Origin of the sequence: Pseudoalteromonas sp. SMS1 (assembly GCF_021530565.1) — a bacterium.
Taxonomy (GTDB): Bacteria; Pseudomonadota; Gammaproteobacteria; order Enterobacterales; family Alteromonadaceae; genus Pseudoalteromonas.
This window is the reverse complement of record NZ_JAKGBI010000022.1, coordinates 1-57,671: the sequence shown is the minus strand read 5'-3', so window position 1 is coordinate 57,671 and position 57,671 is coordinate 1. Positions and strand designations below refer to the sequence as shown.

The window sequence follows — 57,671 nt, the reverse complement described above, 5'->3', positions numbered from 1 at the left end:
ACTCTCGATGGGAGCGAAATAAGACAGTGGGGGTTGTTGCACCTCTCTCGCCAAGTTTCTCATGTCGTCAGTAAATAGGTATTCTCCATCAACTTGCTTTCCTGACATTTTCAATTCAATCAGTGAGGTAATGAATTGAGCGTACCCGATCAATTTAATCGGCTTGGGCAAAATATTATTTCTTGCCCGCACTAAGTCAACAAAGTACATCTCTTTCTCACTTGTTAGGTGATACCTAGGCAAGACTTGTGCTTGGCGTGCAATGGTTACCAGCGCTTTAGCCACATAATCTACAGGTAATATACTGGTTTTAAAACGTTTATCATCGAAGCATACCCCCAAATTTGAAGTCAGTTTCATCAGCATTGTTAACCACTGCGCCTCATCACTCAACCCAGTCTGTTGACTCCCAGCAATAAGGCCTAATCTGACAACACAGATATCAAACCCGCGCCCCCGCGCTTGGTCGATGAGTAATTCCGACGCCCATTTAGTTGCGATGTACCCTTCTGCTTCAGCGTGTTTTTGCTGGCTCAACGGCGTATCTTCATCAGCAAGTGAAGGCTGTTTTAATACTCCCGTCGTGGATACAAATAACATTCGCTTTGGCTTTATCTGCTGCTGCAATTCAATCAACTCAATTGTACTATTCACGTTTGCCGCTTTCATTTGCTCAAAGGATGCTAAGTGATCCATGTAAGTTGCTGAATGTATTATGACATCTACTTTGCTTGCCAATTCAATGTAGGCCTTACTGTCCAGTCCTAATCGCTTTTGCTCTAAATCCCCTGTCACCGCTTTAATACGCCTCGACAGCGACGTATTCCATAACCTCGCCTTTTGTAAGCTGTCTTTGAGCCTTTGCCTCGCTTGCGCTTGATTGTTCGCCCGCACCAAACAATACACCGTTGCGTCAGTGTCACTGATTAATTGCGCCAGAACATAGCGTCCAATAAACCCTGTCGCCCCTGTTAAAAGTATCGTGTCTCTACAGTCATTCTGTTTTGTCGGACCGCTTAACCTCTCTGGTAACAAAAATTGACAGGGTTCGATAAATTGCGGCTTATGGGGTTTGAATTCGGCCAGTTGTCTGACTGTTCGATGGCTATACAAATTACGAAGCATAAATACTTGAGCGGTCAGGTTTTCAATTTCATGCGCTAATTGCATCGCGAGTATGGAGTGGCCTCCCAACTCAAAGAAGTCATCGTCGATACCAACTTTTTGCCTATCTAATAACTTTTCAAATAATCCACACATCTGACATTCAAACTCATTTCTTGGCGCAATATATTCGCGATCTGACTCAAATATCGGTGTTGGTAACTTTAATTTATCGAGTTTACCATTATAAGTTAACGGAAATTGGTCTACCTGAACATAGGCATTGGGGCACATATAGGTCGGCAAACAGCGTTCAATATAGGCTTTGATATCACGCCTATCGACTTGCTCTGAGGCATATTGTAGATAGGCAACTAAGCGCGTTTGTCCTTGGTATTTAAAGTCTAGTACAGCCGCATTTTTCACTTGTTGATGTTGCAGCAATATGCGCTCTATCTCCCCAAGCTCGACTCTAAAGCCTCGTACTTTAACCTGCCCATCGTTACGGCCGATGTATTCCAATTCTCCGTTACTTGACCACCGTACAATGTCTCCCGTTTTGTACATTACTGCCGCGTTATCGTCGCTAAACATATTTGGCACAAAACACGTTTGTGTTAGATCTGGACGATTCAAGTACCCGTCCGCAACCCCCTCACCCGAGACATATAACTCCCCTTTCACGCCAATCGGTACAAGCTGTTTACATGCATCTAAAACGTACACTTGTCGCGTATTCGCCGGTTTGCCAATAGGCACGGTGTCCCCTTTGAGCCCATTACAACGATACGTGGTTACGATGGTACTCTCTGATGGGCCATACGCATTGATTAAATGTCGCGGACAGAATTCAGATTCAAGTAGCTGCTTGACGGCCTCACTGCTCGCGGCCTCTCCACCAAACACTAAGTATTTCAATCCAACAAAGCTGTCGGGCGCGTAACCCAGTAAATTGTCAAACAAGGATGTGGTTAACCACAGTGTCGTTATTGACTCACGATGTAAAAGTGCGCGAATCTCACTAATACTTGGTTGATTGATAGGAGGGATCACCAAAGTGCCTCCATGGCACAATGCGCCCCACGTTTCAAAGAGCGCCATGTCAAAATTAGGGTTCGCCAATTGTACCAATCTATCGTTGGCACTGAACTCAACATAGCCATTATTTTGAACCAGCGATACCACACCTCTATGGGTCGTTTTGACCCCTTTGGGTACCCCCGTTGTTCCAGAGGTATAAATAAGATAAGCCGTGCTATCCATAACCCCATTAAGATTCAGGTTATGCCTTTTTCGAGACAGTTTTTGTGCTTCTTGATAGCTGATGTAGGAACATCCCAGTCCCTCTAACATATTGTTGGGCTTTTCATCTGCTATTACACACACTGGCTGGCTGTCATCTAACAGCGCTTTTACTCTCGGCTCTGGATATTCCGGCGATATCATGACTACCGCTGCACCTAGTTTTAGAATTGCCAGCGCACTTACAATCATACCGACACTACGAGACTGAAATATCGCGATATTCTGATCGGATAAATCCGCTTTGTTAACATGCACCATTAGTCCATAGGCCAGTTGATTCGCCTGTTCATTCAGTGTTTGGTAGCTTACTGTAATGTCTCTGTATTTGAGTGCAGCATGATTGCCTCTTATCTTAACTTGCTCTTCAAACAGTTCGTGCACTCGTAACTGTCTCAATGGCGTAGTGTTATGTGATCGACTCCAGTGGTGTAATAAGAGATCGCGTTCACATTCAGCTACCACGTCTAACGTGCTCAACGCGCAACTGGACTGCGTGACCAATTGCACCAAGAGTGTTTGATACATTCTTGCAAAGCGGCTTATCGTTTTATCCGAAAAAAGTGCTGTCGCATAATTCCAATCGATCTCAATCTGATTGCTGCTGTCATCAATGAGTATGGTCATATCGTATTTTGCAGCTGTATGAATACCTTGGTGCGAAGTCAACCGCATTCCCGCAGGCAAATCACTTTGTCTTGTAAATGATTGCACGCTAAATAGAACTTGAAAGACAGGGGCGCGATCTGCATCAAAATTTGTTTCAACAACCTGAACGATGTCATTTAAAGGTAACGCTTGATGATCTCGAACTTTTGCCACACTCTTGATGGTCATTTGAAGCAACTCCAACATCGTCACAGTGCTTTTCTCTAGCTTTACCCGAATCGGCAAAGAGTTGACAAAAAAACCGATTAAAGACTGAGTCTCTGTTATATATCGATTTTCAAATGGCGTACCAATGACTAAGTCTAGCTGTTGAGAGAGCTTATGACATAATGCAAAAAAACCGCTCAACATCACGTGGTACAGCGTAGTACTGTGCGCCTGAGCAAACTGCTTAAGTGAATTGGACAATGCCTCATCTAAAGTAAAATATTGGCTTTGCCCAATATAATCAAACGGCTTGCACCTCAATTGCTCATAAGGCAACACCATGTTTTCAGCTTCCAACAAATAGTCTTGCCAGAATACTTTTAAACGTCCTTTTTCACACTCAGTCAACGCTTTTCGCTGCCAAGCCGCATAATCTCGATAGTTGACGCACAGTGCCGGTAGCGTCCCTTTTTTTGCATAAAAATAGGACAGCTCGCGAAACAAAATGCTGAGAGACCAACCATCTATCACAATATGATGAATATTGATCAGCAAGTAACGGCTCATACCTTGTTCAATTAAAGTTAGCTTTACTGGTAATTCCTGAGTAAGGTCAAATACCGCATTGGCATGTGCTACCAATGTTTGCGTTCTTGCGATATCAGTCTGCACTTCGAGTTTTTTCAAAGAAAAATGTTGCTCCGACACCCACGGGAAGGGTTTATGGTGTCGGTTCTTTTTATAGAGCGTTTTTAAAACTGTGTGTCGCTGGGCAACACGCTCTAACGCGTCTAAAAGACGCTCGCAATCAAAATCTTCGCTCAATTCAAATAAAAATGGGGCGTTATAGGCCACTTCAGCTTCTTTGATAGATTGGATAAATAACAAGCGCTCTTCAGCAAATGACAATTGCTTATCGTTAGTGTTCGGGATAATAACGGGCTTTTTGATACGCGCTAACTCAGAAATAGCGGCAACAGTTGGATACTGAAACAGCTCATTCAGTGTTATACCCAACCCTAAATGTTGCTGACAAAGCGCTAAAAAACGCAAAAGCGTCACGGAATTACCACCAAGTTGAAAAAAGTTGTCTTCAATACCAACAGGCTTTACGTCTAATATTAGCGAGACATATTCGCACAACGCTGCTTGCAAAGGTGTACTGGGCGCCAAGAATGAAGCCCTCCCCCTATTTTGATACAAATTGACAAGTGCGCTGGTGTCTACTTTTCCATTCAAGGTGACAGGGATGTGTTTAACAAAACAAATATCATTGGGTACCATATGAGTCGGTAACCCATTTCTAAGCAACTGTAATATATGTTCTTTTAACGCTATATTGTCCTCCTCTTTGACGGCGCTAATAAAACTCACTAGTTTTTTTCCAACGTTTTCACCTATTGCAATTGTCATGGCATGCCTCACACCTGATTGGCGCAAGACAAGCTGATCTATGGCTGTCAGTTCAACGCGATACCCATTAATTTTAACTTGTGCGTCTTTTCGTCCCCTAAAGTGCAATTGACCTTGGCTGTCAAAATAACCTAAGTCACCTGTTTTATAAGCTTTGACAGCCCCTTGGGACGATTCTATTTCAATAAACCGTCCCTGTTCCTGCGCTATATTTAAATAACCACTCGCAAGTCCTGCACCCATCGTTACAATTTCTCCGATAGCACCGTGTGGCAACAAGGCTCCATTCGAAGCCAAAACCACGATACTCGTGCCATTAATGGCTTTACCAATAGGCAATGCAACCTCGTCTGGCCACTCTCTTGGAATCGGGAAACAACTGGTGAAAACAGTATTTTCTGTCGGACCATAGCCATTTATAATCTGGATTTGCGCATTGTGTTGATAAACTGTATTAACATGTGAAGGCAACACAACATCTCCTCCCACAATTAATTGCTCTAACCCATTAAAAATGTGTGGGTCTATTTCGACGAGCGCGTGAAACAACGCCGCGGTTAGAAAAGCCGTATTCACTTTTTTGCTAAACAGCGTCCGTAAGTTTTCAGGATTAAGTTCTGACTCGCCAAGCATGTGAACACTACCGCCATTCAGTAGTGCCCCCCAAAACTCAAATACGAATGCGTCAAAGCTCTGGTTTGCAGCGCATAACATTGTCGTCTCAGCGTCTAGCGATATATAGTTTGGATTTAACACCAATCGCTCAACCCCACGATGAACACACACAATGCCTTTTGGTTCGCCTGTCGAGCCAGATGAAAAGTTGATGTAAAGCGGCGACTCTTTGCTGACCTGTTGACTCACGAAATGGCCCGCTGGCTTCTTTCGAAGTTGCTTTAACGAAAATACTGGTACAGCGCTGGAGTCGCCATCGGCATGACCAATAACTGCCAGAGCCTGACTCTGCTTGATAACCGTTTCCAAGCGTGTTTGAGTCTCATTAGGGGAGACAGGCACGTACACGCCACCAGCGTAAGTCACACCGAGTATCGCTTCTGCGAGTGCTGCGCCTCTTGGTAATATGATAACGACACGCGTCCCCTTCACGACCCCATACAACATTAAATTGGCTGCAATAACCTGTGCTGAGTTTGCCAACACTTGGTAGGTCAGTTTTTGTTCATCGCAATACAGCGCAACCTTGTGGGGAGTCTGTTGCACAATGCCTTCAAAAATACCTAACACTCCGCCGCCACCGCGCGCGTCAAATTGATGACTGTCAACCAGATGAGATAAGGACTGGGACTGGGACTGATTCAATAGATTGTCTTCAAACAATCCAAGCACCGCAGTGATGGATGCCTCACTCATGAACTTACCTACCCAATACCATTTTAAAATGAGTTCACCTTCATCAACATGGATGATAATGCGCATTTTAAAACGCGTATCAACAATCGCGCTCAGATTCGTATTTTTATCAAACCATGCGACTTCAATTGACGCCAGCGGGTTATCTCGACAATTTATGCCAATAGATTTTTCTAATTCTGTTTTATCAAAATAGCTCGACATTAAATCTTGTGTTAAGTGATGATGATATTGCTCTAAAGACAAAGGCTTGCCTTGATGCGTATAACGAACAGGTAGTGTGAACTGACCTTTACTTTCCCCTTGCCAAACATTGATCACCACATCGGATTGCCCCGTATAAACAGCAATAGCTTCGCTCAGACTATGAAAAATGCGCGCTTGCAAAGTCGCTTTTCCGGCATCCACCTCGCTGATAAGTTGTGCATACTGCGCACCTGTAATACATTGCGCCACATGGCCTTTTTTATTTTGAGGTAAGCATAGATTGTGTAATGAAACTGGCTCGTAGTTTAAAAACCGCGATTGCCAATAAGCATTTTGCGATTGGATATAATTTTTCAATGCATCGCTATAGGTGTGTATAAGTTGAGCTACTTCTACTGTGTTCAGTGAGGCTGGCGTGAGTATGACCTCATCATTTCTGAGGGACAATTGGCCCCCATCAGCACGCAGTATGTCTATCACATTTTTTATTTTCATAATTAACCACTTTATTATTTTTCCTTGTTGATTCTTATTTTTTGCACCAAAGTATTGTTTACTCATAGGCAATACACCTCTGAAATAGAACAACATTTGCGCAACAATAATGTAGTGATTTAATTTCAGTAAACACAAGTAAAAAACAATAAATTATGACAGTAAGCTGTCTTTTTATGCGTGCCCTTGTCGTCACTGATGAGATGAATGCGAATGAGGAAACCGCTGTGGAAGGGGCACACAGCCTCTGCATGTGAAGCATGCTAGAAACTGTAATACACTCATTTTGTTCACCATAAAAAAGTTGTGCCATATGAGATATGGCACAACTTTTTATTTTCTGGACTAAGCCTTTAAAACTCGCTTAGTCTCTTTGCTCCAGTAGGCTCGTTACACTTTGATCAAGCTGCTTAAGGCTAAGCCAAACCCCGCCCACGGCCACAATCATCACAATTAGGACCGCTTCGAGCAACAACATCAATTCATTTGGCCGATACGGAAATCCGAACCCTTGTTGGTATATCTGGCCAATGAATAAGTAAACCGATGTCAATGCACATGCTACGGGAATAATCGTTAAGATTGCCCACTCGGCTATCAACATATTTCGGCCCTGTTTTTCAGTCAAACCAAAGCTAAGCAGTAACCCATTTTTTATTTTGTCCCTTTGCAAATGAGTTTGAATTGAAGCGATAACTAATAGATTGCTCATTAACGCGATAAATAGCCCATAGGCTAAGGTGAGATACATAAATGTTTCGATTGTGCTGCGTACACGAGATAGCAATTCTTCAACTCGCAACATATGAATAGTCGGATAGGTTCGCCATATTTCTCCCAAATTTGCTAACCCGTGTTGAGATAAATCTACGCTGCCCATGTAATAGGTTTGCTCGCTGCTAACGGGTACACTCGCTTGATGTACAACAAACCAAAAAGTCACGCTGTCTTTTCCTGATCGGTAATGATGCACAGACGCAATTTGAAATTCGCGCGTTTGACTACCGATTTGCATTGTCAGTACATCGCCCAATGATAAGTTAAGCTCTTCAAAAACCTCTTGTTCCATAGAGATTGATGGCAACACTTGTATGTCGTACTGCCACTTCCCTTCCACAACCTTAATGTTGTCTGGTTGATTGTACTGCCAGTGCAGGTTAATGTTTCGCTCAAGTCTCGTACGAGAGTCGCTTGGCGGCGCATTAATTTGTGAAAGTACGACATCATTTACATGCGTAACACGCGCACTTTGAAATGCTTTAAACTGCTTGACCTTTCCCCCATGCTTTAACGTAAAAGCCTCAATGGCTTGCTTTTGTTTAAGATCTGCTTTAGTAACAAAAATATTTCCCTGATCCTCAAACAGCGCCCTTTCAAGTGCATTGTTCACATCTTGACCCACTCGAAAGCAAAGCAGCAGTAACGTTGCGCTCAAGCCTAATGCAACAATTTGCACAAGCTTCACATTCATTCGCTGCTTCATCAGCAATAAAACAAACGCCACAATACCACTTCTCCCTGTTAAACACCGGTGCGCAACACCAAGTAATCCCCATGTAAGTGCGAGTAAAAGTACCAAACAGACTCCAAGCCCCGCGAGTAGCATCCCTGTTAGCGTCCAATTGTCAGTGTTAATGAATACGACCACCAGCAAAGAGAGTAACGGGCATACACCGCCAACAAGAAATGTCATCGCATTGGTCTCTCGCTTTTCGAGCAACCCCCTAACTGTGCTCTTCAATAGCTTTATCCAGCTGGGAATTGTGAGCAGCGCATACAACACTACGCTCATCAGCAAAGCTTGCCCAATGCCAGTCATATCCCACATTAATTCAAAGGTATTGAACAGGTTTTGTTGTATAAATTGCTCAATAAAGGTTGCTAGAAGTAATGCAATCACCATCGCAGGCACAAAACTCACCAACAACATACTGATGATCAATGTGAGGATCAGCAGTGGCACCTGCTTTTGTTTTACCCCATTGGCCAGCATGACAGCCAACACCGATTGAATCGGTTCAATATGGCTACGCTGGCTCAACCACAAACACAAGCAGGTAAGTAAAACGATGACAAAGCTAATTAGTCCCATAAAGTTTTGCACTCGCTGCCAAGCGTGTGCCATTGGATAATTGTTCAACAACTTACTAACGACACGAATATCTGCGCTGTTGTTTTGCAGCTGCACTAACTGACTTGCTGATGTTAGGCTGTTGTGATTTATCAACACCTGCCTTTGTGCAGGGGTCATCTTAAGGTTAATCAGGCTCTCCTTGGATATCATTGCCCGTCTATCACTGCTATAACCTTGAATGATTCTATCAGGCTCGTTCAGCAGTAACGCACTGACGCGAAACTGACTTGCACCTAAATTAACTATCTCCCCAATATCAACTTTGAGTGCCCGAGCCAAATGCGGCTCTAACCAGATTTCACCAGCTTTTGGACCGGATGACACTTGCTTAGGCGTGAGACGCTGGCTGGTTGTAATAGCAATCTCACCATTAAGTGGGTAAGTACTATCAACGGCCTTGAGTTTTGTATGGCTAAAAGCATCACGCCCACTCAAAGTCACCTCATAACTTTCGAGGTAACTGTGCGTCTGTGCATGTGCTGTAATCCACTCCAATTCGGCACGCTTCCATACTCGATTCACGCTCAATTGTGTGTCTGCGCCAAGCATCGTTTGTAAATTGTGATTTAAGTATTTGTCTACGCCCTGCCCAAGCAAGCTGGTTAAACTCAAATATAAAAATAGCAAAGCTAAACTCAGCAGTGGGATCAGGTGCTTCCTTTGCTTCACTTGAACAAAGAATATTTTAACCAACCATAAGCTCGCACTGCGGTTAAATAAACGTGGGGGAATTTGACTATTCGAGTTAGGTACAAGGGCCTTTTTCATAACCTTAACTCTCCATTTTCTAAGTGATAAATTTTATCTAACTTCGCAGCCAGATTAAGATCATGGGTTACCACTATCATGGTCGTTCCCGCCGCTCTAGCACCTTTTTGCATATGTTCAAACACTTGTTCAGCTGTGCTTTGATCTAAGTTACCGGTCGGTTCATCGGCAAACATTATTTTCGGTTCACTACACAATGCTCTTGCAATCGCAACCCGCTGCTGCTCTCCGCCACTCAACTTGGTAACGGGCTGCATCGCTTGCGCTTCCATTTGTACGAGCCGTAATTTCTCAAACGCATGTTGCTCAGCACCTTTCATACCTTTTAACAGCATGGGCAAAGCGACGTTTTGTAATGCATTAAGCTCAGGTAAGAGATGAAAGTGCTGAAAAACAAACCCGGAGATATCATTAATCTCCGTGAGCAGCTCATTATTATAGAGATAGTTAATACTCCCTTGTTGTTGACTTTCTAGCCCAGCTAATAAAGACAACAATGTCGACTTACCAGACCCTGAAGCGCCGACAATGGCAACCTGCTCAGCGGGTTCAACAACCATTGAAATGGCTTTCAGCAAATGGAGCTGACTACCGTTAACTAGTTTAATCGCATGATCTAAACAGTTTACATCCAACTTAATTCCCATGCTCTCTCCTAAATTACCTCTTTTTTAATGGATAGGGCCAGAGTGCAGGCTAGGCTGTGAAATGAGTGTGAAGAGAAAACAATGCGCGCATTGCAGTCAACGTATGCGCTCATTATCTGCACATTTACATGTTCAATGGTTTGAGCTTGGCTTGCATGGTTTTGGGCGCTGCTCCATCTTTGTGTTGGTAGTCTATACTTGCTGTGTTGATTAGGCTTTAGGAGCCCTTACGAACAATTCTCAGTTTGCTAATCTACACGCCAATGTAGCAAAGTTAACTTATGTTCAATTGAGACACTCCGACAGCATATCGAAGATAGAATTACATCCAGCCATGTTAGTAAAACCATTGCTGAGCATGAGGCAGGTGTAGCAGAATGCGCTCACTAGTACACTAATATTTGAGATGAAGAAGCAGGATAAGTGGCATCCGTATTCTTGTGGGTTACAGCGAAGGTTAGAGCACTGGCAAGTGCGCCAGGTATTTATGTCAACACGGCATGGCGGTAGCGATATCAGCTATTACCTAAGCCAAAACAGAGCAAGCCTTCAAAGCGCCACGGGATTATTAAAATTGATGAGACCTGTATCAAATGAATTAATCAAAGGTAAGCGCAAGTTAATGATAGTGGGGTTGTTTTGTCGCCCTAACGAAAGCCAGCTTTATTCTGAAAAATCATATAGTTTATACTACCCTAATTAGGCTTATATAAGGGTTACTCAATTTATGAAGAGGCTTACTTTCGTACTATTTTCAGCATTGGGGTCTGCAAATGCAATAGCTCAGCAGGTGCTAAACCAACATGACAAAGTGTATGCTGAGTTATATGCAAACTATGTTTCCAAAGCAGCATTTGTAGCAATTTGTTCCAAGTTTGATGGTACTAAAAACTACGATAAGCCATTTAATAAATGGGTCGAGAAAAACAAAGAAGATATTGCGAAAGGAAGGGCTATTTTAACACGTCACTATAGCGCTCAAGGCGCTGATATTGATGAACTTTTTAACTGGAAGACAGATGCCGAAATGGATTTCTTCAAAGCGGGAACTCAACAGGAAAAGTTAGTTATATGCAACCGCGTGATAACATCCATATCGCCATCAGAATAAGCAATAGATAAATGATTGGAAAATATTAAAGTCTATCTTTATCAATACGTAAATGGATCCACCGACCGACAGTATCAGGAGCATGTACAGTGATATCACATTTAACACTCGGCACAAACAACCTCACTGCCGCCATAGACTTTTACGACCAGCTCCTTCAACCGTTACACGCCAAAAAAGTAGCAAAAACAGAGCAAGTTGTTTTCTATGCCTTCAAAGATTCAGGTACTAAGCTGGCTATCACTCAGCCTCATAACGGAGAACTTGCAACGTCGGGAAATGGTACCATGCTCGCCTTGCGAGTCACGACTCAAACTTTGGTTGAGACCGTGTATAACCTTGCTCTCAGCTTGGGTGCGCAATGTGAAGGAAAGCCAGGTGAACGAGATAATGGCGCTTACTTTGCAGCTTACTTTAGAGATTTAGACACTAACAAGCTGGTGGTATTCCACAGAGCTGACACCGTTAAACGATGACCGTATTCGGGGGAAGGTGACTCCCCCGAATACGCGCTATCAATTTGAGCAAGTAAGCTGTGGGAGCTTAATATCAACCCAAACTAATCTGTGATCTGAAGAGGCACTTCGATCTGCAACCAATTCTGCGCCATCACTGTCAACTTTAGGCCAAAAAACACCGCTATTTACGACGGTTAAATTCGCGGATGGCAATACATAATCTGCGCGCATTCCCCAATGTGCAGTATGAGTTGGTCCATTTTCATTTTCAGGTTTATTCAAAGTACCACCCAATGATGTCGGCGCTGGGTAATGATTAACACGTGTATGCTGCAAGAGCTGGTTAATCGCATTTGGGTGCGCATCACCATCCACTGCACTGGCGTTTAAATCGCCTAAAATGACAAACGAAGGATTATTGATCCCACCATATTGTCCTTCATCATCATAGAGATAGCTATTGCCGGACTCACTGATGTAATCTTTCCACATTCGAATTTCATCATGGTTTCTTCTACCATTTCTGTCTTCTGGCCCATCAAATACAGGCGGAGTGGGATGACTAGCCAAGATATTAATCTGCGTATTACACACCCTCAGAGGAATATCCCAATGTGATTTTGAAGACAGCCTCATGATTGATTGTTCATCATTACTAAACCAACTTTGTCCACTTGAGTCCTTAGGCATTAAGTGGTTAGGCATGTCTTTCCACAAAAAGTGCTGAAATGTTCTCACTTTATTGGCCTCAATGGGAAATTTTGACAGTAAAACCATGCCATATTGCCCAGGGTATTTACCAAACCCATAGTGTGTTAAGCGCGAATGCTTGCCTGATAACGGCGTTTTTACCCCTGTATTAACTGGCGCAAGATATACATACGGATATTCGATAGGCTCAAATCCGTTTTGTGCCACCTCTAGGTAAGCTTTTTGGAATAGAGCAATGCCTAACCCCGTGTCTTCAATGTAGTCAAATTCGTTGAGCAAAATAATATCCGGGCGCGTTCTTTGGATAATTTCTGCAATATTATTAATTTGTTTTACCTTGCCGCTTTTTAATGCATTGGTTAACGCATTCCCTGATACATCAATGTTTGTTTGATTATGATAATTGGTCGCCTCCATACTGACATTAAAGGTCGCCACTCTTAAGGTTTGTTCACTTTGTGTCATAGTCTCGGATCCACCTGTTGATGTCAGCTGACAACCAGATCCCATCAGAGATACAGCTAAAACAATTGATAAAGAAAGGGATTTCATAGATAACCTAGTGCAAACTAATTAGGGCGCTATTCTAGCGTCCTATGTTTAAAATGAGTGTTAATAATATATTATTTATTTGAGATTAATAGCACCTTATAAGTTCTATGAATGCCTCAGATACCATCAAAAGCAAGTCTCGGTATACCTAGGCAAATCATAATCATGCCATTTGAGATATTGGTTTAGGACTCGCCAAGTGCTAAATTAACAACACCTCTCGTACATTTACCAATAAGGTTGAGCTAAGCACAAATGGAATTACTTACTTTCGCCATTGTCATTACCGTATTTCTATGTGTTTTCACCTTAGAAGTGATTGCCCCGGCCTCTCAAAATACGTGTGACCGACGCTGGATGGTGCTCGCTTCAAGCATTAGCTTATTCCAATCTCTTGTTGCCATTATTGCTGGGGTTGTATTTGTAGAAACATTGAATGCGCTGTCTCTGTTTAATTTCAGTGCCATGAATATCATTACACAAGGCACGCTTGGCTTTTTGCTTACTAGCTTCATCGCATATTGGTGGCACAGAGCAATGCACAAATTCGATTTACTTTGGCGCATATTTCATCAACTACATCATAGCCCTAGGCGCATTGAAGCGCTCTCAGCTTTTTACTTACACCCTTTTGACGGTATCGCTGCGACATTTATAAACGCCCTAAGCTGTTACTTGATACTGGGGCTAAATGCCTATGGCACAGCCATCAGTCTCATTATTGCTGCTGTGTACAATATTTTTATACATGCAGATATCAAAACCCCTTACTGGCTCGGTTATATTTTGCAGCGACCTGAAATGCACCGAGTGCACCATAAACATATGCATCATGCTCAAAACTATGGTTTAGCAATTTGGGACATACTATTTGGTACTTTTTCTAATCCTAAAGAATATATCAAAGACGTCGGCTTTGATGAAGCACGTGAGAGCAGAGTTTATGACATGCTTAAAACCAAAGATGTATATAAGCAATAAGTTTGAAAGACATGTGACATTTTTAACAATTCGTAGGTATTTAATTAGAGCTAACATCACAACATTATAATACGTATTTGCCGCACGCTGGTGTCGCTTATATTAAGGTTATTTGGGCATGATTAATTTGCCCCGGATATGCTTCATGTCATGTGCTGCTGTCGACTTTGTCATTGGTACAATCCACTTCAGACTCCCTTATCATTGACTCACCACGTATCAGCATCAGTCTTATGGGTCTCAGTCTTGAACCCAGAACCACTTCAATAGCAATGCACTCTATGCCTCAGATAAGAAAACGTAGCCTAATATTGAGCTGGCACTATTTTACGAGTATAAATAAGCACTGGTTTGTCAAAGAATGTCATCAAAAGAAATTTCTGAAAGCGAGCTTGGCATACTCTTTTTATGCAGCTTAAATTTTTCCTCTCCGCGCCCTTTATCAATGCGCCGAGCACCACTCACTAACTCAACTTGATAATAGTGCTCAAATTGATTACCAAAGGTATCTGAATATGAGATTTTCACATAGCGCTCAATCTCGAAAGAGGAATATCGTAAGTCGCGTTTTCTCAATTGTTCAGAAAACGCTCTTTCCAGGTCGCAGAATTGTCCATGATTATTTCTGCCAATTACTACAAACATTAAATTTTGCGCATTTTGCGATACGCTCACGCCACTATAATAGTTACTTAAGGCAATATAGCTGGTTATCACTTTTGGATTTTTAATATTTTTATAGGCTTTTATATTAAGGAATATTGCAAGTTTACAGTTGGCTTCGAATGCTGGCGCACCTAAGTTCACGATTTCTATGTTGTCGTCTTCCACCTTGTTGGTATCAGGATTACGAGTCATCTTTGCCATTAAATGGATATTTGGAGAGCTCTGTTGCAACGCGACTTTGTATTGAGCCGAAGCTAAACGCGTTTGTTTGCGTGCAACCAAAAGCTGAGCTGTGGAAACTAAAATCGCCATCATACTTAAGAAAACGGCCGCCGCAGTTTCAAAGAAAATTTTATGCTTTAATAACCACTCAGCAATCTCCTCCATATTCCCTCCAAGTTACAGTATATACTGCAATTATAATTATCTGATCCAAGTGTTAGAGATGATAAAGCCTCAAACAGGCGATATCGCATTTTAAATTCAACCGTTCGGTGTTGCATTCATCACAGGCGTTAATTTAATTCCTGCTAAAGGCTGGTAAACGGGGCCAAATAAAACACCATAAATAGAAGAAAAGCAGATATATAAACCTATTGAATATAGATGCTCAATGGCCATTGCTGGCATATTTGAATTTACTATAAGCTGGATAGGCGCATAAAAGCGAGCGGTAAAACGCATGCGTTTGGCGGCTAAATCATGAGATGACCGACAAGCGCGAAACCCCAAGTTGGCTAACGCCCTAAACTACAGGCTTACATAACTTAAATCGCAAAATTAACACGGTTATTTTGCTTACCTGATTCAATCAACACAGAGAAGCTGCGCAAACCTTTCTATTAATTACTTGCACAGCTTTTTCAACTTAATTCAAAGTTGAGCTATGAGTTTCAGAGTGTGCTTTATGAAGCAACTCCACTTGTGCAATTTTTGTATCGGCTTGCTCTTTAGTCATTACATTTTGATCTACCAACCACTTGAACTTATTTATTTCACTTTCTAGCTCATTTCCGGGGTTAATTTCACCATACCAGTCTAATAATTGAGCACTTCTTCTTTGATTTAATTCACTAACTATATTGTCATGCTTCTTATCTTGAATAATAAAGATATTGCCACGTTCCGCTTGATAGACAGAGTACTTAATCTTGGAAAAATGCGCCCAAGTAACACACGCTAAACCAACAATTAACCAAAACCCTTGACCTGATAATGTTGCTTGAGAGTAGATAGCGTAACCAAGCTGAAAAATGCCTAAAGCTATCCATAAAAAACCGACATTTCTTAACCATTCATTTTGCTCTATTTTAATCATGCACTTTTTAGGCACATCGGCATAATTAAAGTCAAGGTCACCAGAGCCACTTTTGTCTTTATATGCGAAATTGAAGCGTTCTTTCTCGAAAGTAAAAGTGTGTTTAATCGCTCTTTTCTTCTGTACTATTTCCATTTAAATAATCTCAATGTTTGTCCACTACTTTGACCCATTTGTAGGGTCGGTCATTGGCGTTAGAATAATTGACTGAGATGCAAAAGCCAACTAGATTCTCCTGACATATTGGCATTGAACCATGTTGTAAACTCGTCTATCCGTTATAACGTTATTTAACTAACCGGCTCCACATCAATGCACGTCAATAATTAAATATCTCTATGCGCCACAACGCCAATCTACAACCTGTAAACGCATACTTTTTTGATTTTTGAAGAAGCACATTGCTCGATGAAATGAGCCGTATTGACCGCAACTAATTTACATCAACGAGAGATAAGTGATTAGTTGCACTACTCGCTGTTTCTGACCCAGCCAATACTCAATAGGTAACGATTGCCTTTCTCTATTTTTAAAACTTGATGTTCACAATCGTCTGGGCGAAATAGTTTGATGCGTTTTGTTTCAAAAATTGGGGTAGCGCAAATAAATTCTCCTCCTTGCTTGGCATTTTTAAGGACAATATTTAATCGATAATGCTTAGCGGATTGCACTTTATCTGTGTGAGGAGGTACTTCACTTCCTGTTGGAAATTTAAGTAAGTATGTATCAAACCTTATTGGCCAAGTTGCGCCGCAAAGTAACATTTTGTCATACCCAGTGTTTTGTCGACCTCGTTCCCACCGAAATAACTTATTAAAAACAGACATAACGCTTCTCTAAACGCCGCAACAGATACGTGCCACAATACAGTAGTTGTATTGTTTACGGAATATTTAATCGCATGCCTATTCAGCCATACTTTATATTACGAAGCATATCAGCCCAAAACCACGTACTTGGATATGTTCTTGAATTTAACGCTCGATTTCATAGAAATTGAATCAAAGCCGCTGCGTTCCTAGTATGAAGAGTTAGACGGCTTCAATGCTACCTAGTCTTAATTTAACCAGTCTTCATAAAGTGAAACGCCACCAAGTATATCAATATGTAACCATTCTAAAGTGACTGGGGTGAGGTATAGCGCAAAGTGGCAACGACAATACTTTAAATGTTATGTCGTAACTTGCTCTGGCTTACACCGTTTCCTCCACAAAGCCCTGCTTTACTTGCAGTAAAAAGCACACAACTACCTTGATTCAATTTCACTGCCTATTTGACCTCAACTTAAAGTGTGAAAAAAGCAACAATAAAATAAAAAACCAATACTTGTTTATTTTTAAATTACATTATTAGTTTTTTTCAAGTTTAAAAGTTAACAATTTATATACTTTAAAATCAGACACTTTGTACTTGAACTGCTTTAACACCCCACTCATTTAGAGCTTAAGATGTTGTAATTATTGATATAGAAATACATTACTGATAGCTTGGCCCAACGCTTGATTTTAAAGGTTTTACGACAGCCCCAATAATTAAATAAAGCACAATAAAAACAATGCAATTATTGGTGTTTGAATAAAGCCCAATGACCTTTTAGTGAGCGGTAAATATGACAAAAAAGGAAATGTGAATTTTAGATTCGCTGTGCATATTTGCGGTTTACGGCAATGTCCATGTGATAAGAATTTTAAGTTACACCACGAGCATATTTTTTATATATATAAGGAGAAATTTAATGAAAAAATTAATCGCAATGTCACTTGTTATGGCTGGTGCATTTAATGCAAATGCAAACTCAATTTCAACGGTGGAAGTTGAAGCCGCACAAAAAGGATGGGGAGAAGGCATTGTCAAAATTGGGCAGGCAAAAGATCCTAAAAAAGCAGCGGTCAAACATTTAGAAGAGTTTTATGCATTTGGCCAAGGCCAAGTCCTTTTTAAACCTACCTTGGCATCAGTTGACCAGTTTAGAGGGACCAAAAAAGAAGCCTTGTCTTACTTTGTAGGTCAAGATCTTGCCGAAGATAAAGGCTTTGCTTTGGCCCCTTACACCAAGGTTCGTTGGGAAAATGAAGGGATCATCACGGATGGTGATTCAGCCATTTCAATGGGTAACTACTTCTTCACTAAAACCAATGGTGAAGAAATCAAGGTTGAATACTCTTTTGGTTATATTAAAGATAAAAATGGCAAACTAAAAATCAACTTACACCATTCTTCGCTTCCATTTAATCTTCAATAATAAAAAAACGAAGGTGCATAGCGCAGCTCTGCTGCGCTTTTGTTTGCTGACTTTTGCTTTTCATAGGACAACACAAGAAAAACACAGCTAAAGAAATAGCGCACAGTGATCTATCTATTTTTAATAGCCATACATTACACTTCTTCCTGACCAAGTAGAAAGGCTTTGAGTTGGTTGCATGGCGATATTTTATCATTTCTCGTACTTAGAAAAACCAAACGCGCAAACTGACTGACCCTAGACAAAAAGACTATCAGTATTGCATTAGCGCCCCCCCTCTTCTGTAATCGGTTGTACGGCGCCATTGTGACGACAAGAATCTTGCAAAGTAGCGCCAGAGTGTTCACACGAACTTTGAGCTTCATTAGTATGCGATGTGTGTTTTGAACTTGTTTCTAAATTAAAGTACGCTAGCCCCAAGGGCTCGATTTACTCGTGTCACCAAATTGAGCATATCGCGTTTACACCCATTCGGAGCTCGTTATGTCTAATCTATCCAGCAGTTTTGAGTTAATGGCGCAATACAATCAATGGATGAACAAAAACATCTATGATGCTGCTGCAACTTTATCCATCGATGAATTGTCTCGCGACCGAGGCGCATTCTTTGGTTCAATTTTGGCAACGCTCAATCATATTTTGGTAGGTGATACCATTTGGCTTACTCGGTTTGCCACACACCCAGCCAAATTTGCCTCACTTAAGTATATGGATCATATTGCATACCCACAGTCGCTTGACCAAGTACTTTATTCCAATTTTAATGAACTAAGACAAGCACGTTTCGAGATGGATCATGTTATTAAAGCGTTTGCGTCTGAACTCACTGAGGATACGCTCCAAAGCAGATTGGCCTATCGCAGTACAAAAGGAACGTATTTTAGCAAAGACTTTGGTTATCTTGTTCAACACTTTTTCAACCATCAGACACATCACCGCGGCCAAGTTTCTACATTGCTCACTCAATTAGGAGTCACCATCGGTGATACAGATTTACTACTGATCATCCCCGAGTAATCATTTTATGCAAAATGCGCCTCGTCGAATCTGGTCGTAAAAAGTTGAGAAAGCATATTCACACTTCAGAGTGCATGCGTGTTATCATTCGCTTTTATTCCACAATAGATGATATTTGTTTTGTCTCAGCCGCTATTTTCAACTTTACCGCTATCAAATGCCCTGTTAGATAACCTAGACTCACTTGGCTATAAAGCCATGACTGAGATCCAAGCGCAAACACTGCCCAAAATTTTGGCAGGCATCGACCTTATTGGGCAAGGAAAAACGGGGTCAGGCAAAACCGCTGCATTTTCTCTTGGGCTCTTGCACAACTTAAATGTTAAACGATTTCGTGTACAAGCGTTGGTTGTGTGTCCAACACGTGAGCTCGCAGATCAAGTTGCAGTCGAGATACGAAAATTAGCCCGCGCAATTCACAATATCAAGGTGCTCGCGCTATGTGGTGGTGCGCCAATGGGACCCCAAATCGGCTCTTTAGAGCATGGTGCACATATCATCGTTGGTACACCAGGGCGCATCGAAGAACATTTACGAAAAGGTCGCCTGTGTTTAGATGAAGTCAATACCTTCGTACTGGATGAAGCGGATCGCATGCTAGAGATGGGCTTTGAAGATTCAATCGACTGTATTCTCCAACACTGTCCAAGCAAACGTCAGAATTTACTCTTTAGTGCCACTTATCCTCCCAAAATTGAGCAGCTGGCAAAACACATTATGGATAACCCTGAAAAAGTCACGGTTACGGCCACCCATGATCATGCCTCGATTGAGCAATACTTTTATGAGGTTGAGAGTAATGATGTGCGGTTACATGCCGCTCAAAAGCTCCTGTTAAAATTCCAACCCAATTCTGCCGTCGTATTTTGTAACACTAAAGCAGAGTGTCAAACGGTCTGTGATAGCTTGAAACAATTAGGTTTTGATAGTGCGGCATTACACGGTGACCTTGAACAAAAAGACCGTGACCGTACGTTAGTTCGGTTCGCAAATAAGAGCTTGACCATTTTAGTAGCGACAGATGTTGCCGCACGAGGTATCGATGTTGACCATGTCGATATGGTACTCAACTACCACATTGCGCACGATCCTGAAGTGCATGTTCACCGAGTTGGTAGAACAGGCCGAGCTGGTAACAAAGGGATTGCCTGTTCACTGATGAGTTATAAAGAGTCTCATAAAGTGAACGCGTTGGAAGACTATTTAGACACCCGTATCGACCCTACAAACCTGCCATCAGATGATGTCCTAAATAATCAAATTGCTCGTGCCCCGATGGTTACTTTACAAATTGATGGTGGTAAGAAAGCGAAACTAAGACCAGGTGATATATTGGGTGCACTCACCGCAGATAAAAGCATCGTAGGCACACAAATAGGTAAAATCAAAGTAACCGCCATGACATCTTATGTGGCAGTCGAGAGAAAGATCGCCAATAAAGCACTGAAAATGATCACAGAAGGGAAGATGAAAGGCCGCAACTTCAGAGCAAAAAAAGCAACTCATTAACTCTTTATCAAAAGGAGATCATGCCATACGCTGATCTCCTTGCCTAACTAAGCATATCTGCCACAGTAATTTACACTCCCACAATCAGCATTTTACCCTGTGCCATGCCCTCTCTTTCACAACTCAGATCCATACGGCTATTCAATGGGTATTTATAGATCATGTCGAGTTTAGGATGAATATTGTGCACACACTTACAACTTTTAACGTACAAACTCATTTTACTTTGGTTGTCTAAAAATGCATAGGCCGTCTTACTGAGTGCTTCTTTGCAGGCCGTCATGATATCGTTGTTAATCTGATTCATGTGGATAGCCTGCTGCGCTTCTTCTTTGTGAACGACTTTCACGCTACTGGCTAACACGCAAGCAGCATACACATCCAGCACCCCAATGACCCGAACTTTTTGGCTTCCTCTTTCAGCATAAACCACCATCACACAAGGTAATTTGCTCTCATCAAGCGTTTGTGAACGAATGGGTTTTAAAATGAGGCTTTCACTGATGTTTTTCTGCATTAAACGTTCTAATGCATCCGTTTTTGGTAATGCAAGCCCATCTTTCAAAGGCACAGCTTGCTCAGTTATAAATTCTTGCGCTTCCAGCTCCAATACGAGTGGCTTAATCATCTGACACAATTGCTCATCAGAAAAAGGTTTACACAGGAAAAACGCACAACCTAATGACTTTGCGTATAAAATTTGTTCTTCATCATCAACAGTCGATATCATCCCTACAGGTATCTCTGGGTGCGTTTCAACAACTGATTGAAGTAATTCGATACCTGTTTTCTCAGGCATATGCCAATCGGTCAGTATTATGTTCGGTTGCCAGTCATTAACCAATTTAAGCGCATCATCCACACTCGTTGCACACGACACGAATAGCTTTCTGTATTCAAATTGTTGAAGTGCACGTCGGATAATTTCACAAGTTGCATGGCTGTCATCAACTATCAGAACTTTCACATCCACCCCTATATTAATTTTTCTTATTCAGTATAGGCAGAATTTTGTACTAAAACTAAACTTATCTTATTGATAATAAATGCAGCGAAGATTATCACAGATGCTTCCGATTGAAGTTTACCAATATATCGCCCTCAATTTCGGGCTCCTTATTCTTGCCGCTTGGTTTTATATCTTGTTGTTGATTTTAAGAGAGTTTCGTAAATTTGCAGGTATTTTTATATCTGGTACAGGGGCGCACTCTACGCACTCTGAGGAAATTATGACGTTATGTAAAGATTCTGTTGAGAGAGCCAGTCAATTTAATATTCAACATGAGCAAACCATCTCTGAACTATTACACGTTCAGGCCAATCTCGAAGCACAACTTGCTCAAATACGCGCTTCTACTGCCGATCACATAACCAAAGAGGAACAAAGCTCAATTAATGAGCTCAATAAAAAACTGTCACGTTCTCACAAATTGATCAAAAGGCTCAAGGGTGACCTCGATATCAGTGGCAAAAAACTAAAACACGCCAAATCGAAATTAGAAGACCAATTTCAATCCGTTGGCACACTACAAGAAGAAAACAGCAGCTTACAAAAGGAAATAGAGCAACTTAAAGTAGAAATCCAAACAGTGCATCAATCCACTCCCCCTTCAAACGAGCAAGAAATACATGCCATCGTCAAACAATACGAAAGACAAATAGAAGAACAAAACCAGCTTATAGAGCAACTTTCATTAGAACAGCCAGAGCAAGGTGGTGAAGAAATTCAGCGAGAACTGCATCAGGCCAAGCAAAAAATAAAGCACCTCACTAAAGAGAACAAATTTATTGAAAGTCGTTACTTAGAAGCGGTAAAACAAGCGGACGCCGACAAGGCCCGAATATTGAAGTAATAAGTGATTAAACTAATTGAGGTGACTAGTTGAGTACATTACATACCACTGAAGCAGAGAAATAACTCCCTTTTTTATCAATGAGGTTCGATGTCTTCCAGCCATAGCGCTGCAAGATAATCAATAAATGCTCTCACAACAGGTTGCTGATAGCTGCGCGACAGATACACTGCCCACAACTGACTGCTGGCAATGTGATAATCCTCAAGGATCGGTATCAATGCCCCTTCATTGATATGGGTACGTGCAATATCATATGGCAATAACGCAACCCCAACCCCACTCATTGCAGCCGCAACAAGGGTTCTGACATCATTGCACACGAGCGGGCCTGAGACTTTCACCGAATGTACCTTGTCGTCTTTCACACATCGCCACCTATCATTAGTTAAATGCACCAAACAAGGATACTCAGCCAATTCGGAAGGTGTGTTAGGCACCCCGTGTATTTTAAGGTAGTTGGGAGATGCACAGATACATGCACCAATTTTCATCAAAGGGCGCGCAATGAGGTTATCATCTGGCAAATTTGTGTAGCGCAGCGCAATATCAATACGTTCGTCAACCAAGTTGGAGAAGCTATCATTGGCATGAATATCTATTTTTACCCCTGAGTGTTCCTTTAAAAACTGACTCACTGCGGCGATTAACATCGTTTGAGAAAAGCCTATCGGGCTAGATACCTTAATTGTACCGCGCAGTTCAGATTTATTAGCATAACTTTGTGCGATCAGCGCACTCGTTTCATCCAAGATCCGTTCAAACCGGCGCAAAGCTTGTTCACCTTGCTGAGTAAGGCTCACTTTTCGTGTGGTTCTGTGCAACAGCCTTTGCTCTAGCCACTGCTCTAATTCTTGTACATGCCGCGATACTTGCAGGCGACTTAAATTAAGTTTTTCGGCTGCTTTTGTGAAACTCGACAAGTGTGCCACTTCTACAAAACTTTTGATTGCGGTGATCCGATCCATACTATTAGGTTCACTTTTTGATACAATCTGCATCATTTATTGGAGATTATTTCATATTAGTTTTCTTTTAGTCTAAGCACAACACAATACAAATCGATAAAAGAGGAACATATGAAGTTAGTCGTATTAGGTGCATCAGGTTGGATTGGCAGTCATATTGTGGCAGAGGCCAGCTCAAGAGGCCATGAGGTAACTGCCCTTGTCCGCAACACAGAAAACTACGAGGTTCGCAATGTGACGGTTAAGCATTTTGATTTAAATAATGTAAACCATGACATCGCATCATTTGTCGCTGATGAGACTGTGTTTGTTGCCGCCATTGGTGGACGCGCACTTGGTAATCACGACATCGTAGCGCACACTGCTTCGACATTACTCGCCAGATTACCGTCAACGACCATTGATAGACTGGTTTGGGTGGGTGGTGCTGGATCACTTGAAGTTGCTCCGAATGTAAAGCTGATTGATACACCTGAATTTCCTGCCGAATATCAAGATGAGGCCATTGCCCAAAGCCAAGCACTTGATATATTTAACACAGCACAAAAGACACTGGATTGGACATACATAAGCCCAGCTGCGGAAATCTTTCCTGGAGACGCCAAACGAGAGTATCGTATCGGTTTTGATCAGCTGCTTACCGATGCAAACGGCGCAAGTAGAATTACCGTGTCCGATTACGCAATCGCGTTAGTAGACGAGATTGAGCAAGCCCAATACATTAATAAACGTATCGGTGTCGCTTATTAATCAACACCCCATTTAAGTGGGCGAAACTGACTATGAATGCCCACAGGATGTCGGATACCGGGCTGGATTCATATCAGCCCGTTTATATGTTAATCACGTGAACTTGCATCACCGTATCGAAGACCAATTAAGTAGGTCTCGCTATTAATTACGGTTGATGCCAGAATTTAAGCACATCCCGTTTCACCTAAAGAAAAAGGAGCCTTAGGCTCCTTTTTTATCGTGCATGTTTATTACTTAGGACGCTAACCAGCAACGCTGGTAAGAATGTCAAACTCAATATCATTGAAAACACAATCCCGCACAACACGATGATACCAACTCCGCGATAGAGCTCAGTGCCATCACCCGGAATAAAGACCAGAGGTGCAAGGCCGAATAATGTCGTTGCCGTTGACATTAAAATTGGTTTCAATCGTGTTGCCACCGCTTGCTTAACAGCAGCAACGACTTCCATGCCTTGATCAACCACCAGCTTTCGTGTTTGGTCGACAATCAAGATTGGGTTATTTACCACTGTGCCCAGTAGAATTAAGAAACCTAGCATGGTGATCATATCAAAAGGTTGGTGGAACGGTGTCATACCAAAACTTGCCAGCAACACATTCACACCATTTACCGAAATTAAGCCAAGCAATCCTCCGGCCATACCCAAAGGTACCGTCGCTAAAATGAATAATGGATAACGCCAATGAGTAAATATCGCCACGAGCAACAAATAACTCAATACCAATGCCACCACGAAATTACTCGACAGTGACGCCTGAGTTGCTTCCAATTGGTCAGCAGCACCGCTAATTGAAACCTTTGTGCCCTGTGCTATTTTACCCTGCTGCCACAATGTTGGCAGTAGTTCAGTTCGCACTATCTCTTCAGCGGTCTCAAGCGCTACATCTCTTGGCGGAATGATATAAACGGTCACCGTTCGCTTGCCATCCACACGGCGTAAACTGTCACTATTTTTACTTTCCACTAAATCAGCCAATGCACTGAGCGGTAGAACATCACCTGATGGTGTCACGATGGGCGATGTCGCCAACTGTTCTATCGTTTGCTGTTCATTTTGATGACTGAAAATGAACATATCTATCTTGTCATCATTGAGAATAAACTCGTCAACATACGCACCATCACTGAGCGAAGAGATCGTGTACCCAAACTCACTTGAACTGATCCCAAGTTCAGCTAAACGCTGCCACTTCGGTTTTATCTCTATGAGTGGTTGATCCAAGCTCAATGCGCGAGGATCTGAGTTAATTTGTGGGTTATCAAAAGTTAACTGTGCTTGCTGATATACAGCTTCTGCTGCACTGTAGAGGTCAGGCAAACTACTCCCTGCAATATCCACCGCAACAGCCCGAGTACCGCCATCATTGCTCGAAATGATCGATCCTCTCGCTGAGAAGGCGCGCATCTTATCATAGCTTCTAAATTTAGCCGTTATAGCATCCATCATCGCTTGAATATTATCAGGGTCTGTGGGCGCACTTAAAAACCAAATACGCCCGATTGACACTGACATCGAATAGTATGCCAGAGGTGGCATGTCCGTCTCACCTTTGTCAAACGCGTCACTTGGCGCATTCACATAGCCATTGAAATATACCCGAAGTTCATCTCCTATCTCTTTCATCTCAGACAAGTTATAGCTTGGTGGTGCAATCATCATAGAGAAGGCTTTTGGCTCCTCTCCCTCGGGTAAGTATTCTGCAGCAGGCATAAGCGCGTATGCAGCACCCAAAGTAACAACAACGAACCCAACGGTAATGGCCGTTGCTCGTGCTTTAGTCGCGACACAAAAAGACACCAATCCTAACCAGCGCTTTGAAAGAGAGACGGTTTTGAGTGTTTCTTTACGATTCGGCAAATTCGCAAGGGTGGTAGGCACAATAAAAATCGCCACTAGCATCGACGCAATGATGGCTGATGAAACAGCAATTGCAATGTCTGAATACAGCTGTCCTGCTTCTTGCTCTACAAATAAAATAGGAGCGAACACCAAAACAGTGGTTGCGGTAGACGCCAATACCGCAGGCCATACTTCTTTCACCCCTTTTATCGCGGCATGCAATTTACTGGTACCGCGTTTGTTTGCTTGAACAATGGCCTCGAGTACCACAATTGTGTTATCCACAGTCATACCAATCGCAAACGCGACCCCAGCTAAAGAAATAACATTGATAGTACGGTCAAACAACATTAGGCCAAGAAATGCGGCAATGGTACAGATTGGAATACCGATCACGCCGACCAACGTTGCGCGACCCGAACGCAAGAACCAAAACATCACTAAGGTGGCCAGTAATGCACCGAGTGCTAAGTTGGTCCAAACGTTTTTAAGTGAGCTTTCAACGTATTGCACGTCATCACTCATAAGTAATAACTCTAGACCGTTTTGTGCGAGCAGTTCTTGATTAATCTGTTCAATGACAGGTAGCATTTGCTGTTTAATGTCGATGACATTCGAGCCGCTCTCACGTCTTACGGAAAGCCGTAAAGTGCGTTCACCGTCAGAGTAGGAAATGCCACGTAGCTCAAAATGGTCCAATGAGACAACCGCCACGTCTTTTAATTTGGTTGTTACGCCGCCTTGCTCAGAAACAATTAAATTATCAAGTTCACTTAGCTGTTCAAAACGACCGACCATGCGTAATAAGTATCGACTCGGACCACTTTCTATATCTCCAGCTGATGCGTCACGGTTACGAGCTCTAATTGCACTTCTCAAATCCGTAACACTTAAACCTCGTTGAGCCAGCCGACTTGGATCAACATTGATTTGAATTTGCCTTGCTGCACCGCCACCCACGCCCACTTCTGACACGCCCTGAACGCTTTCCATACGAGGTCGGACAAAATCTTCGGCAAAATCTCTTAACATATCGACATCTAAATCAAGTGGATTGCCTGTTTGGGGCTTCAGTACAAAATGCATAAATGCGTTAGATGAGAACGAACTGGAGTACAGCCTCGGTTGATCCACATTCTCTGGATAACTAGGCACTTGACTCAAGGCATTATTAACCCGGATCAGCGCATCATTGACATCAACACCAAATGGGAACTCCAGCTCAATTCTGGCCGAACCCATATTAGAATACGACACCATACGCTTTAAATTTGACAAGCTTCTTAAGTAACGCTCTTGCTCAACTAGGATCTCTTTTTCAACATCCTGTGGGGTCGCACCTGGCCACCCAGTTTGGACAGTAATCGTCCTAACTTCTAAGTCGGGGATCATCTGAACAGGAATTTTAAGTGCAGTAACCAATCCCAAAATGCAGATGATCAAAGATATTACGGCAACTAAGGTGCCGCGCTTTACGGCGCTTTCAATCATATCATTTAGTCCTTACTCACCGTAATCTCACTGCCGGTTTTTAGTAGCTGTACAGCAGTCACGATAATTGGAGACGTTAGCGCTGTATTGTCACCTGACACGGCCGAAATCATTACTTGTTCGCCCCGTTGTTCAAGGATCCTAACGGTGTGCCTTTGTGCCGTATTACCGTTTGCGACAAATACACTTAGCGCGCCATCAGGGTGATATTTCAACGCTGATTTTGGTACCCAAACAGCCTGTGCCCCCGTGCTGGGTAATTCAATTTCAACTTGCGCTGACATACCTGCAACAAACCCTGCTTGGTTTGGCACTGCCACGTGGACAATAAAACTACGGGTGGATTCATTAATAACAGGCACTATGGCCTGGATACGCCCATTAATTAGCTTGGTTTGATCGTAATCTGGCTTTATGACTAGTTCCGTAATTTGGCTATTTGAGAACGCATTAATGTACTCTTGGGGCACAGCAACGCTCAACCGCAAGTCGTCCACAGAGACCAGCGTAAGTGTGTGCGTTTGTGTTGTGACCCACTCTCCTAAATCCACATTGCGTTTCATCACGACCCCCGCAAAAGGGGCAAATAAAGTTTGCCTTCTGAGCGTTTCTTTATTCACGGCGAACGTAGCGCGTGCTTTAGCAAGTTCTGCGGTCGCAGCAGCAACCCCTGCACGACGTTCGGCAAGTAATGTTGGCGCGACGAATTGTTTTTTGGATAGAGACTCTACTTCCTCGAGCTGACGCTGAGACTCCAAAAGCGCCACTTGCGCTGATTCTACAGAAGCTTGGCTTTGCTCTAATTCAAGCTTGGCGAGAGTGGGGTCGAGCTTTAACAGTGCTTGACCCGTTGTCACGGCATCACCGACTTCCACCAATAAGGTATTTACAACACCCGCTTCTAAACTGGCAAGGGTGGCATTTTGTTTTGCTTCGACAGTGCCGCTTAAGACTAATTTATTTTTATATTGTAGGTCCTTGGCTTGAAAAACCGCGACTTCCACTGGCGCGCTCCATGTAACAGTAGACCAACTTAGTAGAAGAAAAGTCATCACTACTGATACAAACGCAGATTTACAGCGCATTTTTACACCTCAAATGATTATTGTTTTTAACAAGATACTACGAATAAGTTTGTCGAACGTTTAAATTGCGACAAATCTACTAATCTAGAAGTTGACGGTCAAAAAGTATCTGTGGCTCTATCATGAAATCACATATTGATGACTTTGTGTCCGCCAATTTAAGTACCTTACGCTTGACGTACCTCACTCTAATTCATTAAGTGTGTAAAAAGTGTGAATATGTACGACGTAATACATGGTCATATTCACACCGTTCTAGTTGCTTTGTTTGCGCAAAGCGGGTGTCAGTGTTTTGCCATCTCCGTCGACTTTAGATAAGAGTTTCAGGTCAAGTACCTCTGCAATCATCGGATAAATATCAAGATTATTCACTTGTGCGAGCGTCGCACCGGTTTTGAATGCTGGACCATGCGCAACAAAGATTGCCGCCATTTGTTGACTATACGGATAGCCATGAGTGCCTTTGTAAGTGACACGTTTCTGAGTGCCAAAAGCAAAAGGTGGGCGAGTTTCGATGATGATATCGGCAGTCGTCTCGTTGATGGTCACTCCGCGCTCACGCAGCATATTATGACTGAGTACTTCAAAACGACCTTGCCCCTGCTTAGCTAAATGTGCTCTTAGCTTTTCAATGTCGACGTTGGCGTGTGACTGCTTGTATAGATGCGTGCGTGTTCCACCATTTTTCACTTTAAAGTCGTCCAAATTGAAGCCTAGTTCATTGAGTACAATTGTTTTGTCAGGGTCAACGGATGCCATGCCATGATCGGAAACCAGAATAAGATTTACGTCCTGATCGACTTCCGATTGCAACCTTGACCAAAGTTGCCCGATCAATTTATCTACCTCTTGAACAGCATCATATGTCTGTTTGGCATCTGGACCAAAGTCGTGCCCCATGTCATCCACCAAAGAAAAATAGCCAGCCACAAACCTGGGCCTTTGCGAAGCAGATAACTGTAGCCAAGACAGAATTTGATCTACTCGTTTTTGATAATCACCACGTTTTGAATAATGCATGTAGTAGCTAGCGGTTCTGCCATTGAACCGTGCATCTGACTCAGGCCAAAAATAAGTGGCCGCTTTCACGCCCTGCATTTCAGCCAGGTTCCACAAAGGAATACCATTAAGCCAAGTGCTGTCTTGCAAACCTCGGCCCATTTTGTAGCATTCATCGCGGCGTTTATCACAAAAATAATTATCGATAATGCCGTGGTTTGACGGCAGCAAGCCAGTAATAATTGATAGATGATTTGGAAAAGTTTTAGTTGGGTAAACAGGACGCATGTGGCTTGCACGTACACCTGCATTTGCAATGCGGGCAATATTTTTAGCATTATGCTTTTCAATATAATCCCATCTAAATCCATCTATAGAAATTAAAACAACACTTTGCTCATTATTGTTAGCCAATGAGCAAAAAGAAAAAAACATAAAAAATATAAAAGCCAATACAGCCAAAAAGCACTTCATTGTTATTCTCATCATTTTAAAATTTCAGGTACTGTATATGGTAAATATTTAAAATTGGAAGGCCGAAAGACCGAAATGGAGAATATTTTATATTTATTTTTTAAATTAGTACGTAGTGAATATATTTGACATAGTCGTGGCAATGCCACGACTATCAGATTAATGATTGAGAAACGGTGGCAACATGATTATCAAGCGTGATATTTGCATATGCACCATTCACTAAGGTTAAGTTAGGTGCCAAATGACTGATATCCACATCATAAATCACAGGAATGGACACTTCACCAAGCGCCATCTCAAGCGCCTCAATGCTGCTCAAAGGCGCCCCACTTTCATCGGGAACGGCATTGCGTCCAATTAAAATGCCAGCGGCATTTTTAAACGCGCCTTGTAGCTTTAGCCCTTGCAACGCTCTATAGTACTGAGTAGGCTTTAACTCGGCATTTTCGAAGTAAAATATATACGGGCCATCTATATGTAACTCCGGCTTAAAATACTCCGAGCCATAAAGCATAACATGAATATCCAAACACCCTCCGATTAAACGTCCGGAAAACTCTACAGACTCAGAAAGGACACTTTTTTTATTTAGTAATTTCCACCTCACTGGTTCAGTCAAATTAAATTGCGCGGTCGGGTCCACAGCGTAATCAGCATAAGTCGCTTCAAAGTATTTCGCACTCGACTGCTCAAAACGGCTGCCTTTAGGTAATCGCAAAAAATCAAACACGCTTGATGTAAGTGGATCTGATTGGTTTAAGCTCAATTGCATCAAGTTCGTACAATGGCACGTTGCCCAACCCAATTTGGAGCTAATGGCTGTCAGCAACGTACTGATATCAGAAAAGCCGAGTAACCACTTAGGTTTTGCGTTATGCAAGCTCGCCCAATCAAGTTCTGGTAACAAGTCCATCGCAATTTCACCACCCCAAGGCGCCATAATCGCATCAATATTGTCGTCTTGTAAAAATTGCATCAGCTCTTTCAAGCGCATATCGCGTGGTGCGCTGACATACTGTTGGTTATCCCTCAAGCACTGTCCTTCTAGTACTTCAAACCCCCGTGTGCGCAAATCTCTCAGCACCAAATCAAGTCTTGCGTGTAGGGGCGCTGGTACGCCAGAAGAAAATGCCGTAATTGCAATTGTACTTCCTTGGGTTAAAGGGGCCGGATACAACATTACTCCTCCTTACTTTTTTATTCTTTGGTGATTAATCGACAGAAAAATAGTGCTCATTACCGTAAAATTTAGATAAATAGCATCAAGTATAAAAATAAATAAGCTCAGCGTACCAGTTAATATATAAATGAAGTGTTAAAAAGTGGATTTTATAATTTATACACACAATGCGAAACGCATCTAATCAGCTGAAATTAAAGATTTATTTAAACTTAACATTACTTTAAAAAATATAGTGATTGCAACATAAAAATAGACCTAACTTTATTTTCAAATGACCTGTACGAATTTTCACCGTTTACTATGCTTTAGTGAGCTAGTGAAAGAAGTATACGTAATCTGCACAGATTGTACCGTGCGTTTCAAGAGGAACATACTATGTTTTATTCATGCAAACGGATGCATCTTGTCAGTACTTTGGTGCTATGTATGCTTGTTGTAAGTTGTGGCGGGTCATCTGGCGGTGATTCAGGCACCCCATCTACACCTTCCCCCACACCTACACAACCACAAAACAATGCACCAACAGTGTCGATTAGTGGCGAGAACTCCATCCAAGAACAAAAAGAAATATCACTGACGGCCCAAGCGACCGACAGCGATGGTTCAGTAGATGCCTATTCATGGCAAATCGTGGCAGGCCCGACAACCACGCTGCTAAACTCCACGACACCCACGGTTACTTTTACCACGCCAGATATCACAGAAGACACGACCATGACGCTGCGTGTAACCGTAACGGATAACGACAGTGCCACCGCAAGTGCTGACTTTAACCTCAGTATATTGCGTACCGTCAAGTCTGTAACGATTACCGGTCTGGTCACCGACGGACCCATTCCGAATGCGGCGTTAACACTCATCATTGGCGACAAAAACTTCGAACTCACTGCTGACTCTGAAGGTAAATACACCTACCAACTAGACGTTGACGAATCAATGGAAAATGACTTAGTGCGTATCCGAGCACGCGGTGGTAACACCCAATCAGAAGTCGAATTTTATTCACAATTACCCAGTTTTTCGTCAATCCAAGCGCAGGCCGGTGAAGATGGCATTTTAGACAAAGATGATAACTTTGGCGTCAACATTACTAACGTGACAACTTCTGAGTACGCACTGATCACCAGAGAAGTGGGGGTGCCAACTTCTCAAAGCGCGCTTAACCAAGCACTGGTCGGTATTGATGCAGACGAGAAGCTCACACTGGCAGCACTCATCAAAATCGTAGTGGATGGCGAAGGTGACAATGCATTTAGCCTGCCTCCAGGTGTAGACTCAACTTTCGACTTGGTATCAAGTCAATCTGCCATCGATGATCTTACCAATACTATTAACGAGAAAAACCCGTCCCTTATCGACTCTACAAAGACGGAAATAAAAGATGATGGCGACTTAGTCGATAGTGGGCAATCAAGTATCACAGGGAACTATTTGATTGGCTCCACCAGCCGTTTTGAAGACCTATTTCTTGAAGCTACTTTTAATGCAGACAATACCGGCACATTTGCAGATTACTCTAGCGGCGATACCACGTGGAGCCAAACCGAACAAGGGTTAGTCAGTATCGCCTTCGTTGGCGACGTACGCAGTAATGGTTTTCCATGCTCAGATTCAGGTGGAATGCAGTTTGTCTGTCAATTTAAATACAAAAGTGCATCGTTCAATATTATTGACGAGAATCCTATCTCCAAAGCCATTAGCATTACTTTTATCGGTGATGAAATTACCGTGGTCGATGAAGGTGAAGGCACCGTATTACGCAGTGATGTTTCAAGACCTGCAGAACTCTCAATGATTGATAAAACCAATACGATAACGCCTCAGAGTAGCCAGTTCAGTGGAAATTGGTACATCAACGCGCTTTATTATATGGATACTGGCTCCTACGCCAGTTTGGTCACCTTTAACACTGACGGTACTGGTAGCGCGCAAACGCCTTCTGGTGAGGCTCGTGCTGTCACTTGGTCAATCAGTAATAATGTATTAACCGTCACGCTGGCGGCCACCGATACTTTGGCAGCTAAGTCGTTTGAATATTGGATGATCAAAGAGGTTCATACCGGTTATCAATTTTGGGCAACAACTGAAAAAACAGACACAGAAACGCGACGCAGACGCAGTGGCCTTATGCTGCCTGAGCAACAAATCACCCTGACTGAAAGCGATGCATTAGGTCGGTTTAGGGAGTACTACGGATCATCAGAGTTACGCAATAATTTCATTGACAACTATGTGAATGGCGCATCGTATTACTTCTTGAATAATTTCCTCGATGCTTGGCAAGTATCAGGGCGAACGCTCACGATGAAAAACTATATTGATAGTACGTCAGGCACAGGCAGGTCAACCCGTCAATGCTCTGAAAACGCCACCAGTGAGCAATGCAGCGCCCAGTGGCATCAAAATATTGAAGTAATTTCCCGTGATAATAGTACCTGGTTTGCACGGGTTAGTTACCCGCTCTCGAGTCCAAACAGCTCAAGGGTTGTGCAATACCAAAAAGGACAGTCCACCCTATCGCAATTTGATTATTTCTGGCTAGACAATCGATTTATGTACTTTATCGAAGGTAGTCAGCTACTTTCTAACCAATTCTCAGTGAAAACAAATGAGGACAGCACCACATCACGGGTCGTGCTTACCAACGGCAGTGAAATTGGCAGTTACTCTATTGCCCAAGGGCATTTAAAAATCGACCAAATGGGTTCTGTTGGTGTGACAGAGCTAACCATGTTTGATAGAGATTACCTCAATGTCTGTGGGTACCCCGAAGGCACAACATGTGAATCAGGAGAAGTCCGCAATCTTTACTTTGATTCTGCGGTCGCTTCTAGAGCACTGAATCCCCCAACACCGGCCCCAACACCGCTTGCGATTGATGGCACTTGGTATGTCCCGAATGAACCAAACTTTGTTATTGTGATCCGTGATGGTGTGTGGGTACACATGGAATTGAAAACCGATCAAGACCCACAAGGGTTTGCTGGACTTGAAATTGGTAGCCTTAGCTGGAATGAATCAACTGGTGAACTTATGGTGTCAAAAGTGATTGACACTAATGGCGTTTACGGTTTTGACTCAGCATTGAAACACATTGCTACGGTGGCAAATAACCAACTTACACTCGACATAGAAGGAGAAAGCCCGATTGTCTTTGAGCGACTGCTAGATTCCTCAGAACCTAGAGTGGGTGGTTTTATTGAGTACCCATTGAGCACAGACAAGGTCTTTGTCAACGTGTTTTTACCAGACAACAAGTTCTTTGAGGCTGAATATAACCCCGCCATGTCAGATGGACCCGGGATTAATTATGGTGCTTATGTATATAACTCAGACTCAGGATTCACTCAACTCACTTATGAACTGAATCAACTCAATACTGATGACTCAACCTTCTTTATGTATCAAGCTGGACCAGATGTCATACACTGGAAAGATACCGATGAAGTGGGTGCAGTCGTCAGAGTCAAACTGAATGGTCCGCAAACACAGCTTGAAGCCTCGAAAGTAAAATACGAGCGTTTTGCGCTTAAAAATGGCGATACCACCCATTATATCGACGTATATGGAGATGGTACGGCAGACTTTGTCACGGACGGCAAAACACGGGCCTTCACATGGACTCTGACGCTTGGCCAGCTCAACTTAAAAGCAGTTACGCCCAGTAGTGGGCTTGCTGTGGAGGGTTACGTTATTACGCCAATATCGACTATCAATGACGGTTGGAATGTGGACGTTATTATGCTTTCTCACCCCACCGTGTTAGATAACCCAGACAGCCCAGATCATCACACACGGTTTAGCGGCACATTAAGACGCTAAGTTAGCTTACAAGACGGGGCTGTCTGCCTCGTCTTGTTACCCTACAAGACCCAAAACGGTATGTATATTGCTATGTAAGTGCATATGGATAAGGGCGAGCTGTGAGTTATGAAGCTAACACAAGACGAATTGGACTACATTCATGAAGTGGTAGAGCGCCCGTATCTGGAAAGAATAAGCAACCACGTAGAGTTTGAATCTCAACAAAAAAATAAAATACAAAACCTACTCAAGCAGTTGAGTCTATTCGACCCACACCGTTTATTACTCTCACACGATCAACATATTGCGTTGAAGTCTTTTGATAAGCAGAGTTTTTTGAAGCTATTTATGAAAATTGAAGCATTAGAAAATGACAACGACAATGAAGTTGCACTGCTAATGCTAATCGACCAATTACCTGAAATTATGGATGATCAAGGCTTTCCCAGAAACTGGCGTTTTCCTCCTTCTCCCCCAATTACGATGAAACTCGCAAACACCAACAGCTGCGAATACGCCTTTACTGTTGAAAGCCTGTCTATGTCTGGTGCCTGTGTAAATACATTCCCGTTGAGTGGCCAAATATGCATCGACCCATTTTTATCCGGACAAGCTGCTCTTGAGCTGACCTGTGGCTTGGAAATAAACGTGCAGATTGAGCGGGCAGTGACGAGAGCACAATACCAAGTGGCGCTACAATTTACGCCCGAGACTCACGCCAACCCAGTTTTAAAACTGTTAGTCTTGAACCATTATGTACAGAGCCAAACATAAACGTCGTGTTTTTAAGCGGCAAAAAGCTGCCTACTTAGCAGCTTATTACCGATTAAATAGGCTAAAAGGTTTGGTACAACACTCTTGCCGCTAACAACAAAAAGGCCGTACCAAGTACTTTCGAAATGAGTGATTGACGCGCTTGTAGGTTTAGCTTTTCGTTAGCAGATGACGTGGCGATGGAAACAAAAATAAACCACATTGCATCTATCGCAAACACGGTAAAGCACATCAAAAATGCCAAATAAACAGTCATCGCCTCAGGGTCAATAAACTGAGAAAATAGCGCCACAAAGAAAATAGCTGTTTTTGGGTTGATAAAAGCCACCATAAAGCCTTCTTTAGCGGCTGTGAGCCAATTACTCGTGTTATTTTCTGCTTGGGTTTCATTCGTGAGACTCGGTTTACTCGTCAATATTTTATAGCCCAGGTAAGCCAAATATGCGGCGCCCATATACAAAAGACCAGTGTAGAGCATGGGAAATTTAGCAATTAAGCTAGCTAAACCGAGTATAGACAATGCCGCATAACTCCCGACACCAAGCGCATGTGCCACACTGGCCGCAATACCAGAGTTAGCACCACCATTTATACTATGACGCAAAACAACCGCTAAACTCGGCCCTGGAGACATGGCTCCCAATGTACAAATTAGCGCTAAACTCAACCAAGCAGATAATTCCATACTCACCTCTTTGAAATTTTGAGCGCTGAGTTTACCTAAGTTTAGACTGCTACGCTAACAAAATTGAGGAACCAATTCAGCTCCAAACATAGTAAAACCGAACGCCTCACAATAGGCTTCATTATTTTTTGCAACCGCTTAAAGCATCAATGCCATTAAAAGAAAAAGCATGCGCTCTATTTATATTTACTTGTAAACGATTTATCATTTTTATGAGGGAAGATAATAGACAAAAGCAGTTAAAAAATGAGCATATTTTTCGCAAGAAATAAAAGAATCACACAACTTATATATATTTTATTGCTGCTTGCTGTATTCTTAACGGCTTTCTTCTATTTACCAGAAGAAAACATTCAACAACCATCCACGCAACCTGTCACGTCAAGTACACAGAAGACGCCACTACTTGCGCAAAATAACGATATCAACACGTTACGGCCGAACGCATCAACTCCGGCTCTGAAAACGGATACAACAACCAACGAGCCTACTCCATTAGTTATCTTGCAAAAAACAAACTGGAAGCAAGCAAACAACTTTTATGATGCTTTCTCACAGTTGAAAGTGGCCGCACAAAATGGAGACGCTGAAGCAAAATACGTCATTGCAGCAAATCTAAGATACTGTTTATCATCTCCGATCGATGATGCAGCGCTGCAAAAACAGTTAGATGAAGTGTCACTGTATGGCGATGCGGGTACGGCAATTGACAATTTAGTCGAGAAGTTCAACTACTGCGGAGGGATCACGCAAGCAGAACGCGCGCAATTTTTCTCGTATCTCGAAGATGCTGCACACAGCGGCTCAATTGCCGCACAAGAGTCTTTCGCATCTCTGACACCAGAATTTTATATGGCATCGCAAGGTTTTAAGTCATTAACACGGGACGATTATATCGCCGAACGAGATGCATTTGTTGCGCAACAGGTGACATTTTTAAACCAATCCGCGCAAAGAGGCAGTGAACTCGCACTCAAGCGCTTGTCAGGCCTTTACCATACGCAAAACTTGACTGACAACAGTTTGGCTAACTCCTATGCGATTAATCGTGTGATTATGGAGCTTACTGACAATGACAGCACTTTCAATCGTTATGCATGGTTTGAACAAAGACAGTACCCGTTGCTGTCAGCTGAAGAGCAACAAAGTGCAGAAGAAATTTTTGAGTTTTGGATTTCGACAATCAGAGCAAATGGGACTTTTTACCCAAGTAAAAAACCCCACTCATAATGAGCTCGATAACAGAGCGAGTCAATTCACCTCACTAACAGCTCAAACGATCATGTTGTTTTTTTATTCAATGTGACAAACTTCATGCAGTGCAAAGAAGTGAGTCTGGGTGCTTTCTTGCACTTTGTATATGCCTTGCGCTGCCAACACGTCTACTGACGCTGCAACCCATTGCCAAACCATGTCTTCGTCTACTGTAGTAACGCTGTCAGCAAAAGTGGAGAGACCTTTTTCATTCAGTCGCTTTTGGAGTCGCGCAATTGCCCTTTCCTCGGTAAAAGTTACATTTTGCCACGACCACGTCCACACACCTTCACTGGTGAGAAAAGAACCAATCGGCGTATATTGGGCACCTAGCATTTGACTGCTGCCAGTGGAGAAAAAAATACGCGCTTCATCAGCCGCTAATTTAAAGCTTTCAAAATAGCTTAAACCAAATTTATCATCTAATTCATTTTGTTTTCCCTGCAACATCTCGTAAGACGCTGCAAGAAAATGTTTTAATTCTTGCTTATTCATCAATCATACTCACCGCGCTTCTACTGAAGCGAGTATTAGTTACCTATACTACGTATTACATTAGCGAGTTTTTCTCGCCTATTATTTTTTATTTACTGGGTAGCAACTTTTCAAGGCTTAAAAATGACCACAATAGATTTTGCTGCGCACATTCTTATTTTTGGAATTAATTGAATAGCCCCCCTTTCATGCACTTCGCCATACTATTTTCAGTGCAAATCCGACATATTGGTCAGCCTTTAAAACCTGCCAATACACAATAACACCCTACATCCATAAATAAGTCAATAAGCTTCGCAGCTATAATAGGTACAGAGAACGCCATTAATCTAACGCATACGCATTTAGCAAAGGCTGGCAAGTACCCAAAACCAGCACTAGCCTAAGCGTTATTGGCATCGGATATATTCATCGTTTAATATCCACTGGCGCTTTTTCAACTTGCGCGTCGCTGTTTCTGGATACATATTGGGCGACCTTATTCGTTATCTGCCATTTTTCACCATCAAACATTAAATTTAAATAGTCTACAAACCCATGCTCACTATTTTTACCCCAGATAAACTCAACCGTCGCATTAGCAGCATGTTTAGTCATTGAAAGGTGGGTAATCTCAACCTCCACATTCCATTTTTTCCCAGTATCGATTAGTTTGATAAATTCATCTCGTTGAAAACTATTAAATTTTCCTTTGCTATCATAGAACTGAATTGTCGCAGATTTTTGAAATGCCATTTCAACGTTTTTACCGACACCTTCTGAGACCCCGCTAATATAAGACTGTATCGCACTTTTAGGTGTTGTAAATTTGTGCGCGTTTGCGCACCATGCCGTCAGTGAAAAAACAATTAAGCTGATGACGATGACAAATGATCTAACCATTGTTTCTTTCCTACTTTTTTATTAATAATTTTAATTTAATCAGACTATTACAGGGTCTGACCCTTATCAATCTACAAGAAACAAAGCAAATTAACTAGCATAATCAGCCATTTTTAAAGCCCTCTTTTACATCGAGGCGCATTTTATTTAAGAGACTGCGCTATCTATCTGTTCTAAATCGTTAACCAAACAATAAATCAACGCACTCAGAATCGACTCCTGACACTCCTTGACAAGATCATTTGCTTTAATACAACTTCCAAACACAAGGAGCTCAATAATGAAACAAAATATAATCGAAATCGTCACCTTTAAATTAAACGAAGGTGTATCTCACGCGCAGATGTTAGAGAAAAGTGCCGAATTTGAAGCATTTGTAGCCAAACAACCTGGTTTTTTATATCGTTCATTGGCGCATCAAGCAGATACTGATACATTCGTTGACATCAGCTATTGGGAGACATTAGAGGATAATAAGAAGATGCAGAGCGCATTTGAAGAAGTTGAAGTGTGTCAAGCTTTCTGTGCGTTAGTAAATAAAGCGTCTGTTGGGATCAGCCACCATTCAGTATTAACCAAAAGCTGCGATGCTTAATTAAGAAGAGGTAGATTGTGCATAAATCAGAGCGCTTGTTTCAGCTTGTAAATTTGCTAAAAGGACGCAAAGTCGCCGTCACAGCCAAACAGCTCGCCGAAAGATTAAATGTGTCTGAGCGTACAATCTACCGCGATATTCAAAACCTGCAGACCTCGGGCGTCCCCGTAGAAGGAGAAGCTGGTATTGGTTACCTGATCAGTGATTGTGATTTGCCGCCAATGATGTTCTCCTCACAAGAGCTACAGGCTTTGTTGATTGGCAGCCGTATGCTCGAAGCATGGACAGACCCAGAGCAAGCCAAGCATGCACAATCAGCCATCGCTAAAATAGAAGCTGTGTTGCCCACAAGATTAAAACAACTCAATGACTCTCTTCCATACTATGCGCTGGGCTTTAGCCATGACGAAACCTGCCAAGCGCACAACAAAGCTTTGCGAGAAGCCATCGAAGCTAAAAACCACCTTTTAATGACTTATCAGGATGCAAAACAAGAGATCAGTGAAAGAACCATTGAGCCATTGGGACTCGTTTACTGGGGTGGAAAATGGACAGTGATTGCGTTTTGTCTCCTTAGAAGTGCCTACAGGGAATTTAGACTAGACAGAGTTGTGTCTTTGACAGCACTCGACTCTCACTTCGAACATGGCACAGAAAAAAATCTAGCGCATTATATTGAACTTGTTAAGGCCGCCGCCTGTCATAATGAAAACACTTAAACTTCAAGCTTATACGACCAGTAGCACACTCTTTAATTGAATAAACATTTATTACATTTTAAATTATTTATTCAACTTAAAATTCAAGTGTAGAAACAAAAGCTCACCAACCAAACACACTACAACTACATCAAGCAAAGCTGATAACAAACTTTAACTTTGGCAACCTTTATTAAACGCAAATGAGAGTTGTTATCATTTATCATCACTGTTAGTATGCGCGCTCTCTGCGAATAAACAATCATATTGCGTAGTATGGAGTGTAATATGCAATTCTCTCGTTCACTAAAATCAAAAAGTGTCGTTGCAACTGCGGTAAAAGTTGCTTTGCTTGGTGGCGTTGTAGCAACAGCCCACGCAGCTGATAAAGCTGAAGCTGATATCGAACGCATCAGCGTTTATAACAAACACAATGCCTTAATTTTAGAGTCAGGTACAGCGACCAAGTCAAACATGGCACTAATGCAAACACCTGCTGCTGTCGTCGTTGTTGATGAAGAACTACTTAAATCACAAACGGCGAATACACTGCAAGACGCTATCCGTAACGTGAGTGGATTTAGCCAAGCTGGTAACAACTATGGTATTGGTGACAACCTTGCAATCCGTGGCCTTGGTGTAAATTACACATACGACGGTATGTACGGTGGTGCAAGCTTGGGCAATAATTACAACCCAACTCGCTCGATGACCAATATTGAGAGCATGGAAGTGCTAAAAGGCCCTGCGACAGGGCTGTATGGCATTGGTGCAGCTGGCGGTGTAGTTAACCTAATTGAGAAAAAGCCACAGTTTGAAGAGGCTTATGAAGTTAGCACAAAAATAGGTCAGTGGAATACATATGGCATCATGTTTGATGCAACAAATGCGATCACAGATGATTTGGCATACCGCGTGATCTTAAACCATGAACGTAGCGATGGTTACCGTGATCTTAAGCAAGACAGAGACGAAGTATATGCGAGTTTAAAATTCGTCCCTTCGAACGATCACACGTTACTATTTTCTTCAGCTTATATAGACGATGCAGTCCAAGTTGACTCCATAGGCGATCCCGTGCGTATCGTCAATTGGGATAGTATTGACGGTGACCCTCGAGCCTTGACAGGTAAAGATGTGCCGAATGATCCTAAATTCGTCATCGATGAAAATGGCAATAAAAAATACCTCGGTATTCAACTCACGGAAGCACAGCGCGAGCAACTCGCTCAGTCTATTTCTACAACTGATGGACTAAGACCCTATGATCTGGGTGACACAAGCTTGGTATCACCGCTGTCTACGCCAAATGAAGGCAAAGAATTGCGCTTCAAACTGCGTCACGATTGGCACCTAAATGAGGATTCAACACTGACTCAGCAGGTATTATGGCGTAAGTATGAATCTGATTTAGTCCGTCAAACGGGTGCATATAACTATGTGTACTGGGACCGCTCTGACAGAACTCATGGTTCGATTATTAATGCGGACCCGCGTGGTCCACTTGTGACAGAGGATGGTGAATTACATCCATTTGCAGCACGCCGTCAAGAGTACCGCCGCGCCATCTCTGACGAAAAAACATGGCAATATTTCGCAGACCTACAACTCGGTTGGAGTTATGGTGATATCAGTGGTGAGCATTTAATCAGTGCGAACTTTGAAAACCGCAGTATGGCATTTAAGCAATGGTCCGCGTACGATGCCGACGCGTATGACGAAAATGAGTTGCTTACTGTAAACCACCTGCCATATATCTTGGACATTCGCAACCCGAACTGGGGAACCGGTGACTTCATGGACTACGATCCAATCGTAAGAAGTAACTACAAAAAGTCTGTGCAAGCTTACGGTATTAGCATGCAAGAAGTTCTTTATCTGACTGATGCACTGACGATGAGAGCTGGTTTTGCTTACACAAGCATTGAGCAAACATATCAGCACTTAGGCACAAACCGTGCGACAGAGATCAAACCAGAAAGTGATACTGATGATGCAGGAACTACCTTCACATTTGGCATTAACTACCAAATTATGCCTGAGTTATCAGCATTTGTGAACGTGGGCAAAGGTCGCACAGCATTTGGCATACTGAGCTCTGTCAGTGAAACTAGTCCACCAGATTCAGAATCTGAAACTTTAGACTTAGGTATTCGCTTTACTGCCTTTGATGAAGACTTGCTTGGTTCTATCGTTGTATTCGAAACGAAACGTACTAACCTGAGATATAGCAACCCAGAGTATGATGACCAAAAAGGTCCTGAGTTTAATGCAGGTATTCCTCAGTACAAGTACGACAACAATGAAACAACGAAAGGTGTAGAGCTTGACTTAAACCTTGCGCTTGCAGAGGCGTGGAAGTTAAACGTCAACGCGACGTATCAAGATGCCGTCTCTATCCGACATGAACAGTCAGATCCTGCTCAGCGCGAAGCTGCGAAGAAAGGCATTCCAGAAAAAATGGCAAGCACTTGGTTGAGCTACACGGTACCTCAATTCACTGCTGGCGACTTTGAAATTAGCTTAGGCGTTAACTATGTTGGTGAGCGTACTGTGAATCATCCATCTTTTGGCTTACCGACCGCGAAAGTAGATAGCTACACACGCTGGGACATGGCGGCGGCATACCATTTTGACGCTTACCATGTGCAGTTCAACGTTGAAAACTTAACAGATGACACTTACTACAGCAAAGCCCTATTCTTAGGTGGCTTACCTGGTAACGAGCGTAACTTTAAACTCACATTCAACTACCAGTTCTAAAGTACACATATAAAGGCGGCAAAATGTCGCCTTTTTTACCTTCGGCAAAGCACACAACCTCAGCGCATGCCGATTTTTAAATTTTACACTTTCCCACCGCCCTATCCTTCGCAACTAAATTCACCACCCAATTGATATAACTATTTTTTATCGCTCATTGGTTTACTTCTTGCTTGATATTGTGACCCTAGTTTGGATCGGTAAGTTTTAATACCCGGCAGAATGCGCTTGACGAAAAAAGGACGTATTAATGAGCATAATCACAAGTAACCTCCTCTCAAAGTTTGACCATACTCGACACTTAGACACCCAAAACAGTATTGATAACCAAGCTGCCTTTTCACAAGAATTACACAGTGCATTGACAGCCAAACCCGCAATGTTAGATCCCAATTTGGAGATGCCCATCTCACTCAATACGAATGATGCCGAAATCTCCCAGCAAGCTAAGGAGTATTACCATCACGCGCAGACAGCCGCACGAGGGCGAGTCGACACAACGGCAGACATGCGAAATCAAGCGTTGCAGCTTTTCAGAGAAACGGTAATTGAAATAATGGACATGCCAATTGAAGTTGAAATAGAACCGCATGAAATAAATGAAGCCTTGTTGTTTGGCAGTCTTGGCATTGACTTTTTAGAGTACAAGGAAGCAGGCGTACGAATTGAGATGTTAAACCTCACTGCACAAGATGTAAATAACACGCGCGCATTACAAACTTCAGACAAAGAGAAGTTGAAAGAGTTGATAGACGAGCAAATAAGCAAACTAGATTTACAACGCGAGGAAATGCTCGCAGGTACTTTTATCAAAGAAAAATCAGACCACCGAGCGATAGTTGAGCAGCAATTTAGTCAGCTAGATTTCGAGTTATGACCTGCTTTAAATAGCTCAATCAGATACCTACAGCAATGCCAATTTTGCAATTGACAAGCCACCACCAAAGCGCAATTGATATCTATTTTCATTTTTATTATCATAATAATACTATAAAAATACCTAGCAAAATTGACGCTAGCGAATTTCAATAAACTGCACAATTTAACCGCTAAGTGACCCTAACTATGTCTAAAAAGAAGCTGCATCAATTACATGGCTGGCTTGGATTTACCTGCCTTATCCCATTCATTCTTATTAGCCTGACTGGCAGCCTATTAGTATTTAAAAAAGAACTAGATGTGTTACTTATGCCTACCTATACGCAAGTCATTCCTAGTGATACAAGATTGAGCGAAAACGCGCTAATAGATGCGATTAACAATCAGCTACCCGAGTACGAGCTAGGTAGTTGGGAGATACTTGGGCAGCCGTCCTCAGCAATGACAGAAGCTGACCGTATTTATCTGATCCGAAAAGGCACGGACAATTGGTTCAAAGCACACTTAAACCCTTTTACGGGTGAGGTCATCAGCCCACCAGTTGCGCTCAACCATTATTTGACTGACTGGCTGCTAGAATTGCATTACACCTTATTGTTAAATGATATCGAAGGATTAGACAAGGATCTAGGCACGGCCTTTACCAGTCTATTTGCCCTTATTTTGATCTTCCTGGGTATCTCCGGTCTTGTCATCTATCGTCACTTTTGGCGCCGCGTATTTACGCTGCGTTGGAATTCGAGATTATTAGTTGTGTTCAGCGACGTTCATAAAATGGCTGGTACCTTAGCCTCGCCGATCCTACTCATTTTAGGGATCACCGGTGGATACTATAATATCGCCATCTATGTTCACGAATGGCAAGAGCATCAAGACGGTCATGCACACCATCAGATGGCCCAAAAGCTCTACAATAAACACCTTGATTTTGACAGGCTGTTCTCACAAGCAGCGAACCACATACCTGGCTTTGAGACAACTTATGTACTCATGCCCAGTGAACCGAATCAACCAATCACACTGTATGGCAAGACACCTACGGAAAATCCGCTCATCAGTGATTACGCAAGTACCGTGTCATTTAACGCCCAAAGCGGTGGGTTCATTGGCGCCTATGATATCCGAGATCAAGCGTTTGTTCCGGTATTGATCGACACGTTTAGAAAGCTCCATTTTGGTAATTTCGCTGGCTATACTTCGCAGATAATCTGGGCATTTTTTGGCTTTATGCCCGTGCTTCTTGCTAGTACTGGCGGTTATATTTGGCTAAGAAGAAGAAGTAAACGACGTAAATAATCCTACTTAAATGGATCGTTTGTCTCCACAATTCGGCTGCAAACGATCCCCCATGCACTTTTCTAACTTGCTAATTTTGTGCCTTTTAATGGGCTTGTTCTAAATCGATTTACTATAAATAACAAACAAATAACAACGCACACGGATCAGAAATTCTAAACTTGTAGTAAAGCAATCGAAGATCGAGGTGTGTATGCTGAAAAAGTTACTGATCATTTTGGTCTTACTTCCTCTGCTGATATGGCTAGTCTGGCTGCAAATAGACTTACCCAATGAAGACCGCAAGTACGCGGTCAAAAACAAAGCCCCAACCCAAGAAAATTACTTACTCAACGTTGAGCCACACATTGCAAAAGTGAAGAGGCCTGTGGATCACTTTGAGTTCCCAATAAAGGTCGGCGCAATTGGTCCAACACAAAGTCTATATTCTGGTCCAAACCAATATCCGTTTTATTGTATGTCCAGAGATTCCTTGTTAGGTCAACCAGAAGTAGATAACCATCAAGGCCTGGGGGTGCCCGTATACAACAACGAGAATATCATCGGGTATAGTAAAGACTGCTCAGTAAAAACGACCATCGCCTATTACACTTTAAGTCGACAAGAAAAAGGATTCAAAGCAGTCAAACTTGAGAATCCCACTCTCGACTCAGCCACAAATTTGCCATTATTTAGAGTTGAGCAAGGGACCATTAACCGTTTTATTTATACCATTGTGATGCCAATCAATGTGCAAGAAGTTGGGGATAGACTTGCCCAGTCTCAATGGAACAAGCGACTCATTTATCAGTTTAATGGTGGCTCTGGGATTGGTTTTCGCCAAGGTAGGCAAAAAGCAACCCGGGTAATGACTCGCCAGGCCAATCAATTACTTGATGGGTATGCAGTCATAAGCTCTAGTGGCAATAAAACCAGTTATACATACAATATGCTGTTAGCTGAAGACACCGCAAGAAGAGTGAAAAAGCAGTTCGTCGCCTTGTATGGCAACCCCCTTTACACCGTTGGCGTAGGGGGTTCAGGAGGTGGACTGGCGCAATATCTCATCGCACAAAACAGTACGGGCATTCTCGATGGTTTAATTCCCCTGTACAGTTACCCCGATATGATCACACAAACGACTTACGCGCTAGACTGTGATTTACTAAACAATTACTTCACGTTCAGAGCAAGCGACAAAAAAGCATGGCGAAATTGGGATCGTCGCAGGCTAATCGAAGGCATGAATGCAATCAATGGTTTTCCTCAAAAAGCTGGGTTTTTGCAACCGCTCAATCAATTGATGTCGGGGTTTGTCCCTCGCTTTCCAGAAGGAAATAGTGAGTGTATCAATGGTTACTTTGGGCTATCTGCGTTTATCAACAATCCACGGCAAGGCTTTATCAGAGAGTTATTTTCTGACCATGTTGTAGACTCAACGCATTGGAGTTATTGGCAAGATATGTCCCATATCTTTGGCAAAGATGAAAATAATCAGGGACTCAGTACATGGGACAACGTAGGTGTGCAGTATGGTCTGAATGCACTAAAAAATAAACAAATATCGATTGAAGAATTTCTAGATATTAATGCCAACATAGGCAGTTGGAAACCTCAAGGCGAGATGCAACAAGAAAGTATTGCCCTACCATTTGGCCATAAAATTCCAATTTGGCTAACTCTGTGGGGTAATCACAATATCACCACGCCCATTGGTCAAGTTGCCCCAAGGCACATTGGGTCAGTTCAGGCAATGAATAAAGCATATCAATCAGGCCAAGTTTTCATCGGTCAAGTGACTATTCCAATCATTGACGCAAGGCACTACCTTGAGAACGAACTAGACATGCACCATATGTCTGCATCCTTTTACAGTCGTTTAAGGATAGAGTCAGCCAATGGACACAGTGAAAACCATGTCATTTGGGTCGCACATAAAGATCATAACCCAACCCAACATGCATTTGAGATGATGGACAAATGGCTCATGGCTTTGCATAATTCTGCGTCAAACACGGTTACCTCCTCTAAACCAAGTTCACTTCAAGATAGTTGCTTCGATGGTGACGGTACTATATACGCAACAGGCGAGGATGTATTCGATGGTGCTTGGAATGGCAAAGCGAGTGGTAAATGCCAGACTCGTTTTCCAATGTTTAGTACAAGTAGAATTGAAGCGGGTGCTAATTGGGATGGCGCAATGTTTAAATGTCCTTTAATTTCGATAGCACAAGCAGTACAACGAGGCATGTATGATCCCGTAGATATGAGCAATTACATTACTCAATTAAATACGATCTTCCCTGATGGCGTATGTGACTACAAGGGCGTCGATGTGGGCATGCCTTTGCACCCATTATTTAATAGGCGTGCTCTGCAAACAAAAAATCGTGGGATATTAAGCGCTGAGTAATTTAATAAAAACGGCGGGTTATATAATACCACCCACGATGATACAGTGAATTTTTAGGATGTATTTCAAGGGTTTTAATTTATGCATGCACTTTTTAGCTACGGTACGTTGCAACAAAAACAAGTCCAAAGGGATACTTTTGGTAGAGAGTTAAACGGCTTTGCGGATAAACTCCTAGGGTATGAGCTTGGTGAAGTCGAAATTACCGATGAGGAAGTGATAGCATCCAGTGGTAAGCGATTTCACCCGATATTAAAAAAGTCAGATAACCCACACAGCACGGTGTCTGGTACCGTTTTTATGATCACACATGAAGAGTTACTGCACGCGGATAATTATGAAGCCGATTGCTATCGACGTATAAGCGCGCCACTGGCATCAGGTAAAATATGTTGGATATATTCAGAAAATAAATAATATGTAATTTCTCGAGTTTATTACAATTCATTTTATCTCCATATTGGTTCTATATTATGACCTGGATTTTTACGAAGAACATGGAAGTTCAACTAGACAATCATCCAATAAACGCGCTATTTACTTCACCTTTACTAAGACGCTTCGACACATTATAAATGTCATTTAAATTGTTTAAAATTGTTAAGTGATATTCCAGTTCTTTCTATTTATCACTAAGATTAGGTACACACATTCATCGCGGGTACCAAAATGAAAACATTAAAACTCTCAGCTAGTGCACTGACCCTATCGACACTGCTTTTAGGTTGCTCAACTTCAACTACCGAATCAGAAAATGTAAAAACAGAAGCAATTTGGGCAGATATTTATGTCACATCACAAGGAGAAAGCAGCAGAGTAATTGCTGAACTCAATGTCAGCAGTCGCAATGGCAATAATATTCAGCTGTCAGATAAAGATAAACTAGAAGCAAGCGCAGGTGGTGTTAAAAAAGAGCTTGAGCAAGATGATGATTTTTTCGATATTGATTATAGAGCCACTTTTAATATCGCAGAAAAAGACACCCAATTTACAGTGCGCTTTTTACGCGGTGAAACCAATGAAACACTTGAAACTTCATTAAAATTACCAGCCCCTTATACCATTATCACACCGCAAAAAAACCAATCCTTTTTTAGAAAGGATACCTTAGAGATTAATTGGACACCTGATGACGCGACTGACACTGCGTTGGACCTGGCTTTGACCATCACATGTAAAAACAATGAAGGCAATGATACGAGCACAGGTACTACCGTAAGAAATATTGATGACGATGGAAGCTATAGTATTAACCTTGAGTCACTCGACGGCCTAGTTGATCCGTTGCTTAATACTAAAAAAATGTGCGAAGGTCAGGTATTTATGGAGCGCATAAGATATGGTGTTCTGGACAGTAAATTTGCAGAAAGTAGCCGTGCAAGGGCGATTCAAGAACGCTACTCTGACAAATTTGAAGTGAGGTTAGCGCAATAGTCATCTCTGTTAGCGTGTGAAGTTATTTAAACAAATAAATACTGCAACAGAAACCTGAAAGCCCCTGTCGGGGCTTTAAATTGGGTTTAAAACTTAGCACTTAATGAAAGTGAAATCTCATTCACCTTATTCTCACTAATATCAAAATGTTTGTACTGTAGCCCCACCTCAAATGCACTGTTCAACTGATAACCCAGCTCAGTGCCTAAAAACGCATTCGTTTCTGCTGCCTCATAGCTTTTTAAAAACCGCTCATCTCGTGTGCTATCGATACGATATTCCCAGTCAAACGCCCCTAGAAAAACCTCCCCAGTAAAATTATGCCACTGGAACAGGTCATAATTGACTTGCACAGTGAACCCTTCAGGCAATACAGGAGAGACACGTGCCAATTGTTGATGCGCTTCATCGGGTGTCAGACTCTCGCCAGAAAAGTTCACACGCCCCTGCCCCAAATCAACATAACCAATACCCACATGCCAATTTGGCAACAATTCATAATATCCACTCACTGACCAAGAGCGACTAGTGTCATCAATCTTATCGATTTGCAATCCACTATTATTTGCTAGCCTATCTGCGGCAACCGCTTCCCCTACAGTCCCTTTGACTGTCCATGATTCTGCATATGCTGAATGGGGTAATAAACAAGCAAGCGATATCAGTGCATAGCTAGGCAACACTGTTTTTCTCCGACGTAATATTAGTGCTGAAAGCATCACAATGAGGGTTCCTCCCAAGCTTCCTGAAGATTTATTTTCGATTGTAACTGCCTTGTATGCAGTCACGGTGATACGTGCTATGCCTTGTGAAATACCCCCTTTAGCATCCACGATGGTATAAGTGATGACATCGATGCCTTCAAAACCCTGTCTCGGTGTATAGGTCAGCGTGCCCGCTGTATCCAAGGTGACTGAACCATACTGAGCTACAGCGTCGACCAACGATATTGCATCACCTTCACTGTCAAGATCATTTGCCAACACATCTATCGTTATACTTGCTCTGTCATTGGTCGATGCCTCATCCAATTTTGCCGAAGGCGGTGTATTAACCGCTAAGTTCACCGTCACAGTGCTATTCGCCGTTCCACCTTGGCCGTCGGTTACGCTGTATTGAATTGTCGCTGTGCCAACAAATGTTGACGGTGGTGTATAAGTAAGCTTGTTATCAGCTACTGTTACAACCCCAAAATCAACGCTGGCACTGGTAATTGTAAGCGCATCACCATCCGCATCAGAATCATTCGCAAGCACATCAATCACAATTGATTGACCCGCACCTATTGTCAGCTCATCTGCTTGCGCAATAGGTAACAAATTATCCGTTTTAACAACCGCGACGCCACCTGGATCGATGATGCTCCCATTCGCAATGCCATCGTCATCATTGGGTCCACCATCTACGATCTGTAATTTAACACACCAATCACCTTCTCGCAGTCCCTCCTGCCAGGCATCACTACCAGGAGGCGCACAATATCCAGGTTCACCCAATGATGAGTAAATCTTATTTGTTTCATCAACCACAAAATCAACCCACTGACCATTTTTTAACTTCCGGTACACCGCATTAATTGGGATGGGTTTACGTTGTGGGATAACGATGCTGTAAGTATCTCCATTTTGCGGCAGTCCTGTGGCAATAAAGTCAAATAGCCCACCGATGTTAATCGCAGTATCATCTTCTTGCAGTTCTTCAGGCAACAGTTGCACACCTCCTGTGCTGTTCTGAGCAATCGTGACGCCCTTGCGAATACATACTCCAGGCTCACCTTCAATCAAAAACTGATCGGCTTCTAGCACTTGTTCTTGCATGACATTACAGTCGGTAATGGCATCCTGAAAATCAGGAATACCATCATTATCCGAGTCACTATGTCCCTCTTCATTATCCGGAATTAAATCTCCATCGGTATCTTGGTTTGATAATGGAATGAGTGACGGAACCACTTCTAAATAAATTTGCATCGTTGACGATAAACTCGGCTCACCATTGTCCGTGGCTGTAACTTCAAGTCCATATATACCAGTAGCAAGGGAGTTTGGTGAGAATGTAAATTCATCGTCTTGCGTACTCAGGTCTTGAAGTTCAGGGGTAATAGCTTGCCATTGCAAAGATACCCTATCTCCAATATTTGCATCACTCGCGATGGCTTTGACAGTTACCAGTTCATCTGTTGCGGTGACTGTTGTCCGCTGCTCACCGTTTTGCGTAGCTGAAAGCGTTAATTCTGGCGCGACATTCTCTTCAACTATGGTGATTTGCGTTGAGAACTTAGCGCCTCGGTTTAATTGTTCTCCCAAAGTCACAATTATCGTCTCGTTGCCTTCAATCAGAGCATCTTCAACAACTTCAAAAGAAATCACCCCTTCTGTTCCTGAGGTAATTTGTATACTGCCATCAAGCAATGTGTGATCGGCCGAAGACGCACTGCCAGACACTGTGTATGCAATCTGTACGGGGTATTGAGGTGACTCCCCATTTAAATACACGCCGAGATTAAAGCGCTGCCCCTCTGAGAGCTGAACATCTTTTGCCAATGAAACAAGTGGGTTGATGAGCACATTTTGCGTCGCAAAGGCGCGCAGACCATTGCTGTCTTGCGCGCTCCAAGTTGCTAAATGGCGCCCCGGAGGGAAAAGCGTGTTGTTATCAACAAGGGATACACCGATCACATTGCCATTACTATCTGTTGCCGTCGCATTACCTAGCTCTACTTTAGTGTAAAGCGCGGTTGCATTAACGGTGACATCCGTTGGTACTGTAATTGCTGGCGGCGTCCCCGAGCTGTCGTTACGGTTAATCGTCAACTCCGCGGTTGCTCTACTAATCGCCCCAGATGAGTCTTTCACAACATAGTCAATAATCACAACACCATTAAATGTCTCTTCTGGGGTATAAACTAATTCTTGGCCTTGAATTTCTATGCTGCCCACTGAAGGCTGGGCACTCAAGATAGTCAGGGCATCTCCTTCATCGACGTCCGTATCATTTGTCAGCACCGCTAATCGATATGTGCCTGTTGCCTCATCAAATGACTCCTCCGAAAACACATCATCAGATGCAACTGGCGCGTCATTGATGTTTTCAATCGTCATGGTCACAGTGGCGGTATTTGACAGTGCACCGCTGGTATCTCTGACCGTATAAGTGAATATGTCATCTCCAACTTCATTCGTATTTGCGAAGTAAACGATACGACCCAATGCGTCTATGCTGACTTGCCCTTTTTGTGGCGCCTCGACAATACGCAAAGAATTCACATCAAGCTCTTCGTTACCATCCACATCCACATCGTTGCCTAGGACATTCACGGCAAATGAACCTTCTTCATCCAGCGCAGCAATGTCATCATTTGCGACCGGTGCATCATTGACAGGCTCAATGGTTAGCGTCACCGTGGCTGGCTGAGACATTAAGCCTTCACTGTCCGTAAGCACATAAGTAAATGTAAAGAAGCCATTTTGATCTTGAGCAGGATCAATTTGCAATCGCCCATCTGTCAAAATCGACACATTTGCAAAATCAAAACTGCCATTGTTTTGAACGGTAATATTTGCGCCATTGAAACCGGCATCCTCAACGTCAGAGTCGTTATTTAATACATCCAAAATCACTTGTGTATCTTCTGATGTCGTCGTGGAGTCGTCTGCTGCAATGGGAGCGTCGTTGACTTCACCTATGGTAATTGCTATCGATGCAGGCTCAGAGTCTGCGCCGGTACTATCGGCAATTGTGTAAGTAACCCCGTCAGTACCCTGCTCATTTTCTAAAGGCGTATAATTAATCACACCAAGCTCATTATTAACATCTACGTTCCCGCGTTGAGGTTGGCTTCTCACGATAATGTTGCCTGAAGGGATACCGTCTTCAATATCCGTCGCAAACAGCCTCACATTGATTGATGTTGCCACAGCATCTTCGTCGATATTAACCGATAGGTTTTGTGCTTCAGGTAAGTCATTTACGGGGGAAATAACGATGGATACCGTCGCTTTCTCCGAGTTATTTGCGTCCTGGTCAGATACAATATAAGTAAAGGTATCGTTACCATTAACATTTTGATTCGGGGTATACGTTGCTACCCCATTTGTCACAGACACGGACCCAAAACTAGGCGTATCAACCACGATGGCTGAAGATGCCACTAAATCGCCTTCGGGATCGGAGTCATTGTCAAGTAAGTTAATGGCAACCGCAGTATCTTCATTGGTTTGCGCACTGTCATCAACGGCAATAGGGGCCTCTGATACTGGCACTATGGTGATGTTCACCGTGTACAACTCTGACGTTGCACCCAAGGTATCTTTGATACGATAGGTAAAGCTATCACTTAGGGTTTCAGAATTGTCGTGAACATAGACGAAACTGCCATCAACATTTACAGAGAGTGACCCAAATGACGGTTGACTGAATTCAGCGAGCGAGATGACATCTCCGCTATCTATGTCAGCGTCAAACACAAAGATTGAGCTTAACAGGCCGGTACCTGCATCTTGACTCAGCGTCCCGCCCTCTGAGGCTTCAAAATTACGATTGCTCCCTGTCGGTGCATCATTAGTATTAATAACTTGAACGTTAAAGGCACTGAGTTGAGCAGTAGCTTGACCATCAGATACCGTAATCTCAATGTTGTTGTAGGTTCCCACATGGCTGTCATTCGGTATGCCGGTGAGGGCACCTGTTGATGTATCAAAGGCAGCCCAATTAGGCTGGTTTTGTATGCTAAATGTCAGTGTGTCTCCGTCAATATCAGATGCATTAGGCACAAAGCGATAGCTGCTGTCTTCATCTACAGAGGTAACAGGGCTGCCTGAAATAACAGGAGCATCATTGGTGTTAACAACCGTGATAGCAAACGCACTTAACTGTGCAGACGCCACCCCGTCAGAAACACTGATAACAATATTGTCGTAGCGACCGACATTCGCATTAGTAGGCGTGCCAGATAAACGCCCTGTATTAGCGTCAAACACAGTCCAATTTGGTTGATTGACAATGCTAAAGCTAAGTTTATCGCCATCTTTGTCCGCTGAAGTTGGTACAAACAGATATCCACTGTCCTCATTTACTTGTGAACTTGGGATGCCTGATATCGTCGGCGCGTCATTGACGTTAGCAATAGAAATTGACACGGTTGCAATATCCGAGTCTACTTGCCCATCATTCACTTTAAAAGTGAAGCTATCTGAACCAAAAAAGTCTATATTTGGCGTATATGTAACGATATTATCTTCTAGCGTATACGAACCATTTGCAGGTATATCAACAATGGTATAACTCAGGCTGTCACTATCTATATCATCTGCTGACAGCGAAATAGCCAATGTCGCCTCTTCATCCACATTAACTGACTGCGCAGATACCGTTGGCTGGTCGTTGACAGCGTTCACAGTCAACTTGATGGTCGCAGGTTGAGATGACAACACGCCATCATTCGCTACAAAAGTAAATGTATCACTGCCATTAAAATGGGCTGATGGTGTATAGAGCCAAGTTGTATCCGATTGCGCTTCAAGGGTACCATTGGATACTCCTGATTGAATCTGATAGCTCAAAGTATCCGATTCTTGATCTGTCCCAGATAGAGTAACAAGCAAGCTGGCGTCTTCATCAAGGCTGAGGTTTTGATCTACTGCAACAGGCGCATCATTCACAGGAATGACTGTCATAGTCACCGTTGCTTTATTGGAAATTGCACCTGCCGCATCCTCAACGGTGTAAGTAAATGTATCGTCACCAAAGTAATTGGCATTTGGCGTATAGACGATGGCGCCTTGTGCATTGACCATTGCTTGGCCAAATTGCGGCTGATCAACGACGGTAACACTGGCGAGGTTGAAGCTGTCGTTTACATCGACATCCGTATCGTTACCTAAAACATTTACCTCAAAAACGCCTTCTTCTTGCAAGCTTGCAGTATTATCAATGGCAACGGGCGCATCATTGACAGGTGTTAAATTTACAGTGACCGTTGCGGGTTCAGACACCAGCCCTTCACTATCGGTCAGTGTATAGTTAAAAGTGAATGTGCCATTTTGATCGGCTTTTGGCACAATGTTTAACGTACCATCAGCGGCGGTATTCACTGTTGCTTTCGTATAGTTACCAGCCCCATTTCCCTGATCTTCAAGTGTGACGTTTGCGCCATTAAACCCCTGATCTTCAACGTCACTATCATTCGTTAGAATCGCTAAGGTTGTGGTCACGTCTTCATCCGTCGTGACCGTGTCATTGGTAGCCACAGGTTTATCATTAATGGCACCAATCGTAACAGTTATCGTCATCGGCGCCGATTCGCCACCGTCATTATCTTTTACTGTATAAGTAAAACTGTCACTGCCGACTTCGTTCGCATTCGGTTTATAAACAAAAGTACCTTGTTGCTGATTAATCTCCACCGAGCCCTTTGCGGGCTGTGTTGCTATTGCCAAGTCTCCAGTCGGAACTCCATCCTCGATGTCTGTCGTTTGCGCTCTTACTTGCAATGCATCTGAGTCAGTATCCTCTGAGGTGTTAATCGCAAGCTCTTTGGCGATAGGTAAATCGTTTACAGCAGTAATGCTCACAGCCACCGAAGCAGTATTTGATGTGTTTTGCTGAGCGTCTTTTACCGTATATGTAAACGAGTCTGAACCAACCTCATTTTCATTTGGCGTATAGGTGGCAATCCCATTTTGAATAACAACACGCCCTTTCGATGGAGATGTCACCACCGCGGCGGATGAGGCAACCATATCCTGCTCAGGGTCGCTGTCGTTAAACAATAAATTAAGACTTCCGGCAGTATCCTCTACCACACTCAATTGATCATTTGTCGCAGTTGGTGCATCGGCAACTGCTGTAATGGTAAGGGCAACGGTATAGGTATCCGAGGTTGCACTCGCAGCATCTTTGACTCGATACGAAAATTGGTCACTATGGTTTTCACTGCCATCATGTTGATAAGAAAAACTACCATCTTGATTTAAAGTTAATTGACCATATGTTGGCCCTGATACTTGTTCAACCGACAAGGTATCGCCACTGTCTGTATCTTTGTCTGTTGCGGTGCTCAGCAACCCTTGAGCAGAATTGACTGACAACAAACCAGCTTCTGCCAAGGTAAAGGAAAATGCCGTGCCAACAGGGGCATCATTGACATTGGTTACTTCGATATTAAAACTGGTAAGTGAGGCTGAATCAGTACCATCATTGACCGAGATCTGAATATTATTGTACTCGCCTACATGAGCATCGGTAGGCGTTCCCGAAAGAAGACCTGTATTTTGGTTAAATGAAGCCCAACTTGGCAAGTTAACCACACTGAACGTGTGTGTATCCTGTTGGTCCGGATCGGTCAATGTGGGAGTAAAGCTGTAAGCCTGATCTTGCGCAATAGTCGTCGCAGGTTGCCCACTCAAGCTCGGCGCTACATTATACTTTTTGGTCACAGTATCAGTGATAGCAGTACCACGATTTCCAGCCGCATCAATCATGATCACTGAGATTGTCAACGTCCCCTCTGCCAAGTTACTCACGTTTAACCCCGTAACTTGAGTGGTAGTCGCTGAAATATTTCCACTACCGGTAACTGACTGATTGTTCACATCTGTAATACTGTACTCAAAGGTCCCAGCCCCTTCCAAACCAGTTAAAGTAAAGCTTAATGCAGACTCGTTATCTCTGTTAATTAAGTTTTGGTCTACGCTCACCCCTTGTCCGCTCGGCGCTTTTGTATCAATGTTTAACGTTAACTGGCTTGCTGCATTATTTGCATTACCTGCAGCGTCAGTAAATTTATCAGCATTAATATCTAGTGTAGCAGCCACTTCAGAGTTTTCTGTTGGCGTAAATACGACACGATACTGGACATTAGAGGTCGCGGTAAATGCGCTCAAACTGCCGCCTGACACACTGATATCATCTATTGTAAAATTACTACTTGCTTCACTTAACGTCATTGAGACTGTGGCTGTTTCACCTGCTTTTAGATCAGTATCAGATGCAGAGAAAGTCGTCACCGTCGGTTTAACGGTATCTAATTCACTGGTTGCTGTCACCACTGTGGCTGCATTACCCGCAGTATCGGTGAGTGTCACCGACAGGGTTAACGTGCCATCATTTAACGCGCTTAAATCTAAATTACTTAGCTGCTGTGAGGCTGATGTCACCGTGCCATTGCCCGTGACATTGGTGCCACCGTGACTGCTCGAAATCGTATAACTGTAAGTTGCCCCTACTTCGGCACCGGTAAAGCT

At 42.7% G+C, this 57,671-nt stretch carries 35 protein-coding genes and 1 pseudogene (1 of these 36 running past the window's edge); 19 read left to right on the top strand and 17 right to left on the bottom strand.

Annotated elements, in window-relative coordinates; all coding sequences use genetic code 11:
• The 3 genes from L1286_RS20135 to L1286_RS20125 form a co-directional block, all read right to left on the bottom strand.
• On the bottom strand, window positions 1-6,774 hold the 5' portion of the coding sequence (locus tag L1286_RS20135; protein ID WP_235408808.1) for a non-ribosomal peptide synthetase. 90 nt of this gene lie to the left of the window's left edge; the window shows 6,774 of its 6,864 coding nt (coding positions 1-6,774); it begins with the start codon at window positions 6,772-6,774; the stop codon falls past the left edge of the window.
• Between the two features lie 298 nt (window positions 6,775-7,072).
• Window positions 7,073-9,610: an ABC transporter permease gene (locus L1286_RS20130; RefSeq protein ID WP_235408807.1), complete on the bottom strand. Its 2,538-nt coding sequence runs from the start codon at window positions 9,608-9,610 to the stop codon at window positions 7,073-7,075.
• Window positions 9,607-10,257 carry an ABC transporter ATP-binding protein gene (locus L1286_RS20125; RefSeq protein WP_235408806.1) on the bottom strand — a complete coding sequence of 217 codons (651 nt, stop codon included), beginning with the start codon at window positions 10,255-10,257 and terminating at the stop codon, window positions 9,607-9,609. The genes L1286_RS20130 and L1286_RS20125 overlap by 4 nt, the downstream gene beginning before the upstream one ends.
• A gap of 727 nt (window positions 10,258-10,984) precedes the next feature.
• Here L1286_RS20125 and L1286_RS20120 point away from each other — a divergent pair.
• Window positions 10,985-11,368, top strand: coding sequence for a hypothetical protein (locus L1286_RS20120; protein ID WP_235408805.1), 384 nt, complete (start codon window positions 10,985-10,987; stop codon window positions 11,366-11,368).
• An 89-nt stretch (window positions 11,369-11,457) separates the two neighbouring features.
• Window positions 11,458-11,844 carry a VOC family protein gene (locus L1286_RS20115; RefSeq protein WP_235408804.1) on the top strand — a complete coding sequence of 129 codons (387 nt, stop codon included), beginning with the start codon at window positions 11,458-11,460 and terminating at the stop codon, window positions 11,842-11,844.
• 39 nt (window positions 11,845-11,883) lie between these two features.
• On the opposite strand, the gene L1286_RS20110 is transcribed toward L1286_RS20115, so the two are convergent.
• Complete coding sequence (locus tag L1286_RS20110; RefSeq protein WP_235408803.1) at window positions 11,884-13,089, bottom strand: endonuclease/exonuclease/phosphatase family protein; 1,206 nt, start codon at window positions 13,087-13,089, stop codon at window positions 11,884-11,886.
• A 255-nt stretch (window positions 13,090-13,344) separates the two neighbouring features.
• Here L1286_RS20110 and L1286_RS20105 point away from each other — a divergent pair, with 255 nt between their 5' ends.
• Window positions 13,345-14,070 carry a sterol desaturase family protein gene (locus tag L1286_RS20105; RefSeq protein ID WP_235408802.1) on the top strand — a complete coding sequence of 242 codons (726 nt, stop codon included), beginning with the start codon at window positions 13,345-13,347 and terminating at the stop codon, window positions 14,068-14,070.
• Between the two features lie 354 nt (window positions 14,071-14,424).
• On the opposite strand, the gene L1286_RS20100 is transcribed toward L1286_RS20105, so the two are convergent.
• From L1286_RS20100 to L1286_RS20090, 3 genes are all read right to left on the bottom strand, one after another.
• Window positions 14,425-15,123, bottom strand: coding sequence for a hypothetical protein (locus L1286_RS20100; RefSeq protein ID WP_235408801.1), 699 nt, complete (start codon window positions 15,121-15,123; stop codon window positions 14,425-14,427).
• Window positions 15,124-15,604: 481 nt separating this feature from the next.
• The gene (locus L1286_RS20095; protein WP_235408800.1) at window positions 15,605-16,189 is read right to left on the bottom strand and encodes a hypothetical protein; all 585 of its coding nucleotides are present in this window, start codon (window positions 16,187-16,189) and stop codon (window positions 15,605-15,607) included.
• A gap of 335 nt (window positions 16,190-16,524) precedes the next feature.
• Window positions 16,525-16,881, bottom strand: a complete 357-nt coding sequence (locus tag L1286_RS20090; RefSeq protein WP_235408799.1) for a 2OG-Fe(II) oxygenase — start codon at window positions 16,879-16,881, stop codon at window positions 16,525-16,527.
• A 908-nt stretch (window positions 16,882-17,789) separates the two neighbouring features.
• Between L1286_RS20090 and L1286_RS20085 the strand changes: the two genes are divergently transcribed.
• The 3 genes from L1286_RS20085 to dbpA all read left to right on the top strand — a co-directional run bounded on the left by L1286_RS20085 (window position 17,790) and on the right by dbpA (window position 20,822).
• The gene (locus tag L1286_RS20085; RefSeq protein ID WP_235408798.1) at window positions 17,790-18,296 is read left to right on the top strand and encodes a phosphoribosyl-AMP cyclohydrolase; all 507 of its coding nucleotides are present in this window, start codon (window positions 17,790-17,792) and stop codon (window positions 18,294-18,296) included.
• Between the two features lie 483 nt (window positions 18,297-18,779).
• The gene (locus L1286_RS20080) at window positions 18,780-19,313 is read left to right on the top strand and encodes a DinB family protein (RefSeq protein ID WP_235408797.1); all 534 of its coding nucleotides are present in this window, start codon (window positions 18,780-18,782) and stop codon (window positions 19,311-19,313) included.
• A 120-nt stretch (window positions 19,314-19,433) separates the two neighbouring features.
• On the top strand, window positions 19,434-20,822 hold the full coding sequence (gene dbpA, locus L1286_RS20075; RefSeq protein WP_235408796.1) for an ATP-dependent RNA helicase DbpA: 1,389 nt from the start codon (window positions 19,434-19,436) through the stop codon (window positions 20,820-20,822).
• A 70-nt stretch (window positions 20,823-20,892) separates the two neighbouring features.
• On the opposite strand, the gene L1286_RS20070 is transcribed toward dbpA, so the two are convergent.
• Window positions 20,893-21,789 (bottom strand): response regulator, encoded by an 897-nt coding sequence (locus L1286_RS20070; RefSeq protein WP_235408795.1) that lies wholly within the window; start codon window positions 21,787-21,789, stop codon window positions 20,893-20,895.
• Between the two features lie 79 nt (window positions 21,790-21,868).
• Between L1286_RS20070 and L1286_RS20065 the strand changes: the two genes are divergently transcribed.
• A complete protein-coding gene (locus L1286_RS20065) occupies window positions 21,869-22,675 on the top strand; it encodes a chromosome partitioning protein ParA (RefSeq protein ID WP_235408794.1) in 807 nt (268 codons plus the stop codon).
• A gap of 77 nt (window positions 22,676-22,752) precedes the next feature.
• Here the strand turns inward: L1286_RS20065 and L1286_RS20060 are convergent, their stop codons facing one another.
• Complete coding sequence (locus tag L1286_RS20060; RefSeq protein ID WP_235408793.1) at window positions 22,753-23,643, bottom strand: LysR family transcriptional regulator; 891 nt, start codon at window positions 23,641-23,643, stop codon at window positions 22,753-22,755.
• Between the two features lie 111 nt (window positions 23,644-23,754).
• Here L1286_RS20060 and L1286_RS20055 point away from each other — a divergent pair, with 111 nt between their 5' ends.
• A complete protein-coding gene (locus L1286_RS20055; protein ID WP_235408792.1) occupies window positions 23,755-24,393 on the top strand; it encodes an NAD(P)-dependent oxidoreductase in 639 nt (212 codons plus the stop codon).
• A 217-nt stretch (window positions 24,394-24,610) separates the two neighbouring features.
• Here the strand turns inward: L1286_RS20055 and L1286_RS20050 are convergent, their stop codons facing one another.
• The 4 genes from L1286_RS20050 to L1286_RS20035 all read right to left on the bottom strand — a co-directional run bounded on the left by L1286_RS20050 (window position 24,611) and on the right by L1286_RS20035 (window position 31,474).
• Complete coding sequence (locus tag L1286_RS20050) at window positions 24,611-27,733, bottom strand: efflux RND transporter permease subunit (RefSeq protein WP_235408791.1); 3,123 nt, start codon at window positions 27,731-27,733, stop codon at window positions 24,611-24,613.
• Window positions 27,734-27,738: 5 nt separating this feature from the next.
• The gene (locus L1286_RS20045) at window positions 27,739-28,818 is read right to left on the bottom strand and encodes an efflux RND transporter periplasmic adaptor subunit (protein ID WP_235408790.1); all 1,080 of its coding nucleotides are present in this window, start codon (window positions 28,816-28,818) and stop codon (window positions 27,739-27,741) included.
• A gap of 255 nt (window positions 28,819-29,073) precedes the next feature.
• Window positions 29,074-30,291, bottom strand: coding sequence for an alkaline phosphatase family protein (locus tag L1286_RS20040; RefSeq protein WP_442961760.1), 1,218 nt, complete (start codon window positions 30,289-30,291; stop codon window positions 29,074-29,076).
• Between the two features lie 154 nt (window positions 30,292-30,445).
• Window positions 30,446-31,474 carry a S66 family peptidase gene (locus tag L1286_RS20035; RefSeq protein WP_235408789.1) on the bottom strand — a complete coding sequence of 343 codons (1,029 nt, stop codon included), beginning with the start codon at window positions 31,472-31,474 and terminating at the stop codon, window positions 30,446-30,448.
• Window positions 31,475-31,903: 429 nt separating this feature from the next.
• Between L1286_RS20035 and L1286_RS20030 the strand changes: the two genes are divergently transcribed.
• On the top strand, window positions 31,904-35,299 hold the full coding sequence (locus L1286_RS20030) for a PKD domain-containing protein (RefSeq protein ID WP_235408788.1): 3,396 nt from the start codon (window positions 31,904-31,906) through the stop codon (window positions 35,297-35,299).
• Window positions 35,300-35,407: 108 nt separating this feature from the next.
• Window positions 35,408-36,055: a hypothetical protein gene (locus tag L1286_RS20025; RefSeq protein WP_235408787.1), complete on the top strand. Its 648-nt coding sequence runs from the start codon at window positions 35,408-35,410 to the stop codon at window positions 36,053-36,055.
• Window positions 36,056-36,116: 61 nt separating this feature from the next.
• Here L1286_RS20025 and L1286_RS20020 read toward each other — a convergent pair whose 3' ends face one another.
• On the bottom strand, window positions 36,117-36,740 hold the full coding sequence (locus tag L1286_RS20020; RefSeq protein WP_235408786.1) for a LysE family translocator: 624 nt from the start codon (window positions 36,738-36,740) through the stop codon (window positions 36,117-36,119).
• A gap of 246 nt (window positions 36,741-36,986) precedes the next feature.
• Between L1286_RS20020 and L1286_RS20015 the strand changes: the two genes are divergently transcribed.
• Window positions 36,987-37,970: a hypothetical protein gene (locus L1286_RS20015; RefSeq protein ID WP_235408785.1), complete on the top strand. Its 984-nt coding sequence runs from the start codon at window positions 36,987-36,989 to the stop codon at window positions 37,968-37,970.
• A gap of 63 nt (window positions 37,971-38,033) precedes the next feature.
• Here L1286_RS20015 and L1286_RS20010 read toward each other — a convergent pair whose 3' ends face one another.
• Window positions 38,034-38,489, bottom strand: a complete 456-nt coding sequence (locus L1286_RS20010) for a DUF6882 domain-containing protein (RefSeq protein ID WP_235408784.1) — start codon at window positions 38,487-38,489, stop codon at window positions 38,034-38,036.
• Between the two features lie 408 nt (window positions 38,490-38,897).
• Complete coding sequence (locus tag L1286_RS20005; RefSeq protein WP_235408783.1) at window positions 38,898-39,371, bottom strand: nuclear transport factor 2 family protein; 474 nt, start codon at window positions 39,369-39,371, stop codon at window positions 38,898-38,900.
• 280 nt (window positions 39,372-39,651) lie between these two features.
• Here L1286_RS20005 and L1286_RS20000 point away from each other — a divergent pair, with 280 nt between their 5' ends.
• The 8 genes from L1286_RS20000 to L1286_RS19965 all read left to right on the top strand — a co-directional run bounded on the left by L1286_RS20000 (window position 39,652) and on the right by L1286_RS19965 (window position 49,428).
• Window positions 39,652-39,966, top strand: coding sequence for an antibiotic biosynthesis monooxygenase family protein (locus L1286_RS20000; RefSeq protein ID WP_235408782.1), 315 nt, complete (start codon window positions 39,652-39,654; stop codon window positions 39,964-39,966).
• 17 nt (window positions 39,967-39,983) lie between these two features.
• A complete protein-coding gene (locus L1286_RS19995) occupies window positions 39,984-40,685 on the top strand; it encodes a helix-turn-helix transcriptional regulator (RefSeq protein ID WP_235408781.1) in 702 nt (233 codons plus the stop codon).
• Between the two features lie 267 nt (window positions 40,686-40,952).
• The gene (locus L1286_RS19990) at window positions 40,953-43,427 is read left to right on the top strand and encodes a TonB-dependent receptor (protein WP_235408780.1); all 2,475 of its coding nucleotides are present in this window, start codon (window positions 40,953-40,955) and stop codon (window positions 43,425-43,427) included.
• A gap of 250 nt (window positions 43,428-43,677) precedes the next feature.
• A complete protein-coding gene (locus tag L1286_RS19985) occupies window positions 43,678-44,304 on the top strand; it encodes a hypothetical protein (RefSeq protein ID WP_235408779.1) in 627 nt (208 codons plus the stop codon).
• Between the two features lie 188 nt (window positions 44,305-44,492).
• Window positions 44,493-45,602: a PepSY-associated TM helix domain-containing protein gene (locus L1286_RS19980; protein ID WP_235408778.1), complete on the top strand. Its 1,110-nt coding sequence runs from the start codon at window positions 44,493-44,495 to the stop codon at window positions 45,600-45,602.
• 193 nt (window positions 45,603-45,795) lie between these two features.
• Window positions 45,796-47,994 carry a DUF6351 family protein gene (locus L1286_RS19975; protein WP_235408777.1) on the top strand — a complete coding sequence of 733 codons (2,199 nt, stop codon included), beginning with the start codon at window positions 45,796-45,798 and terminating at the stop codon, window positions 47,992-47,994.
• Window positions 47,995-48,075: 81 nt separating this feature from the next.
• On the top strand, window positions 48,076-48,411 hold the full coding sequence (locus tag L1286_RS19970) for a gamma-glutamylcyclotransferase family protein (RefSeq protein ID WP_235408776.1): 336 nt from the start codon (window positions 48,076-48,078) through the stop codon (window positions 48,409-48,411).
• A gap of 252 nt (window positions 48,412-48,663) precedes the next feature.
• Window positions 48,664-49,428 (top strand): GPI anchored serine-threonine rich family protein, encoded by a 765-nt coding sequence (locus L1286_RS19965; RefSeq protein ID WP_235408775.1) that lies wholly within the window; start codon window positions 48,664-48,666, stop codon window positions 49,426-49,428.
• 86 nt (window positions 49,429-49,514) lie between these two features.
• Here the strand turns inward: L1286_RS19965 and L1286_RS19960 are convergent.
• Window positions 49,515-57,539: pseudogene (locus L1286_RS19960) on the bottom strand (Ig-like domain-containing protein); the annotation flags it as partial.
• Window positions 57,540-57,671: the final 132 nt, after the last annotated feature.

What these genes read in the sequence shown, in the direction of transcription:
- L1286_RS20130 (WP_235408807.1), bottom strand. Translation starts at nt 9,610, where the DNA reads ATGAAAAAGGCCCTTGTACCTAACTCGAATAGTCAAATTCCCCCACGT.
- L1286_RS20125 (WP_235408806.1), bottom strand. Translation starts at nt 10,257, where the DNA reads ATGGGAATTAAGTTGGATGTAAACTGTTTAGATCATGCGATTAAACTA.
- L1286_RS20120 (WP_235408805.1), top strand. Translation starts at nt 10,985, where the DNA reads ATGAAGAGGCTTACTTTCGTACTATTTTCAGCATTGGGGTCTGCAAAT.
- L1286_RS20110 (WP_235408803.1), bottom strand. Translation starts at nt 13,089, where the DNA reads ATGAAATCCCTTTCTTTATCAATTGTTTTAGCTGTATCTCTGATGGGA.
- L1286_RS20105 (WP_235408802.1), top strand. Translation starts at nt 13,345, where the DNA reads ATGGAATTACTTACTTTCGCCATTGTCATTACCGTATTTCTATGTGTT.
- L1286_RS20100 (WP_235408801.1), bottom strand. Translation starts at nt 15,123, where the DNA reads ATGGAGGAGATTGCTGAGTGGTTATTAAAGCATAAAATTTTCTTTGAA.
- L1286_RS20095 (WP_235408800.1), bottom strand. Translation starts at nt 16,189, where the DNA reads ATGGAAATAGTACAGAAGAAAAGAGCGATTAAACACACTTTTACTTTC.
- L1286_RS20090 (WP_235408799.1), bottom strand. Translation starts at nt 16,881, where the DNA reads ATGTCTGTTTTTAATAAGTTATTTCGGTGGGAACGAGGTCGACAAAAC.
- L1286_RS20085 (WP_235408798.1), top strand. Translation starts at nt 17,790, where the DNA reads ATGAAAAAATTAATCGCAATGTCACTTGTTATGGCTGGTGCATTTAAT.
- L1286_RS20080 (WP_235408797.1), top strand. Translation starts at nt 18,780, where the DNA reads ATGTCTAATCTATCCAGCAGTTTTGAGTTAATGGCGCAATACAATCAA.
- L1286_RS20065 (WP_235408794.1), top strand. Translation starts at nt 21,869, where the DNA reads ATGCAGCGAAGATTATCACAGATGCTTCCGATTGAAGTTTACCAATAT.
- L1286_RS20060 (WP_235408793.1), bottom strand. Translation starts at nt 23,643, where the DNA reads ATGGATCGGATCACCGCAATCAAAAGTTTTGTAGAAGTGGCACACTTG.
- L1286_RS20055 (WP_235408792.1), top strand. Translation starts at nt 23,755, where the DNA reads ATGAAGTTAGTCGTATTAGGTGCATCAGGTTGGATTGGCAGTCATATT.
- L1286_RS20050 (WP_235408791.1), bottom strand. Translation starts at nt 27,733, where the DNA reads ATGATTGAAAGCGCCGTAAAGCGCGGCACCTTAGTTGCCGTAATATCT.
- L1286_RS20045 (WP_235408790.1), bottom strand. Translation starts at nt 28,818, where the DNA reads ATGCGCTGTAAATCTGCGTTTGTATCAGTAGTGATGACTTTTCTTCTA.
- L1286_RS20040 (WP_442961760.1), bottom strand. Translation starts at nt 30,291, where the DNA reads ATGAAGTGCTTTTTGGCTGTATTGGCTTTTATATTTTTTATGTTTTTT.
- L1286_RS20035 (WP_235408789.1), bottom strand. Translation starts at nt 31,474, where the DNA reads ATGTTGTATCCGGCCCCTTTAACCCAAGGAAGTACAATTGCAATTACG.
- L1286_RS20030 (WP_235408788.1), top strand. Translation starts at nt 31,904, where the DNA reads ATGCTTGTTGTAAGTTGTGGCGGGTCATCTGGCGGTGATTCAGGCACC.
- L1286_RS20025 (WP_235408787.1), top strand. Translation starts at nt 35,408, where the DNA reads ATGAAGCTAACACAAGACGAATTGGACTACATTCATGAAGTGGTAGAG.
- L1286_RS20020 (WP_235408786.1), bottom strand. Translation starts at nt 36,740, where the DNA reads ATGGAATTATCTGCTTGGTTGAGTTTAGCGCTAATTTGTACATTGGGA.
- L1286_RS20015 (WP_235408785.1), top strand. Translation starts at nt 36,987, where the DNA reads ATGAGCATATTTTTCGCAAGAAATAAAAGAATCACACAACTTATATAT.
- L1286_RS20010 (WP_235408784.1), bottom strand. Translation starts at nt 38,489, where the DNA reads ATGAATAAGCAAGAATTAAAACATTTTCTTGCAGCGTCTTACGAGATG.
- L1286_RS20005 (WP_235408783.1), bottom strand. Translation starts at nt 39,371, where the DNA reads ATGGTTAGATCATTTGTCATCGTCATCAGCTTAATTGTTTTTTCACTG.
- L1286_RS20000 (WP_235408782.1), top strand. Translation starts at nt 39,652, where the DNA reads ATGAAACAAAATATAATCGAAATCGTCACCTTTAAATTAAACGAAGGT.
- L1286_RS19990 (WP_235408780.1), top strand. Translation starts at nt 40,953, where the DNA reads ATGCAATTCTCTCGTTCACTAAAATCAAAAAGTGTCGTTGCAACTGCG.
- L1286_RS19985 (WP_235408779.1), top strand. Translation starts at nt 43,678, where the DNA reads ATGAGCATAATCACAAGTAACCTCCTCTCAAAGTTTGACCATACTCGA.
- L1286_RS19980 (WP_235408778.1), top strand. Translation starts at nt 44,493, where the DNA reads ATGTCTAAAAAGAAGCTGCATCAATTACATGGCTGGCTTGGATTTACC.
- L1286_RS19975 (WP_235408777.1), top strand. Translation starts at nt 45,796, where the DNA reads ATGCTGAAAAAGTTACTGATCATTTTGGTCTTACTTCCTCTGCTGATA.
- L1286_RS19970 (WP_235408776.1), top strand. Translation starts at nt 48,076, where the DNA reads ATGCATGCACTTTTTAGCTACGGTACGTTGCAACAAAAACAAGTCCAA.
- L1286_RS19965 (WP_235408775.1), top strand. Translation starts at nt 48,664, where the DNA reads ATGAAAACATTAAAACTCTCAGCTAGTGCACTGACCCTATCGACACTG.